The sequence below is a fragment of the Actinokineospora spheciospongiae genome, assembly GCF_000564855.1.
Lineage (GTDB): Bacteria > Actinomycetota > Actinomycetes > Mycobacteriales > Pseudonocardiaceae > Actinokineospora > Actinokineospora spheciospongiae.
In genome coordinates, this window is sequence record NZ_AYXG01000220.1 from 1 (window position 1) to 43,920 (window position 43,920).

Consider the following 43,920-nt stretch of genomic DNA (forward strand, 5'->3'; position numbering starts at 1 on the left):
CCGCGGTCAGCCGCCCCGGGGTTCGCCCGCGCGCACGCTCCAGCGCCCGCCGGTGCGCGTGAGGCGGATCGGGTGGTCGAAGCACGTGCTGACCCGGTCGCTGGTCAGCACCTCGTCGGCGGGTCCGGCGGCCAGGCAGCGCCCCCCGCGCAGCAGCAGGACGTGCGTGGTGCCGGGTGGGAGTTCTTCGAGGTGGTGGGTGACCAGCACCGACGCCAGGTCCGGCAGGGTGGTCTGCAACAGGTCGACCCGTTCGAGGAACTGCTCGCGGCCCGCGACGTCGAGGCCGGTGGCGGGTTCGTCGAGCAGCAGCAGGCGCGGGCTGGGCATGAGGGCCCGCGCGATCAGCGCCCGACCCCGTTCGCCCTGCGACAGGGTGGGCCACTGCGCTTGGCGGCGCTCCCCCAGCCCGAGCAGGTCGATGAGCCGGTGGGCCAGGGCGACCTGCTCGGCGGTCGGACCCCACCGGGGAACCCACTCGGCGGTGTTGGTCAACCCGGTGAGGACGACCTCCCACAGCGCCAGCGGTGACCTCGGGGCGTGCCGCGGGTCGACGTGGCCGACGTAAGAGCGCAGCTCGCGCATGTCCACCCGGCCCAGCCGGTGGCCCAGCACCTCCACCACACCCCGGGTGGGGTGGGCGAACGCGCCGAGGAGGCTGAGCAGCGTGCTCTTGCCCGCGCCGTTGGCACCGAGCAGCGCCCAGTGCTCGCCCGCCCGGACCGTCAGGGACACCCCGCGCAGGATCGGGTTGCCCTCGCGGACGAAGTCGACGCCCTCGACGCGCAGGACCGGTGTCACGACGCGGCCCGGTTGACCGCGGCCAGCACGGCGTTGACGGAGGCGGTGAGGACCGAGGTGTCCCGGCCCGCGCCCCAACGCGCGACCCCGCCCACCCGGCACTCGGCGTAGGCGACGGCGTCGCCGCCGGTGGAGTGCTCGGTGCAGCCGAGGACGTCCACCTCGATGCCTGCGGCACCCAGCGCGTCGGTGAGGGCCGACAGCGGGCTGCTTCCCATTCCTCCGCAGGACAACCGCTGTTCCCCGGTGTGCAGGGTGCCGGTGAACCGGTGCTCGCCGGGTGCGGTTTCGGTGGTGCTCCAGGATTCCAGCGTGGTCGGGCCGTCCTGGGCGGGTGCGATGTAGGTGGTGCGGAACAGTTCCCACAGCTCCTTGTCGGACAGTTCCCGCCCGGTGGTGTCGGTGACGCGCTGCACCGCGCGGGAGAAGTCCGGGCGCAGCGCGTGCGGCAGGTCGAGCCCGTGGTGGGTGAGCAGCAGGTGGGCGATCCCTCCCTTGCCCGACTGGGAGTTGATCCGGATGACCTCCTCGTAGGTGCGGCCGATGTCGGCCGGGTCGATGGGCAGGTACGGCACCGCCCACGGCGCCTCGCCCGGGTCGACGCCCAGGGCAGCGGCCCGCTCGGCGTGGTGGGCCATGCCCTTGGCGATCGCGTCCTGGTGGGTGCCGGAGAAGGCCGTGTGCACCAGGCTGCCCGCGTAGGGGTGTCGCTGGTGCACGGGCAGCCGGTTGCAGTGCTCGACCACCTCGCGCACCGCGTCGAGGTCGGAGAAGTCGACCATCGGGTTCACCCCCTGCGCGTACAGGTTCAGCGCCAGGGTCACCAGGTCGACGTTGCCGGTCCGCTCGCCGTTGCCGAACAGGCAGCCCTCCACCCGCTGCGCGCCCGCCAGCACGGCCAGTTCGGCGCAGGCGACGCCGGTGCCGCGGTCGTTGTGCGGGTGCACCGACAGGATCACCGATCCGCGCCTGCCCAGGTGCCGGTGCGTGTACTCGACCTGGTCGGCGTACACGTTGGGCGAGGCGATCTCCACCGTGGCGGGCAGGTTGTGGATGACCGGCCGGTCCGGGCTCGCGTCCCACAGCTCGGTCAGGCCGTTGCACACCTCCAGGACGAAGTCCGGTTCGGTGAGGTTGAAGACCTCCGGGGAGAACTCGAACCGGGTGTCGGCGCGGGGCCGCTCCTCGGCCCGCCGCAGCAGGTGGGTGGCGGCGTCGCTGATGAGCGCGTGCACCTCGGTGCGGGAACGCCCGAGGACCACGTCCCGCCACACCGGGGCGGTGGCGGTGTAGAGGTGGACGACGGCACGCGGCAGGCCCTCGATCGAGGCGATGGTGCGGTCGATCAGGTCGTGGCGGGCGGGGGTGAACACCGAGACGGTCACGTCGTCGGGCACCTCACCGCTGCGGGCCAGGTGGCGCACGAAGTCGAAGTCGGTCTGGCTGGCGGAGGGGTAGCCGACCTCGATCTCCTTGTAGCCCACGGCGACCAGGAGGTCGAAGAACCTGCGCTTGCGCTCGGTGTCCATCGGCTCGGCCAGCGCCTGGTTGCCGTCGCGCAGGTCCACCGGCACCCACAGCGGCGCCCGGTCGAGGGTGCGCGACGGCCAGGTCCGGTCGGTCAGCGGCAGCGCGACCCTGGCGTGGGCGGGCCGGTAGCGGTGGTGCGGCATCGCGCTCGGGCGCTGCGGGTTCCACGCGGGCGCGTCCGCCGGGGGCGTGCGGGTGGTCTCGGAGAGGGGAACCATGGTTGGGGAAGCTCTTCCACTCGGTCATCCGTCGGTGACCGGCGCAGCCCGACACCCGCTGCGGGGAGCCGGTCGGATCAGGCCCCGCAGCGGCGGTGAAGGAGGAACCCCCGTGGCGACATGCGGGTACCGTAACCACAACCGCACTCCTCAGACAAGCTGACAAGTTGGAGACGTACGCCATGCCCCTGGGTTCCCTCCGACCGTCCCCCCTGGTGGAGCAGGCCGCCGAACGGCTCCGCGAGCAGATCACCGACGGCACCTGGGACATCGGCACGAAGCTGCCCGGTGAGACGACGTTGGCCAAGACCCTCGGGGTGGGCCGGTCGACCGTCCGCGAGGCCATCCGCGCACTGGCGGGCGCCGGGCTCGTGCAGGCGCGGCAGGGCGCGGGCGTGTTCGTCGTCGCGACCCGGTCGGAGCAGGACTGGTCGATCCGGTTGCGCCAGGCGGCGATCACCGACGTCTACGAGGTGCGCGTGCTGGTGGAGGTCGCGGCGGCGGAGCTGGCCGCCCGCCGCCGCACCGACGACGACCTCGCCGCCATCGACGCGGCCCTGGCCGGGCGCCGCGCCGCAGCGGGCGGGACCACCGCCGAGTTCGTCGAGGCCGACACCGCCCTGCACGCGGCCGTCGTCGCCGCCGCGCACAACCCCGTGCTGACCGGCCTGTTCACCGAGTTCCTGCCCGTGTTGCAGCGCGGCCTGGTCGACCTGGTGGACCTGCTCGACCTGCGCGCGGACGACCCGAACCACGGGGACGCGGGCCACGCGGAGCTGGTGGCCGCCATCGCCAGGGGCGACGCCGAGGCGGCCGGACGCGCCCTGCGGGACGAGCTGGAGCAGACCCTCGCCCAGCTCCACGCCCGGTGATCGACCACCCCTCGGGACTGTTCATCTCCCGTTCACGTCCGCGATGTCGCATGGACAGCCGAAGCGGGCAGGTCACCACCAGGAGGTTCACATGAGCGCATCGCATTCCATGGACGACCTTGCCGAGCAGGTCAGCACGCAGCTGCACCAGATGGAGGCCCGCCTGGTCGACGACTACGGCCCGGCCCGCGAAGCCGACATCCACGCCGCCGTGCAGGAGGAGCACGACCGCTTCCGGGAGGCCAAGGTGACCACCTTCGTGCCCATCCTGATCGAGCGCCACGTCCGGTCCCGGCTCGGCCGGACCGCCTGACCGAAGCCGGAACCGGGCTGGGCGCGCCCTCAGGTGCGCCCAGCCCGGTTCCGGCAGGAGCCGGTCTCAGCCCGGGAGTTCGCCGTCCATCAGGGCGTCGTCCTCGTGGACCGAGCGCAGCGCGGTCACCGTCACGTGCCCGCGGCCGAGCAGGTCGGCGTCGGTGCCGGGTTCGAGGTCGCCGTCCACCACGACGTTGCCGACCTCGATCGTGCCGTCGTCGACCTGCGTGACCTTGCTGCGCACCCGACCGTAGGAGGCCAGCCGGGCCCACCGGGCGGGCAGGAGGCGGTCGGCGGGCACGTCCGGCACGTTCACGTTCAGCACGGCCCCCACCTCCAGCGAGGCCAGCAGCGGCAGCAGACCGGCCACGACCGACGCCGCGGTGCCCCAGTTCGGCGGGGCGGTCGGGTCGAGCGGCACGTCCAGGGAGACGGCGAGCGCGCGGGCGCCGTTGATGGAACCGGTCAGCGCCGCCCCCACGGTGCCGGAGTGCAGCACCGCGCGGCCGATGTTGGCGCCCCGGTTGATCCCGGAGAGCACCAGGTCCGGCCGGTCGCCGAAGCCGCCGTGGCAGGCGGTGAGGGCGATCAGGCCGGGGTGCGCGGCCACCGCGTACGCGGGTGCGCCGGGGAGCCCGTCGAGGGTCCGGCGCTCGACCGCAAAGGTGCGGTCGTCCGTGGCCGCGGTGAGCCCCGCGCTGGTGCCGCTGGCCTCCGCGGCGGGCGCGGCCACGAGGGTGGTCCAGCCGAGGTCCACCGCGCACCGCGCCAGCGCCAGGAGACCGGGTGAGTCGATGCCGTCGTCGTTGGTCACGAGCACTCGGGGAGACATGTCGTAGGTGCTACCCCACCCGCGCGATCTCTACCCGTTCCACCAGCGACCGGACCGCGTCGCCGCTGCCGCTGCCCAGGCCGTGGCGGGTGATGTTGAGGGCGCCCGCCGCAGCGCCGAGCCGCAGCGCCGCCTCCAGGTCCGCGCCCTGGGCGAAGGCGGCGGCCAGCCCCGCCGTCATCGAGTCGCCGCCGCCGCGGGTGTCCACCGGGTCCAGCGCGGGGGCGGTGACGAGCAGTTCGTCGTCGGCGGTCACCGCCAGCGTCGGTTCCGCGGCCCGCGACACCACGACCAGTTCGACCCCGGAGGCCACCAGCTCGCGCGCCGCGCCGGTCAGGTCCGCGAGGTCGTCGGACTTGGCCCGGCCGTCCTCGATCAGCTCCTCGTGGCTGACCTTCACCACCGCGGGCGTGCCCTCCAGCGCCGCCGCCAGCCGCGCGCCCGCGAGGTCGACGACCACCCGGCAGCCGTTGCGCCCGAGGTCGGACGCCAGCCGCTCGTAGACCGACACCGGGACGACCTCCTCGGTGGCGACGTCGACCGAGCCGCCGAGCACGGCGACCCCGGCCGCCAGCCCCGCCACCACGGCGAGTTCGTACAGGTCGTCGACCTCGTGCCGGGTGAGCCGCCCGGGGTACTGCTCCACCAGTTCCTCGCGCTCGTCCTCGCGCCGGTCGTGGATGTAGGCGCCATTGCGCGCGGCCACCTGCCGGGAGCGCACCTCCAGGTCGGGGGCGGTCAGCAGGTGCCCCAGCACCGAGCCGGTCTCCCCGCCCAGCGCGCAGCAGAACACCACCGGCGACCCCAGCGCGGTGATCATCCGCGCCTGCCAGTACCCCTGCCCGCCCGCGTGCAGGTGCAGGTCCGGTCCACCGTCGAGGTCCTCCACCGTCACCGTGAGCTGCGGCGACGGCGCGAACACGCACACCTGGTTGTCCATGATCGGACTAATACCCCGAATCGCCCAAAACTAGTCGCGGCGCCGGGGACCCGGCCACCGCGAGCTGACCACGGGGATCACCCCGAGCCCAGCGCGATGGTCAGCTCCAGGACCGTCCTGGGGTCGTCGAGGCGGGAGCCGTACAGCTCGCGGAGCTGCCCCATGCGGTAGCGGACGGTCTGCGGGTGCACGAACAGTTCGGCGGCGATCTCCTCGCGCCGCCCGTGGTGCAGCAGCCAGGAGCGCAGGGTTTCCTCCAGCTTGGCCCGCTGCGGGGCGCGCAGGCCGTCGAGCGGGGCGAGGACCTGGGCGCGCAGGTCGTCGAGGGCGTCGGCGTCGGAGCGCAGGACGAGGTCGGCCAGGCACTGCTCGGTGTCCACGGTGGTCTCGGGCGTGGGGCGCAGGTCGAGCCGGGCGGCCCGCTGGGCGCGCAGGTAGGAGGCGCGCACCCCGGTCCACGGCCGGGCCGGGCCGAGGACGGCGCCCAGCCCCGCGAGGCCCGCCACCAGCGGACCGCGGAACGGGCCCTCGGCGTCGGGCACCAGGAGCACCGCCGTCCGGCCGTCGGGCAGGTCCAGGGCGCCCTCGAAGGTTTGCAGGGTGCGCGGGTCGAGGCGGGGCAGTACCCCGCGGGCGCGGGCCTCGGGGATGATCACCGCGGTCAGCGAGCGCGGCGGCTCCCAACCCGCCCGGTCCGCCGCGACCGCCAGCTCGTCCGGGCCGCTGCCGGTGAGCAGGCCGTACGCCAGGCGGTCGAGGTACTGCTGCCGGGCGCGGCCCGTGGTGGCCAACCCGTCGGCGTGGCCCGCCACGCTGATGGCGGAGAGCTGGTCGATGTAGGCGAAGAGGAGTCCGGCGAACCGGGCCATCCCGCCTGGTGAGAGGTCGCCGGAGGTGGCGATGGTGCTCAGCTCGCGCCAGGCGATCCGGGCGCCGACGCGGTAGGCGGCCTGCAACGCGTCCATCGACCGGCCGCTGCGGGCCTCGCCGACGCCGAGTTCGTAGGCACCGTCGAGCGAGGGCACCATGGGGGTGCTGGCCGCCGCTCCCCCGGCGCCCGAGGTCAGCTCCAGGAAGCCGCCGAGGGCCAGCCGCACGGCCGTTTCGAGCTTGCGACCGGTGCCGCCGGTGAAGACCTCGGTGTAGGCGGGCACCTCGGCCACGATCGCCGCAACGGTGCGCTCGGCGACCGACGGCAGCACCGACCGCATCGCCTCCGCCAAGCCCTCGGGCAGGCGGAATTGTTCTGATTCGAGTGAACTGTTCCCTGCGAACAAGAGCTGCTCCCCGATTCACGTCCCGGACACAGGAACTTACACCGCCGGTGCAGTCATGCTGAACCCATGGCGACGACGCAGACCCCGGTTCCCCTCCGCGACACGCTGCGCGCCCGCGCACGCCGGTTGGCCCGGTTGGTCACCACGCCGCTGGTGCCCGGCGACTACTGGTCGATCCTGGACCCCCTGGGGTCGAGCACGGACCTGCGCGGACGCGTGGAGGCGGTGCTGCCGGAGACCGCCGACGCCGCCACCCTGGTCATCCGGCCCGGCCGCGGCTGGGCGGGCCACAAGGCGGGGCAGTACCTGCGCATCGGGGTCGACGTGGACGGGGTCCGGCAGTGGCGCTCGTACTCGCTGACCTCACCGCCGCGCCCGGACGGCACCGTGACGATCACGGTCAAGGCGCTGCCCGGCGGCACCGTGTCCCGGTTCCTGGTGCACCACCTCCAGGCCGGGACGGTCGTGCAGCTCGACCAGGCGGCGGGCGAGTTCACCCTGCCCGCCACCCGCCCGGCGAAGGCGCTGTTCGTGACCGCGGGCAGCGGCATCACCCCGGTCATGGGGATGCTCCGCGACGGCGCCGACCGGCTCGACGACGTGGTGCTGGTGCACTCCGCCCCCCGGCCCGAGGACGTCATCTTCGGTGCCGAGCTGCGCGGCCTCGCCGCGCGCGGTGGCCTGCGGCTGGTCGAGCGGCACACCGACGTCGACGGCGTGCTCGACCCGGCGGAGCTGGCGGTGCTCGTCCCGGACATGACCGAGCGGGAAACCTGGGCCTGCGGTCCCAACGGGATGCTCGACGCCCTCCAGGACGCCTACGACGCCGCGGGCAGCGGGCAGCGCCTGCACACCGAGCGGTTCCGACCGGCGCTGGTCGCCGTCGGCGACGGCGGCACCGTCACGTTCACCGGCTCGGCGGTCACCGCCGAGGCCGACGGCGCCACCTCGCTGCTCGACACCGGCGAGTCCCGCGGCGTGCTGATGCCGTCGGGCTGCCGCATGGGCATCTGCTTCGGCTGCGTCGTGCCGCTGCGCGAGGGCGCGGTGCGCGACCTGCGCGACGGGCAGGTGACCAGCGCCGTCCCCGGCGACGGCGTCCTAGTGCAGACCTGCGTGTCCGCCGCCGCGGGCCCCTGCCAGCTCGACATCTGATCCCCACCAGCGATCCGAGGACCACAGCATGACCACGATCCAGAAGCAGGCGAACAACCAGATCGCCCACCTGTCCGCCGAGGACATCGAGCGCATCGGCGTTGAACTCGACGCGATCCGCGAGCAGGTGATCGCAGGCCGCGGCGCCGACGACGCCGCCTACATCCGCCGGGTGATCACCACCCAGCGGGTGCTGGAGATGGGCGGCCGCACCGTCCTGCTCGCCTCCCTGTTCCCGCCCGCCTGGTTCCTCGGCACCGCCGCGCTGACGGTGGCGAAGATCCTGGAGAACATGGAGATCGGCCACAACGTCCTGCACGGGCAGTGGGACTGGATGCGCGACCCGAAGATCCACTCCACCACCTGGGAGTGGGACCACGCCACCCCCGCGGAGCAGTGGAAGCACTCGCACAACCAACTGCACCACACCTACACCAACGTCCTGGGCAAGGACAACGACCTCGGCTACGGCATCATGCGCGTCGACGAGGGCCAGCGGTGGCACCCGTTCCACCTGGGACAGCCGCTGTGGAACTTCGTCAACGCCTGCATCTTCCAGTACGGGATCGCCGCCTACGACCTGGAGCTGGGCAAGAACCTGGCGAAGTCCCGGCGCGGCGCCCCGGAGTTCCGCGCCCGCGTGAAGCAGACCCTGCGCAAGATCGGGCAGCAGGTCACCAAGGACTACGTCGTGCACCCGCTGCTGTCGGGCCCGTCGGCCGCCACGACGATCACGGCCAACCTCACCGCGAACTTCATCCGCAACCTGTGGTCGCACTCGGTGATCATGTGCGGCCACTTCCCCGAGGGCGTCGAAACGTTCGAACGCACCTCCATCGAGGGCGAGACCCGCGGCGAGTGGTACCTGCGGCAGATGCTCGGCTCGGCCAACATCAGCGGCAGCAGGCTCATGCACGTCATGACCGGCAACCTGTCCTACCAGATCGAGCACCACCTGTTCCCGGACCTGCCCAGCAACCGGTACCAGGAGATCGCCCCGAAGGTGCGCGACCTGTTCCAGCGGTACGGGCTCAGCTACACCACCGGCAGCCTCCCCCGCCAGGTCGCCTCCGCCTGGAAGAAGGTCATCCGCCTGTCCCTGCCCAACAACTTCTTCGGCCACTCCGAACCCGTCCGGCCGCGCGGGGCCGCACCGGCCCCCGTCGTCATGCGGGTGCCGAACACCCCCGAGGCGGAACTGGTGTCCACCTCCTCCCGGTGAGGCACGGGGCAGGCCGAAACCCGTTCCACATCGGCACGGCAACCGGCCGCCCCGAACCCAACCGGCGCAGCAACGTCCACCCGGCCGGGTACACCCGCGAAACCCCGACGACCCGAAGCCGTCACCGGGTCAGGTCAGCCGTGATCGGCCCCGGACGCCGGTCGGGGACGAAGCTGTAGCTCAACCCCGTCGCGGTCTGCTTGATCGTGGTGTGCCCCGCGGTGCGGCACTGCTGGTTGGGTGAAGCGGGATCGGGTTCCCGCGCCTCGCGCAGCACGATCGCCTCCTGCGTGCCCCGTTCCAGCGTCAGGACGCCAACGCAGCCGAGCCCACCGTAGGTCGCCGTACCCACCTGCTCCCCGAACTGGCCTTGTTCCAGCGAGATCTCAGCGGTGTAGTCCTTCGCGCGCGGGTCCTGCGCCGCCATCGGGTCCTGCACGCGGCCCGCCTTCCAGGCCCCGAGCCAGCCGGTCGGCACGCGCCCCACCTGTTCGGTGCACTGCGAGGTGGTCAGCAGGGTGGACATGTCGCGCTTCGGGTAGGGGCCGACGATGCCGCTGTTGACGTCGATCAGCGCCGTGTCCCCCCACAGGCCCCGGTACCCGTACCAGGGTTGGTCGCGCAGGGCTCGCACGTCGGTCCAGGTCTGCCAGCGGGTGTTCCTGGCGGTCTTGTCGGTGCCCACCTGCTTCCCGTCGGCCCGTGAGAACTCCCCCGCGAAGCCGTAGGAGGCGTGCGAGCCACTCGCCGAGAAGGTCACGGGGTGGTCGCCCTCGGTGTCGAGGCGTTCCCAGGTGATCTGGCAGGGGGGCACCTCGTGCTTCGAGAACGCCACCGCGACCGGCCGGTCGCCGTCGACCTGCACGGCGACCCGCTCCCAGTCGGCCTCGTGGTTGTTGAGGAAGTCGTTGTAGGCGTACAAGAACCAGTAGACGTACGCGCCGACCCCCGGGCGCTGACCCGGCAGGTACTCCCAGTACACGGGTGCGGTGACCGTCCCGTCGACGGGTTTGTCGCCGTCCCGGGCGTCGTCGTCGAGGTCGAGGAGGAACCCCTTGCCGCTGCCGTCCTCGGCCGCCAGGTCGGAGCGGAACACCACCGGTTCGTCGCTCGGGGAGCAGTCGCGCTGGTTGCGGCGCAGCGCCGGGCTGGTGTGCTCGCCGCGGCCGAGCTTGACCGGATCGGCGCGCTCGGCGACGAGCCTCGGGTCACCGCAGGGCGGGCCGTGGTCGAACCGCAGGGTGGAGCGGCGCACGAACTCCCCCGCGTCGACGGGGAAGTTCTTCTCGTCCTGGTGCAACCACACCTCCGGCGCGAACCGCTCGGCCAGGGCCTGGTCGCCCTGCTCCACCGGCACCGCGGGCAACGCCGGGGTCCATACCCGGTCCACGTCGGTCGCCACCGGGGTGCGGGTGCCGCCGTTGACGAGGGAGAGGTCCTTGTCGCGGGACAGCTCCACCGACGTGCCGTCGCCCAGTTCGCGCACCGAGGCCAGGTCGCGGTCGTCGGTGCGGGTCCAGTCGACGCCGTCGTGCCGCCACTGCTGGTGCGGGACCAGGTCGGTGCACCGGGGCTGCTCCAGCGGGTCCGCCTGCTCGCACTTCCAGGTCCACGCGGTGGTGCGGATCGTGCCGTCGGACGCCCACCACAGGTGCTCGCGCGCACTGTTCCACGACTCGTCGGGCACGTCCGGCGTCTGCTCGCGCAGCCGCCGGTCGGTGGTCACCACCTGCGGCGCCGGACTGGTCGGGTCGAACCAGACGACCGACGCGGTCCCGGTCTGCGCGCCGGTCGACCCACTGGCGAGGTAGGCGTACCCGGGGGCGTCGCGCCACCCGCGCGGCGTGTACGCGCCGCCCGACGGTGTGCCGAGGTGGCCGGTGTTCCCGACCGTGGTGCTCGTGCCGGTGGCGGGTTGGAAGACGACGACGTCGGTGAGCGGCCTCGCGCCGTCCTCGGTGATCCGGAACATGACCAGGCGGTCGCCCGCGCCGTCGATGCCCAGCAGCCCCTTGCCCCCCGCGAGGTCCGGTCGCACGGCCTCCTCCGCGCGCAACGTGGTGACGTCGTGGACGGCCATCTCCTTCGGGCTGTACCCGTCGATGGAGTAGACCTTGCCGTCGGCGACAGCGAGGTGCGAGCACTCGCAGGGCGCGGTCGCCGTGGCACCGGTGGCGGTGTCGATCGACACCAGTCGGGTCGAGGTGGCCACGACCACCCGGGAACCGCCCGGAACCCACTCGGCGTCGACGACGTTCTCGTTCTCCGCCAAGGCGATGTCGGCGACGGCCGCGGCGCCGCGCAGCACCCGCACAGCGTCAGGCGTCGCGTAGGCCACGACAGGTGGGACGGCGACCTGCTGCGGCGCGACGCGCTCGGTCTTCGCGGGAGGCGTTGGCGGAGAGGAGGTGCACGACGCAGCCGCCATCACCGCCATACCCCACACGATCGGTTTCAGCCCACGCACAGCAGTCCCCTTCCCCCGAAACCCCTGGGTGGACAGTAGCGCTCGGGTCCGACGGAAATGGGCCTTTCGGCTCAGGCGAAGACGACGGCGTAGGTGAGGGCGACCGCGGTGACCGCGGCCGGGTAGACGATGCGCGCCCCGACGGTGATGCGGGCGGCGATGTCGTCGCGGCCGGTGGAGGTCAGCCGCTGGCGCACGAGGTGGGTCAGCAGGCAGCAGGTGGCCATCAGGATGAAGGCGTAGTAGGCCCATTCGATGGCCACGGTGTAGCTGACCTCGGGCAGCGGGGAGGTCACCGCCGCCAGCAGGACCGCGCTGGTGAGGATGGCGGTGATGCCGATGCTGTACCCGGCGGCGAAACCCGGGGGGAAGTACAGCGACAGGTAGGTCAGGGCGACGAGCAGCGCCAGCGGCAGCAGGTTCTTGACCAGGAACCCGCCGATGTCGCGCTGCACGCGGACGTCGGCGACGTACTGGCTGTAGTAGGTGCCGGTGCCCGTGTCGAAGGCGGGGTCGCCGAGTTCGGCGGTGCTGCCGACCGTCTCGCGGTAGAACTGGACCTCCTCGGCCGTCCAGTTCGGGATGCCATCGATGCTGGCGGAGGCGTTGGCGCCCCCGCGCAGCCGCTCGGACTGGGACCGGGTCAGCACCGCGGGGTCGGTGACGTAGACCAGTTGGGTCTCGGGCAGCAGCCGGTTCTGCAGGACCAGGGTGACGTGCTGGTGGTCGAAGGGGAAGTCGCGGAAGTCGAAGGCGGCTTTGAACTCCTCGGCCACCCGGTAGAGCCGGTAGTGCTGACCGTCGGTGGTCGAGGTGCGCAGGGGCGCGCCGAGGGCCAGGTCGGGGTCGACGGCGTTGACGAAGGTCAGGTCGGCGGCGGTGTCGTCGCCGGTGTAGCGCAACCACAGGAAGAAGTCGGCGAAGAAGGTGCCGTCCTCGGTGTCCAGCTCGCCGACCTCGTTGAGGTTGACGCCCGCGGTGACGACCCGGCGCGCGGTCAGTAGCTGCCCGTCGAGCTCCACCGCCCGCCCCGCCGCGACGTCCTCGGCGGCGCCGACCCCGGGTCGCGGGGCGTAGGGGGCGAGCTGCACGGGCGCGGAGACGAACCGGGACCCGTTGCTCCTGACCACCGCGATCTCCCGCCCGGTCGACCCGCCCGGGTCGAACCGGATCGGGCCCAGCACCCCCTCGGGCGCGGTCTCCGCGCTGGTCATGGCGGCCAGCGCGGCGCGGACCCGGCGCCGGTCGCCCGCGCGGCCGTCCTCGGTGGCCTCCAGGTCGGGGGTGCGCAGGGCGTGCAGCGCGGCGATGGCGCTCTCGTAGGCGGTGGCGGCGTGCCAGCTCGGGGTGTAGCCGTGGATCGCCCGGAACGAGGTGGCCCACTGCAACGCGGAGCCGGTGAGGGCGTCGCGGGACATCGGTGCGACGGCGTAGACCTCCCCCAGCGGTGGCGCGGGTCGGTGCTGGGCCAGCTTCGCCGAGACGGCGTCGTGGAAGTACTCGTCGGCGAGCGCGTCGGCGGCGAACAGCGGGGCGGTGATCCCGGCGGCGCGCAGGGCGGTGACCGCCCGCAGGCCCTGCTCGGCCTGGGCGGCCAGCAGGATGGGACCGGGGTCCGGGTCGGCGCGCAGGGTCGCCACCGCTTCCGCCAGCGCGTCCCCGGCCCGGGCGTCCTCGGCCCGGGCGGGGGCGATGGTCAGGTCGTGCGCGACGGTGCCCCGGGCACCGAACGCGGCGACGAAGCCCTCGTGGATGCCCCGGCCGTACTCGGTGTCCTCGCTCAGGACCGACACCCTGGACGCGCCCAGGACCTCGGCCAGGTAGACCGCCGCGAACCCGCTCTGCGCGTGGTTGCCGAACACCGTCCGGAAGTACCACGGGTTCTCGGTGGTGAGCCGGTCGGCCGTGGCGCTCGGCGTGATCGCGGCCAGCTCCGCCCCGGCGTAGACCGGGGCCGCGGCCAGTGAGGTGTCGCTGAGCACGTGCCCGACCACCGCCAGCGCGCGCCCGTCCTCCACGACCTCCTCGGCCCGCACCCGCGCCCGGCCGACGTCGTCACCGTCGTCGAAGACCAGCAGCTCCACCGGGTGGCCGTTGACCCCACCCGCCTGGTTGGCCTCGTCCAAGGCCATCCGCACCGCGTCCACCACGCCGCGCGCCACCTCGGGTTCCGGGCCGGTGAGCCCGGCGACCAGCGCCAGGTGCACCGGGTCCGGGTGGCCCGCCCGCTCGATCCCCCACCCCGCCCCCGCCAGCACCACGAGCACGCCCGCCACCGCCACCCACCGCCACCGCCGCCGCTTCCCCACCGCCACCTCGGGTTCCGGTTCGGGCGGCAGGGGCGGTTCGACCGCCCACTCCACCTCCACCGGCGCGACAGCCTCCACACCGCGCAACCGCCGCAGGGACCGCCGGGTCCGCGTGCTCGGCCGGGCGGCCAACGCCTTCTCCAGGCAGAACCTGCGCTCACCGTCCCGCTCGACCAGAGCGGCCAACCACACCCAGGCGGGCTCGTAGCCCGCGTCCTGCAACAGCGCCTCCCGCAGCACACCACGCGCGCCGGCGGCATCACCCGACTCCGCCAACCCGATCGCCCTGCGGGTGGCCTCGGCCGCCCGCAACGCCTCACCGCCTGCCACGCCGACCTCCTCGGAGGTCGTCCACGGCGCCGGGGGCCCCGCGCCCGCGCTGCGGCCGGTCCGGGATCACGAGACACCTCATTTCGCGGCATTGGTTTTCGAGGCAGTTCTCGCGCTCTCCCCCCTGCTTAACGCATCCCCGGCAATTGATCCACAATCGGGGCGAGCGCCACCCCTCCTGACGCCATCAGCCCCTCCGCGAGTGACCCCCGTCCGGGAACCGCCACCGTCGGTGACTCGGCGACGGTGGGACTGATGCGGGGTGGTTGCGGGGTTCTGTGCTTCGAGGACCCGCCCCAGGAGTTCAGAAGAGGGTGACGGGGTGTGGGTCTCCCCCTGCTCGGACAGCGACCACGGGGAGGTCGTCGTCCGCGGCCTGACCACCTCGCACTCCTGACCGCCGCGGAATCATGCGTGAGCCGCCCTCCCGCGGGTAGCCCGTGACCATGGAGGACAACCAGTTCGAGGACAACCACATCGACACCCCCCTGGTCCGGTCGTTCGTCGCCGCGCTGCGCCGGTTCGAGCAGAACTCCGAACCGGCGGACCTGGTCGACCTTTTCGCCGACGGCGCGACCGCCACCCGGCTCGACTCCCGTGGTGACCGCACCGATGTGGAGGCCTTCTGGCGGGAGTACCGGGAGCAGTTCCAGGACCTGTCGACGACGTTCGTCAACGCCGTCGAAGGCCCTGACCAGTGCGCTCTGGAGTGGACGAGCAAGGCGACGATGCCGGACGGGCGCCCGGTGGAGTACCGCGGCGTCACCGTCCTCGACCTCGACGGTGAGCGGATCGCGCGCCTGCGGACCTACTACGACTCGGCCGTGTTCGTCACCGTCCCGGCGGGCGTGGGCCGGTGAGAGCGCGGCGCCCGGGGGCTCGCACCGCCGGAGCCCTCGGGCGCCGTGCCGCGCGTCAGTTGATGAAGTAGCCGAACACGTCGACGACGAGGTCGAGCGAGCCGCCGCTGCCGTTGTGGAACGTCTGCCGGTCACCGCCGACGAGGGTCAGGTTGGGCACCGTCTGCCCGGGCCCCAAGTTGACCGTCGAGGACAGCGGACGGGACGGGGTGGACGGGTGGACCGTCAGGTAACCGCCCGTCTGTGGGTTGGTGACCGTCGGGTTCGCCACGACGGCGAACGGGAGGGTGGGACCGGAGTACTCGACGGTGGCGAAGGCGCGGTCGCCGCGGGCCGGGATCGCCTGCGGGGTCCCGCCTTGACCCAGGCCGGTGCGGGTGTCGACCCGGCGGGTCGGGGTCCACGGAACCTAGCGGCCCGCGTCGGCGGTGGCGGCGGTGAAGTAGCCGGTGACGTCGACCACGACGTCGGTGGTGGCGTTGGCGAACAGGGAGACCTTCCCGTCCGCGCCCACCGGTGCGATGACCGCGTTCGACACGGTCTGGCCCGGGGCGAAGTTCACGTTGGACACGGGAGGCCGGGCGGTGCCGTCGGCGTGGGCGGTCGGGTACCCGCCCAGGGTGGGGTTGGTGACGGTCAGGTTGAGCACCACCGCGGTGGCGCCCACCGGGACGCCCGCGCTGCCGCCGACCTTCAACCGGGCGGTGGCGAAGACCCGGCGACGCGGACACCCTCGCTCACCGGGGCGGGCAGGACGTTGCCCGCGACGACGTTGTCGGACCCGCCCTCGACCGCGATGCCGTTGCGGGTGTTCTCGGTCATCCAGGCCCGGGTGATCGAGTCGATGACGACCCGCTGCCCGGGTTCGACGACGTCGGCCGCGCGCTGCGGGGTGCAGAAGGGCACCGCCTGCGACCCGGGTCCGGTGTCCGAGCAGGACGAGGTGCCCGGGTGGACGTACAGCACCGCGGGGGCGGCCTGCGCCACCGGACCGGTGATCAACCCGGCCGCCACGACGGCAGCCGACACCACGACGCGCCTGCGCGACATGCGTTCCTCCGAGAGCCCCAGCAGCCCCCGGAACGGGCGGGCGGCGCCAGCGTAACCGGCGGCGTTTCGGCAGCAGGAACGCAATGCGATGTGAATGTCCGCCGTTTTCCCGGCCATTCCAGGGGGTTGGGAACCGACGGCCGCGTCGGTCGCCCGAACCGCTGTGTCCGGCGGCGTCGCCCGGCCCGTGCGGGCGGGGCGACGCCGCCGGGTGGGTCAGGCGCGCGGGGCCAGGGTCAGGCTGGCGGTGTTGCCGGAGCCCGCCACGAAGGCGCTGAGCAGCGGTGTGGCGGAGCCGCAGCCGGTCAGCTCGGGGATGGCGAAGGAACCGGTGAGGGTGCCGCCCGCGGACGGGGTGAAGCCCGCCGCGGTCAGGTTGACCTCGGCGGGGCGGTGGGTGTGGCAGGTGTTGCCGGTGGTGAGGGGGAAGCCCGCGAAGGTGACCTTCGACAGGCCGATGTCGACCGTGGCGGAGGCGGTGAGGGCACCGTCGGCGAGGGTGCCGGTGACCGGGCCGGTGGGGGTCAGGGTGACGTCCGCGGTGATCGGGATGATGCCCGCGATCGTGGCCTTCACGGTGGTGGGGTCGAGCGCGAGGGTGGTGGTGTGGGCCCCGGTGCCCGCCGTCAGCAGGCTGTCGGCCGTGCCGGAGAGGGCGACGTTCGCACCGATCTTCTTGACCTTGGCGGTGCCGGTCGCGGTGTAGTGCAGTTCGGTGTCGGCGGAGGGGGCGGGGGCGGTGCGGATGCGCACCGGCTTGCCGCGGCCGGTGATCGGGTAGTTGTTGTGGAGGCCCTGGATGGTGATCCAGTGATCGGTGTCGGGCTGGAGGCCGGTGAGCGTTCCGGTCAACTGCGGGCCGGTGGTGACCAGCGCGGGGGTGGCGCCCTCGTCGACGGTGACCCGGTAGCCGGTGGTGTCGCCCCAGATGGAGCCGGACTCGGTCCAGGTCAGGGCGATGCTGTCGCTGGTGACCTTGGCGTCGGTGACCGCGGAGCCGACCCACGTGTCGGACGACCCGCCCTGGAGCCTGTCCCACTGCGCCCAGCGGTCGGTGCCGCCGGTGCAGTTCACCTCCGTCCGGGGCAGCGCGCTGCCGTCGGCGCGCTTGGCGTCGACGCGCACCGCGATGTCGGCCACGTCGAAGGTCAACGGGCTGGCGGCGGTCAGGGTGTCGGGCATGTCGGGGGTGTAGGCGAGCAGGTCGGTGGCGGTGATGTCCTGCCCCGCGGTCACCGGCACGTTCCGCGCGAGCAGCGACACCACGCCGTGCGACACGGTCGACCCGTTGGTGATGGTGACACCGACGTCCACCGCGGCGTCGACGGTGGCGGCCCCGGCAGCGGCCAGGCCCGCCGACGGCAGCGCGATGCCACCGCGCACGGGCAGCCACCCCGTCTGCGGGTAGACCCACACCATGTTCCACAACGACCCCGTCAGGTCGGCGTGCACGCTCCCGATGACCGGCGACCCGCAGGCCCGGTCCGCGGAGACGGCGGTCTCCGCCGCCGACGCCTGCCCCTGCACCGCGACGGCCACCCCGGCGGCGACCGCCACCGCGGCGGCCCCGGCCCCGAACCTCGTTCTTAATCGCATGTCCCAACCTCTCCGATACCAGTGGCGAGATGATCGCAGCGCTCGATCGTAGGGAGGTTTTCCCAAGTGCCACAACAGTTTTCGCACACCAACCGACGGAATCCGGGAACCGCGCGTTCCACACAGCGAAATCCCGAGGCGTTGTCACCGTGCGCCAATCGGCGCCACCGGCCGAGCACGCGGGCACGCCCCGGCGTTGCCGCACGGCGCTTTCAGACGCCCGCCCCCTCCGACACCGGAATGCGCGTCTTGTGCGGGTTTCGTCGACGCGGCGGGCTCGGATATGGCACCCGTGTTCACCCAGGATCGTCCCTTCGCCCACAAGGGTGACTCCCCGGGAGGACCCTGCTTTACTCCACGGTAAAGAGGCGCTCGACGGAAGAGGACTCGATGAAGCGTTCGCGCTGGGCGGTCGCCTCGGCGGCGGCTGTCGTGGTGGTCGGCGGCGTGCTGGTGCCCGCCGCCATGGGCAAGACGTCGGCGGACGGGGACCGGGTGGAGACGCCGGTGGTCTCCTCCTCACCGGTGCCGGGCGTCGTGGAGAGCGTGGTGAAGGTCCGCGTGCCGCTGCCAGCGGAGGTCGGTCCGCACCCGGAGGCCTGCGACTGGGTGTCGTACCTGCGGTGGCGCAGCGCGGCCGGTCCGGCGGACTCGGCCGCGGCCGACCGGGTGCTCATCGCCCAGCCGGGCATCTTCGAGGGCGCGGGCGCGTTCGACAGCCTGGCCCGCAACACGATCACCCAGGCCGCCGGGCAGGGCGCGCACGTCGAGTTCTGGGCGCTGGACCGGCGGTCGAACTGCCTGGAGGACAACACCGGGCGGATGGCCGGGCTCGCCGCCCGCGACGTGCACGTGGCGGTGGACTACTACTACCGGGACAGGCAGGTCGACGGGAAGACCTTCGCCGGGTTCCAGACCAACGACCAGGTCGGCTGGCTCGGGCACGTCGGCATGGCGCAGACCCTGCGCGACCAGTACGACCTGATGCGCCACGAGCTGCCCGACCCGGCGGTGCGCAAGCAGAAGCTGTTCTGCGGCGGGCACTCCCTCGGCGGCATCATCACCGGCTACTTCGCCACCTGGGACTTCGACGGCGACCCGGCGACCACCGACGACGCGGGGTTCAACCAGTGCGCCGGGTGGTTCGCGCTGGACTCGCAGGTCCGCCCCGGCCTGCCCGGCGGCGGGATGACGTCGCTGATCCCCTCCGGTGACCCGGCGACCTCGCCGATCCTGGCGCTGCCCGCGCTGATCAACCCGGAGACGATGAGCATGCTCGGCCTGGCGGGCCTGGCCGCGGTCAACGACCCGACCGGCAAGTCCGACCTGCTGAAGTACCTGCCGCAGTCCGACAACATCAAGACCACGCTGAAGATCCTGTTCGCCAAGGACCTGGTCAACCTGCTCACCGGCATCCCCGTGGTGGACAACTTCGCCTTCACCAACCAGACCGCCATGGCCGCGCTGATGGACAACAACTCCATGCCCCTGGGCTTCCTCCAGGCAGGCGTCGGCTTCTTCGACGGCGGCCGGATCGCCGACAAGGAGTTCCCGATCGCCGGTGAGGTCGCCGACCTGCCGTTCCTGGCCGACCTCAAGGGCCTGCTCGGCCCGGACCGCAAGGCCATCCCCACCGACGCCGGGTTCCCCCTGGGCACCGGGCCGACCTACACCTGGCGCAACTACGACCAGATCGACGCGCCCGGTGCCCCGGTGCACAAGTCCCGCGACGGCAAGCCGTTCACCACCGCCGCCCAGGAGGTCACCGACGTCCAGCAGCTCGCCCGCAGCCTGGGCGAGGCGCCGCTGGACTTCACCGAGTGGTACTTCCCGGCCAAGCTCTCCGGCGACAGCGGCAAGCCGGACGCGGAGATGACCGCCCACTCCCTGCACCCCGGGGGCATCAACGCCCGCCCGATCCTGACCGTCCGGGCGGGTTCCGGGGTGAACTTCGGCGCGATGGACCCGAGCCAGCCCCCTGCGGTCGTGGCCCCCGGCTACCACCACCTCGACGTCCTGACCGCCGCCGCCAGGCAGAACGGTGGCCGCCAAGAGGTGGTCTCGGTCAACCTCGCGCAGTTCGTCCTGGGGAACTGACCCGCGGCGCCGCTCCGACCACCGCCCGCGGTGGTCGGAGCGGCGCTCACGCGGTGCCGGTCAGGTACTGGCGACCCGACACGGACGGGCGCGGGTGTGATGTCCTGGCAGGTCGTCGCCCCCTCAACACTTTGCCCTTGCGCTAAGTGTCGCGGCGATGGATACTTAGCCTCATGGCACAGTGTCCGGCTGAACTCGACGGGGTCTTCCTCGCTCTCGCGGACCCGACCCGGCGGGCGGTGGTCCACCGGCTCGGGCGCGGGCCCGCGAGCGTCAGCGACCTGGCCGGCGCGGCCACGATGACGCTGCCCTCGTTCATGAAGCACGTGCGGGTGCTCGAGTCGAACGGCCTGATCCACACGGTGAAATCCGGCCGCGTGCGCACCTGCCTGCTCAACCGGGAGCGGTTCGCGGTGGTGGAGGACTGGTTGGCGCGGCAGCGGCGCCTCTGGGACGAGCGCACCGACCGGCTGGAGCAGTTCGTCACCGATCCCAAGGAGGAGAACACCCCGTGAACCCCGAACTCGACCTCGGCATCGACCGGGTCATCCGCGCGCCCCGCAAGGTCGTGTGGGACGCGTGGACCGACCCGGACAGCCTGGCGCGGTGGTGGATTCCCGCCCCGACCGTGTGCCGCGTCGACCGGTTGGAGGTCCGACCCGGCGGCGGGTTCGTCACGCGGATGAGCGACGACGGTGTCGCGTTCGCACCGCACGTCGACGCGTGCTTCCTGGTGGTGGAGGAGTTCAAGCGGCTCGTGTTCACCACCGCCGTGGACAGCCGCTGGCGACCGGCGAACCCCGAACCGGTCGCGATGACCGCCGAGGTCGTGTTCGCCGACCACGCGGACGGCACCGACTACCGGGTCGTCGTGCGCCACGGGGACCCGGCGGCCAGAGACCTGCACGCCGAACTGGGGTTCGCCGACGGGTGGGGCGGCGTCACCGACCAACTGGCCCGGTTCGTCGAGAGCACGCGGTGAAGGTCGCCCCGGTGCGGTTCCCCACCCTCGACGGGGTGGGCCAGGGGCCCGGTTCCCGCACCGGTGACCACAGAGGTGCCGCCGACCTGCGGTAGGCCCCCGCGCGGACGAGCAGACGGCAGTCGGTCAGCGGTCGACGGCGTCCAGGACGGTCGGGTCCAGGCTGGTGAGGGCGGCGGTGATGAAGCCCGCGGCCAGTTCGCCCGCCGCCCCCGGGTCGAGGTCGTGGTGCAGGGCGTGGCGGGCCGCGGCGCCGCACAGGCCGACCATCATCGCGGCCAGCAGGGCCGGGCTGGGGCCGGGTTCCCGGCCGAGGTCGGCGAGGGCCTGGTCGATCTCCTCGGCGACCCGGCCGGTGATGACGTCCACCACGGCCTGGCGCGCCGTGGTCGTCTCGTCGGTCGTGGTGGCGTCGAAGAGCATCCGGAAGCTCTGCGGGTTGGCGGCGGCGTAGTCGAACAGGGCCATCACGTAGACACGCACCCGGCCCGCGACGTCCAGGCCGGGGGCGGACCGGTACGCCTCCACCACCCACCGCCGCAGCGCCTCGGACTCGCGGGCGAACGCGGCCTGGTACAGCGCCAGCTTGTCGCCGAAGTGCGCGTACAGGGTGGGTTTGGTGGAGTTCGCCCGCTCGGCGACGGCGTCCATCGTGGCCTGCCTGAACCCGCGCTCGGCGAACACCGCGCGGGCGGCGTCGAGCAGCTCGTCGTCGGTGGGCCGGGTACCGGGGCTGCGCCGACGACGAGTCGACCGGTCCTGGCCTGCGGGCTCGCTCATGGTGGGAACTCTACGATCCCCCGCCGCCCAGCCCGTGAGCGCAGATCGCTCCGACCGATCCCCCGGCGGCCCCCACCCGGGCCTGCAGCACCCGGGGCGCAGTACCCCGCGCAGCCCCACCCGGGTCAGCCGCGTCCCGGCCACCCCGCCCCGGGTCACGGCCCGCAGCCGCCGAGTGGCTGGTTCCCGCCGCAGGAGCCGCCGCGCGGCTGATCCGCCCACCGGGCCACCGATCGGCGCACCACACCGACACGGGCTCCGACCGGGCACCCGGTTCCGTCCCCTGTGGATTCGGCACCGCTCCGAACAGGGGTGTCCTGTCCCACGGGGGCGGTTCCACCCTCGCCGGGCGGTCGGTGGTGTCCGGCGCGATCACGGGTGGAGGGATGGCTGTGGCTGCTGCCAACCGCCCGGCCACGGTGGCAGGTCCGCCGCCGGGGATGGGCCCCGACGGCCAGGTCCCCGCCCCGGGCGGTGCGGTGGACGAGCGGGTCACCGTCGGTGGCCTGGCGGACGGGGTCAGCGGACCGGTACCGCCCGCGACCCGCTCGTGACCGAGCCCGGGGTGCGGTCACCCGACCGCGCCCCGGGGTCTACCCTCGACGGCGGACAACCGCCCCGGTGGCGCCCATGTCAACGGGGCAGCCCCCGGCGGCCCACCGATGCGAGAGGCGTCTCCCGAGCACCGCATGACTGGACCGACCAGCGCCGTCGACCCCCGGGTCCGGTGCTTCCACCTCGCCCCCGAGGCCCCCGCCCGCGTGGTCTGCTACCCCCACCTCGGCGCCACGGCGGGGCTGCTCGACGAGCCCGCCCCGCGCCGCGCGGTCCTGTCCGGCGACCACTTCCACCCGGTGGCGCGGCAGGAGGCGGTGCGGGACGTGCTCCCGGGAACCCTTCGACGGCTGGAGGTGGGCCGGTGACCGCGCCCGAGGACCTGAACCGGCTGCGCGCCGACTGCGGCTCGTGCTTCGCGCTGTGCTGCGTGGCGCTGCCGTTCCAGAAGTCCACGGACTTCGCCATCACCAAGCGCGCGGGCAGGCCGTGCGTGAACCTGCTCGCGGACTTCCGCTGCGGCGTCCACACCCGGCTGCCGCAGGAGGGTTTCCGCGGCTGCACGGTGTTCGACTGCTTCGGCGCGGGGCAGCAGGTCGCCCAGGTCACCTTCGGCGGTGTGGACTGGCGGACGGCGCCGGACACCGCCGGGGGCATGTTCGAGGTGTTCGGCGTGATGCGGCACCTGCACGAGCTGCTGTGGTACCTGACCGAGGCGGTTTCGCTGCCGCGCACCCGCCCGCTGCACGAGGACCTGCGGCGGGCGCTGGGCAAGGTGCGCAGGCTCACCGAGGGCAGCGCGGAGGCGGTCGCCGCGGTGGACGTGGACGCGGTCCGCGGCGACGTCGACGCACTGCTGACGCGCACCAGCGAGCTGGTGCGCGGCGGGGTGAAGGGCCCGACCAGGAACCACCGCGGGGCGAACCTGATGGGCGCGAAGCTGCGCGGCGCCGACCTGCGCGGCGCGCACCTGCGCGGCGCCCTGCTCATCGCCGCCGACCTGCGCGGGGCCGACCTGCGCAACAGCGACCTGATCGGCGCCGACCTGCGCGACGCCGACCTGTGCGGAGCGGACCTGACCGACTGCGTCTTCCTGACCCAGTCGCAGGTCAACGCCGCCCGCGGTGACGCGGCCACCCGCATCCCGTCCTCGGTGGACCGCCCGCCGCACTGGACCTGAGCGGCAGCCGCCACACCGGCTGCGCACCAGGGCGCCGAGGGTGGCCAGTTCGGCGCGCAGCGCGGTCTGCCGGGCCGCTCACCACGAAGTTGGTCGCGAAGTCCACCGCGGCCAGGTCCAGTCCCCCGAACAGGTCCGGGCGGCGGCCGTGGCCGGGCTCGTCCGACCGCCCGGAACCCACCCCGGAGAGCCGGGGTCACCGCCCGCACCGCGACGTCCGGCTAGCAGCTCTCCGCTTCGTCGCACCACTCGGCGAACGGGTCGACGAACTCCAGTTCGTCCGCGAGGGCCAACTCCTCGTCGGTGGCGAGGGCGGCGCGCAGGGCACCCGCGACGCGCTCGGCGGCGGCGGGTGTGGTCGTGATGGCGAAGACCTCCTGCGCGCGGTCGCCCGGGGCGGGCCACGGACCCAGGTCGTGCACGACCAGCCCGCCGCCCGCCGATTCCACCCACAGCGCCGCCTCCGGCCTGCTCACCACCCACACCCGCCCCTTGACCCGCACGACGTCCTCCAGCAGGCAGTCGAACGCGAGGTGCAGCCGCATCGGGTGGAAGGGCCTGCTCTCGGCGACGCGGACGACGCACACCCCGTGGGCGGACCCCAGCGGTGGTCGACCGCACACCAGGGGGTCGAACCCGTCGTCGACCCGACCGCGGCGCGCGTCCGCGGGCACGGCGGCCAGCAGCTCGGCGACGTCCAGCCCGCTCCGGGCCCGTCGGGGCGCGAGCGGGTTGAGGCGGTCGAGCACCGCGTCCAGCACCGGGTCGGCGGTCCCGTCCACCACGACCGCGTCGGCGAACTCGGCCTGCCCGACCACGACCTGGGCCACCGTGCGCTCGTCGGTGTCCGCGGCGGCCAGGCCGCGTTCGGCCATGGTCTCGTCGCCGGTGGCATCCGCCAGCCACGTCCGCGCGTCGACCACCGCGACCACGCCCGCCACCGCGATGCCCGCCTCATCCAGGGCGAGGCAGACGTGTTCGAGGTCCAGGGCCGGGTCCAGGGCGACCACGGCCCGACCGCCGACCCGTTCGAGCAGCGGGACCAGGTCCAGCCGCAGGGTGCACGACACGCAGCCGTGGGCCAGCTCGACCGTCTCCACCTCCGCGTCGACCCAGCGGCGGACCACACCGTCGGCCAGCCCGCGCAGGTCGTGGCGCACCAGGACCGACCCGTGCCACGCCCGCCACACCTCCTCGGCCACACCGCAGTCGTCCGGACCGGCCACCAGCAGCACCTCGGTTCGCATGCCACCAGATTAACGGAAACGATTTTCATTTCAATTCGGCCCCCGAAGACCGCCCGCCACCCGTCTCCTGGTTGCCGAGATGCGGCACTGCTCGCCGTGGGACATCACTACGATCACGCACATGGCCCGCTTCAAGCACTCCGAGTCGCTGGGGATCAGTGACGAGTTCCCGGTGCGGGTGACGGCGATCCGCCGCCTCGGTCCACTGCTCAGCGCCGCCGCGCTGCTCGCCGCCTGCGGTGGCCCCGAGCCGATCCCCCTCCCACCAGCCCCACCCTCGACCAGCACGACGGCCGCGTGCCCGGCATCGGGGGTCGCGATCACGGCGGGCGAGGTGGACAGCGCCTCGGGCCTGCGAGCGCTCGGCATCATCCTGACCAACTGCGGCACCCGCGACTACACCGCGAACGGCCACCCGGCGGTCCGGGTCCTGGACGAGAACCGGACCCCGCTCGACATCACCGTCGGCAACGGATCAGCCCCGGTCAGCGCACCGGACGCCTACGACGCCCCACCCCGGCCGGTGATGGTGCGCCCCGGTCAGCGGGTGACGGCGCGAGTCCTGTGGCGCAACACGGTGACCGACTCCACGGTGACCGCCACCGAAGGCCACTACCTGGAGATCACCCCGGGCCCCGGGGAACCCGCCCAACTCGTCGCCCCGGACGGCGGGATCGACCTCGGGAACACCGGGCGGCTGGCCGTGAACCCCTGGGCCGCCCGCCCCTGACCGCGCGCCCCCGGCGGTTCGCGGTGACCGGCGCGGACACTTCCACAAACCGAGGTTCCGTCGATAAGGTCACCCCCGGGGGACGGCACGGCTGCCGAGGGGGAAGGGGAGGTCGTGGCCGAGGAACCGACGCTGCTGGTGGTGCGCCCGCGATCGGTGCTGCGCCGCAAGCGGTTCACCTGGGTGCTCGTGCCCGCGGTGCTGGTCGCCGTGGTCGGGGCGATCACGCTGTCGACGAACGGGGGCGTCACCGCGCCGATCCCCGACGTCGTCGTGGTGGAGGCGAAGATGGCTTCCAAGGAGGACTTCTTCAACGACGCCGTGGTGCGCAGGGTGCTGATGGAGAACGGCATCCAGGTGCATCTGACCGCGACGGGTTCGCGCGAGGTCGCCACCGGTGACCTCGGCGGCTACGACTTCGTCTTCCCGTCCGGCCAGCCCGCGGCGCTGCTGATCAAGCAGCAGCGCAAGGCCGAGCGCAGGTTCGTCAAGCCGCACAAGCCGTTCTTCTCCCCCGTGGTGCTGGGCACCTACCGCGCCTACGCCGACGCGCTGGTCGAGGCCGGGGTGGCGACGCCCCAGCCGGGCGTCGAGCCGCCGATGTACTACAACGTGAACCTCGCCGGGTTCCTCGGCCTGACCAGGGCGGGCAAGACCTGGCAGGGCCTGGGCGGGGACGCGCCCCTGGGCAACGGCAACCGGGTGCTCGCCCAGACGTCGGACGTCTGCTATTCCAACTCCGCGGGCACCTACATGGGCATGGCGGCCTTCGCCGTGAACGACCGCAGGCCGCCCGCCGACGAGGCCGAGGCGGTCGCGCTGGCCGAGGAGATCCGGCCGCTGCTGACCGCGCAGGGCTTCCCCGGCGACGACATGGCCCAGGCGTACCTGGCGCCGGAGGGCCGGGGGCTGGCCCCGGTGTCGGTGTTCTACGAGCACCAGTTCCTCGCCCACCAGGTGCGCACCAAGGACCTGCACGGTGGGCCGGACTCCGACCGGGTGCTGCTCTACCCGGAGGACCAGGTGCAGGCGGTGCCGGAGCTGATCGCGCTGACGCCGAACGGGGAGCGGGTCGGCGAGCTGGTCACCAACGACCCGCGGCTGCGCCGTCGAGCGCTGGAGCTGGGGTTCCGGGTGTTCGAGACTGACGACGTCAGCACCAGCGGCGAGTTCGGCGCGTTCCTGCGGGAGAAGCGACTGCCGATGCCGGTCTCCGGGATCGGCGACACCGAGACCTTCCTGCCCCCGCTGGACCTGCTGGAGAAGATGATCAAGACGGTGGGGCGGTGCTGACCCGGTGGGCGCTGTGCGCGCTGCTCGTGGCCTCGGCCCTGGTCGGGTGCACGGCGGACACCGGTGACCCGGTGCGGCTGACCGTGCTCGCCGACCGGGAGCTGGGCGACCTGGGTCCGCTGCTGGCCGACCTGCGCCGCGACACCGGGGTGGACCTCGTGCTCGACCTGCGCGACAGCCGGGACGTCGGCACCGGCCCGGCTCCCGGCGCGTCGGGGCACGACCTGGCCTGGGTGGGGTCGGAGGCGCTGTTCAGGCTGCGGGCGGGCCGCGGCGGGCCGGTTCCGCTGTCCACCAGCACGATGGTCTCCCCCGTGGTCGTCGGGCTGCGCCCGGCGGCGGCGCGGCGGCTGCGGGCGGTGTCCGCGCGCCCGAGCTGGGCCGACGTCGCCGACCGGGTCGCGGCGGGGGAGCTGCGGCTGGCGGTGCCGGACCCGCACCGGTCCGACGTCGGGTTGACCGCCCTGCTCGGCCTGGCGACGGCCGCGGCGGGCACCGGGCAGGCGCTGCGCGCCGAGGACGTGACCTGCGACCGCCTGGCCGGTCTGCGGTCCGGGCAGGAGCCGACCGGCCCCGACCCGGCCGCGGAGTTCGCCGCGAGGGCGGACCGGCTCGACGGGGTGGTCGACCACGAGTCGGCGCTGCTCACGCTCAACGCATCGGGTTCGCTGGACGAACCGCTGGAGCTGGTCTACCCGCGCGACGGCGTGGTGCTGTCGGACTTCCCGCTGCTGCTGCTCGACCCGGGCGAGCGCGCCGCCTACGACCGGGTGGTGGCGTGGCTGCTCGACCCGGCGCACCAGCAGCGGATCATGGCCACCACCGCGCGCAGACCGGTGGACCCGGCGGTGCCGCGCGAGCAGCGGTTGAGCACCGACGTCGGCACGGGCATGTTCCTGCCGGAGAGCGCGGACGTGCTGGACCGGTTGCTGGCGGCCTGGGACGAGCCCACCACCGCGCACGTGGTGTTCGTGCTGGACTTCTCCCTGTCGATGGCGGGCGAGCGCGCGGCCGGTCTGCGGTCGGTGTTCGGCGCGCTGAGCGGCACCGGCACCGGCGGCTTCGCCCGGTTCCACCCCGGCGAGACGCTGACCGTGGTGCGCTTCGCCGGTCAGCCGCTCGACGAGCGGACCGTGACCGTGCGCGGGCAGCCGGACCTCGACCGGCTCGCCGCCGCCGTCGCCCCGGATGACTTCGGGCGGAACACGGCGATCTGGTCGGCGGTGCGGCAGGCCTACGCCCGCAATCCCACCTCGGTGGTGCTGGTGACCGACGGGGAGAACAACGCGGGCATCAGCGCCGACGACCTGCTGGCCGGGCTGCCCCGACCGGCGCCGCCGCTGTTCGCGGTGCGGATCGGCGCGGCGGACCCGGTGGAGCTGCGCCGGGTCGCCGAGGCCACCGGTGGCGCGCTGGTGGACGCCACCGGCGGGTCGCTGGTCGACGCGGTGAGGGGTGTCCGTGGCTGTTGACTGGTCGCTGTGGTGGTCCATCTGGCTGTTCCGGGTGCTGGTGTGGGGGGTGACCGCGCTGGCCCTGGTGGTGGCGCTGGTGACCGCCTGGTTGATGTGGCGGGCCCGCCACCGCTACGCCGAGTCGTCCAACAGCCCGGGCATCATGCTCTACCTGCGCGACGAGTCGGTGCTGGAGATCGCGCGCGCCAACGGGTTCAGCGAAGCGGTCGAGAAGGAAGTGCAGGACATCGTCGGCAGTGCCTCGGAGGGCCGAATGTCGATGGAGGCGATCAGGTTCGGCGCCTCGGGCGGCCACACCCGCAGCCGGGAGCGCACCGAGATCTACATCAAGTCCGCCGACCCGGTCGAGTTGATCGGCGTCGTGCTGCGCAGCCTCACCACCGGCAACGGGATGGTCCGGGTGGACCTCACCACGGGCACGATCACCCGCAGCGACGCGCTGGCGCAGGCGCTGGGCCCGGACCACCCGCACCGGGTGCGCCTGCAGGACGTCGACACCTACGTCCTGCTCAAGGGCCGCTTCCGCCTGGTGGGCACCGAGGACGGCCGCACCACCCTCGTCGCCCCGTACGGGACGGCGGGTGCCCACGTGCGCCTGGACTGCCGCACCGAGAGCCTGCGCCGCGAGGACATCCCGCCCGACGCGTTCAAGGCCCAGGCGCTGGGCCGGGTGCAGTCGTGGAACGCCGAGCGCGGCGAACTCCTGGTGCGCCCGATCGCCCTGTTCCAGTGAGCCGCAGGGCTACCGCCGGACCCGCTTCCCGGGTGCCCGGAGGGTGCCCGCGGCGGCGAGGATGCCGCGGAAGGTGGGGCACTCCAGGTGGCTGGGGGCCGGGCACGCCGCGGCGTGGCGGAGGCCGTCGCGCACGGCGGTGAGGTCGGCGATGGTCGCGTCGAGTTCGTCGGCCTTGGCGGTGAGCACCGCCCGGTCGGGGGCGGGTCGGCCGTCCGGGCCGAACATGCGGGCGATGTCGTCGAGGGTGAAGCCCGCGGCCCGGCCGACCGCGATCAGGGCCAGGCGTTCCAGGACCCCCTCGTCGAAGACGCGCTTGAGGCCGTTGCGGCCGGTCGAGGCGATCAGCCCCCGTTCCTCGTAGTACCGCAGCGTCGAGGCGGGCAGGCCGGAGCTGCGGGCCACCGCCGTGATGTCCAGTTCCGCCATCGCACCTTGACCTCAAGTCAGCTTGAAGTGACAGGGTAGGGCTGTCGGGTGGACGAGGACAAGGAGTGGGGATGGACGTGCGTGAGACCAACGGCGAGCAGGCCGCGCTGTGGGGCGGGTCGGCCGGGCAGTCCTGGGTGCGGGCGCAGGGACTGCTGGAGTCGATGTTCCAGCCGCTGCAGGACCTGCTGGTCGACGCCGCGCGGGACGCCTCCCCCGGCCGCGTGCTCGACGTGGGCTGCGGGACGGGCGGGGTGACCGCGGCCATCGCCCGGGCCCTGGGGAAGCCGTGCGTCGGCGTCGACATCTCCGAACCGGTGATCGCCGTGGCCCGGGCGCGGACCGAGCCGGGGGCGACCTTCGTCCAGGCCGACGCGCAGGTGCACCCGTTCGAGCCCGCGTCCTTCGACCTGGTGGTCTCCCGGTTCGGCGTGATGTTCTTCCAGGACCCGGTCCGGGCCTTCGAGAACCTGCGCCGCGCGGTGAGCGGTGGCGGGCAGCTCCGCGCGGTCGTGTGGCGCGGCGCGGCGGACAACCCGTTCATGACGACGGCGGAGCGGGCCGCGGCACCGCTCCTGCCGAACCTGCCCGCCCGGAACCCGGACGGGCCCGGCCAGTTCGCCTTCGGGGACGCGGACCGGGTGCGCAGCGTCCTCGACGGGAGCGGGTGGACCGGCGTCGACGTCCGGCCGCTCGACGTGGTCTGCGCCTTCCCGGAACCGGAGCTGGACCGCTACCTGAGCCTGCTCGGCCCCGTCGGCCTGGCCCTGCAGAAGGAGGACGAGCAGACCCGGGTCCGGGTGGTGGAGGCGATCCGCGGCGCCTTCGACCCGTTCGTGCACGGCGCGGAGGTCCGCTTCACCGCCGCCTGCTGGTCGGTCGCCGCCACCGCGGGCTGACCGGCGACCGGTGTCGTGGATGATCTGCCCACGACCTTCGGATGGGAGCCGCGATGGGCAAGCTGGTCTACTCGATGATCACGTCGCTGGACGGGTACGTCGAGGACGCGAACGGCGAGTTCGCGTGGGGCGCCCCCGACGACGAGGAACTGCACGGCCACATCAACGAACTCGCCGCATCGGTGGGCACGTTCCTCTACGGGCGCCGGATGTACGAGACGATGCTGTACTGGGAAACGGCGTACGACGTGCCCGACCAGCCACCGGTGGTGCTGGAGTGGGCACGGCAGTGGCAGGCGACGGACAAGGTCGTCCACTCCCGCACCCTGACCGACGTGTCCAGCGCCCGCACCCGCCTCGTCCGGGAGTTCGACCCCGACGCCGTCCGCCGCCTCAAGGCCGAAACCGACCACGACCTCACCGTCGACGGACCGGACCTCGCCGCGCAGGCCATCCGCGCGGGCCTCGTCGACGAGTACCACCAGATCGTGTGCCCGGTGCTGGTGGGCGGCGGCAAGCGCTTCTTCCCCGAAGGCGTCCACGTCGACCTCGACCTGATCGACGAACGCCGCTTCGCCGGGGGCGTGGTGGTCCTACGCTACGCGAGCAAGCACTGACCCACGGGATCGGGTGAGCGGGCACCGCGGCCGATGGTGATCCGGCCTGCGCTGCGGCTCCGGAGCGCAGTGCCGCTCATCCGCCCGGGGGTTGCTCCCGATCCTCTGGGGCCGGGTGGGGGCGCTCCACGCGGGTGGCGGGTCGGAGCGGGGTCACCAGCACCGGGTTCGCCTTCCTGCTCAACGATTGCGTTCCGGCGGTTCGTCGGTCAGCGCTTCCAGTGGTCCTCCAGGGCGTCGACGAGTTCCCGCGCGCGTTCGTCCGGGAAGAACAGCCGGGCTCCGGGGACCTCGACGACGCCGGTGGCGCCGGGGATGAGGTCGACGAGCCAGTCGGCCCAGGAGCGGTGGAAGAAGATGTCGCCGGTGCCCCACACGATGGCGGTGGGCACCTCGCACGCGCCGAGGAGGGGGCGGATCGGCGCGAGTTGCCCGGGGGTCATCGACGACAGCAGGGCCGCCGTGAAGCGGGCGCCTCCCGGGTTGCCCAGGATGGGGGTCAGGTAGTCGGTGATCACGTCGTCGGGGACGGCGGAGACGTTCTGGTAGCCGGTGCGGTAGAGCTGCTTGGCGAGCTTGGGCAGCCTGGCCAGCGGGGCGCCCGCGCGCAGCAGGCCCGCCCTGGCCGCCCAGACGGCCGGGCGGAACGCCGGTGGCGGGAAGTTGCCCTCGGTGTCGCAGTTGGTGAGGGCGAACGACGCGAACCGCTCCGGTTCCCGGGTGAGCACGACCTGGGCGACGGCGCCCCCGGTGTCGTTGCCGACGAGGTGGACCCCGCGCAGGTCCAGCTCCCGGATGACCGCGCCGACAGCGTCGGCCAGGCCCCACACCGACGGCTCCCCCACCGGTGGTGTGTGACCGTGGCCGGGGAGGTCGACGGTGACGCAGCGGCGGTGGTCCGACAGCAGCCGCACGCAATTGCGCCAGAGCCTGCCGTTGGTGAAGACCCCGTGCACGAACAGCGTGACCGGGCCTTCCCCCACGTCGGTGAAGCTGATGCCGCCCGCGGTGCGGCGGTGGGCTGCGAACGTCCCCGAGTCATCCCCCATGACGACTTCACATTACCAGCGCGCGCGGTCGGGCCGGTCCGGTTCACCGGATCGAGAGGGCGCGCAAACATGCATGATCTGGAATACGTTGCTACTCTGCGTCAACAACCTTGCTACACACGGGTAACAGGAGGCAGATCATGACCACCCACTTGGAGCACACCGGCCACGACCACGTGCACGGCGACGACTGCGGCCACCAGGCCGTCAACCACGGCGACCACGTCGAGTACGCCCACGACGGCCACCTGCACCGCAAGCACGACGGTCACTGGGACGAGTGCGAACCCGCGGGCCACACCGTGCACGAGGGCCACGACCACCGCCACAGCGCGGACTGCGGCCACCAGACGGTCCCCCACGGCGACCACGTCGACTACCTGCACGACGGTCACCGGCACGCCGAACACGGCGACCACTACGACGACCACTGAGACCTCTTCCCCGGCATCGGCGAGGGGGCTCGGCCCGGTGCCGGGGAACTTTCCACCGCCTGTTCCGCGGCACCGAACACAGTGCTCGCGACACCTGGTCAAGCATCCCGCCGAGGCACGGCCGCTCCTCGGAGTCGGGCGCATGGGCTACTCTAACGGAAACGATTGTCGTTTCCGTAGAGGTCCGGGCTGACGTACCGCGTCCCCGGCCCCGTGCCCGCCACGAGGATGACCAGGTTCACATGACCGCAGATGCGCGCGTTCCCGTCACCGTCCTGTCCGGCTTCCTCGGTGCGGGCAAGACCACCCTGCTCAACCACGTCCTGGCCAACCGGGAGGGCCGCCGGGTGGCCGTGGTGGTCAACGACATGAGCGAGGTCAACATCGACGCCGCGCTCGTCTCCGGCCGCGGCGGGGAGCGGCTGGTCGAGCTGACCAACGGCTGCATCTGCTGCACCCTGCGCGAAGACCTGCTCGACAGCGTCGGGGCGCTGGCCCGCGAGGGCCGCTTCGACACCATCCTGATCGAGTCCACCGGGATCTCCGAGCCCATGCCGGTCGCGGCGACCTTCGAGTGGACCTTCGACGACGGCACCAGCCTGTCCGACCACGCCCGCCTGGACACCATGGTCACCGTCGTCGACGCCGCGGGCTTCCTCGCCGAGGTCCAGCGCGGCGACCGGCTCGACGAACGCGACCTCGCCGCCGCCGACGGCGACGAACGCGGCATCTCCGACCTGCTGGTCGACCAAGTCGAGTTCGCCGACGTCCTGGTCCTCAACAAGACCGACCTCGTCACCGCCGAACAACTCGCCACCACCGAGGGCCTGCTCCGCAAGCTCAACCCGAACGCCAGGCTCCTGCACTCCCACCGCGGCACGATCGACCTCGCCGAGGTCCTCGACACCGGCCGCTACGACCCGGTCACCGCCGCGACCTCAGCGGGCTGGGCCGAGGAGCTGGCGGGCTCGCACACCCCCGAGACCGAGGAGTACGGCATCCGCTCGGTCACCTACCGCGCCGACCGCCCCTTCCACCCCGCCCGCCTCGCCGCCGCCCTGGCCGACTGGGAGGGAGTGGTGCGCAGCAAGGGCTTCTGCCACCTCGCCACCCGCCCCGACACCCTCGCGGTCTGGTCGCAGGCAGGACCCACCCTCACCATCGAACCCGGCGAACTCCTCGACGACCACACCGCCCGCCAGGAACTGGTGTTCATCGGCATCGACCTCGACCGGGCAGAACCACGCCGTCGCCTCGACCCGGCCCTGCTCACCGACGCCGAACTCGCCGAAGGCCCCACCGCCTGGCGGCAGTACGACGATCCGCTGCCACCGTGGGAGGACCTCGACGCCCACGAGCACCACCGGCACTGACGGCACCGGGTCGGCTTATTGCCGTGCGCGGGGATCTCCGAGCGCCTAGCGTTGCGCCCCCACGGGCACGGCACCCGGTCCGCCTACAGATCGGAGGTGCGGAGCCGATGACCTGCCACCTCCACGCGCTCTGCTTCGACGCGAACGACCCCCGCGGCCTCGCCCGCTTCTGGGCGGGCGTCCTGGGCTGGGAACACGTCGACGACCCCCGGGACGGCGTCGCGCTCCTGCCGGGCGACGACACCGGGTTCCGGGTCCGGTTCCTGCCGAGCCAGGAGCGCAAGACCGGGCAGAACCAGGCGCACTTCGACCTGACCAGCACCTCGCCGGACGACCAGCGCGGGACGGTGGCCAAGGCGCTCGACCTCGGCGCCCGGCACATCGACGTCGGCCAGCGGCCCGAGGAGGGGCACGTCGTGCTCGCGGACCCCGAGGGCAACGAGTTCTGCGTCATCGCACCGGGCAACGACTTCCTCGCCGAATGCGGTTTCGTCGGGGCGCTCGCCTGCGACGGGTCGCAGGAAGTCGGCTACTTCTGGAGTGCGGCGCTGGGGTGGCCGCTGGTCTGGGACCAGGACCGGGAGACCGCGATCCGCTCACCCCTGGGCGGTCCGAAGCTCACCTGGGGCGGGCCGCCGGTGGCGGCGAAGACCGGGAAGAACCGGTTGCACTTCGACCTCGTTCCGGGTGCCGGTGGTGATCAGCAGGCGGAGGTCGACCGGCTGGTCTCCCTTGGGGCGCGGCGGCTGGACATCGGTCAGGGTGGGGTCGAGTGGGTGGTCATGGCTGATCCTGACGGCAACGAGTTCTGCGTGCTTCCCTCTCGGTAGCTCGCGTGCTTTGGCTCGCGGCGTACCCGGCCGGGCCGGCTTGCCGTGTTGTTGAGGCCGGGATTTCTGGTGTGGTGATGCGAGCGGTTCCGCTTACGGTGCTCGACACCGGCTGCATCGACGCGGTGTCGGTGCGGTCGAAAAGGGGGCGAGCTGACCGGCCGCAGCCCCACTGACCGGGGTGGAACCGGCTCGAAGTACCACGTTCTGTGCGACGCGAACGGGCTACCGCCGCACATCGTGTTGTCGGTGGCAAACACCCACGACAGCATGCTGTTCGAGCCGCTGCTGGACACGAACCCGACCGTGCGCGGCCACCACGGCCGGGCGGGCAGGCCACGATGCCGACCGGACAAGCTGCCCCTTCAGAGGCGTTCGACGCGGTCGGCCTGCGGGCCCCGGTCGCTGTGACGCACCGCGTACCGGACCCGGTCACCCTTCTGCAGCGGCTCCGACCCCATGATCACGGACACGTGGGCGAAGAGATCGTCGCCGCCTGCGTCCGGGGTGATGAAGCCGAAGCCGCGGTCGCCGTCGTAGCGCGCGACGACGCCCTCGCCGCCTCGTGCGGGCACGTCCCGCGCGGCAGGCCCTGCGGCCGCGGCAGGTGCCGACCGCTGCGGCGCCGTCTGGGGCTCGGCGCCCCGGACCAGGTGCACGTCGCGGGCCTGCGGGCCCTTGTCCCCACTGGCCACCTCGTAGGCGACGCGGTCGCCCTCCGCGAGCCACGTCAGCCCCTCGGCCAGGGCCCGGGCGTGAACGAAGATGTCCCCGGCGCCGGAGTCGGGGTTGATGAAGCCGAAGCCCTTGTCCTCGTCGTACCAGGCCACCGTGCCGTCGGCACCGTCCGCGACACCGGCCGCAGCGGGTGAGCCTGCCCCTGCTCCCAGCGGGATCACGTGCCCGGCCTGCGGGCCGCGCTCGCCTTCGACGATCAGGAAGGCCACCCGCTGCCCCTCGGTGACCACGCCGCCGGTCACGATGGCGGAGCTGTGCACGAAGATGTCGGCGCCGCCGCCGTCCGGCGACGCGAAGCCGTACCCCTTGCCCGGCTCGTACCAGTTGACGGTGCCGAGCAGGCCCACGGCGCTGCCGGTGGCCGCATCGGCGGTGACGCGAACGCGCAGCGCCTGGGGCCCGCGGTCGTTCTCGCCGACCTCGAACACGACGGCCTGACCCTCGCGGAGCATTTTCGCGCCGCCGTCCTCGACGATCTCGGAGGCGTGCACGAACACGTCCGGCGAGCCGTCCTCGGGCGCGAGGAAGCCGAAACCCCGTTCGGCGTCGAACCAACGGACGGTCCCTTGCGGCATCAAATGCTCCAGGTCGAGAGGGCGGGCACTGGCCCCCATTCTCCCTGACGGACTTCCGGTCTGTCGGACCGGGCCCACAGGCGGGCGGTGCGGAGCCAGGGGCAGGCCGTTGGTCCACCTGGCGACACGCCGAGTTTTGAGACCAGGTCCTAAGGGCCCGGGGTTTTGGTGGGGGTGCCCGGGTGGGTGGATGGCGATGCGCTGGCGGGTTCGGGCGGTTGGCACCCGGACCGGGGTGGTTGGCGGCTGCGCCGATGTCGTGCCTGGGTGGGTGGGCTGGCGGTTGCGGGGTGGATGCGGCTGTGCCGGTGGGTTCGGGGGGCGGGCAGCGGTTCTCGCGGTGAGCGTCCGGCTGTGTGGCCCGTCCTGGGGCGCTCCGGTGGGACTTATGGGTCTGTGGGTGCCGGTGCTGGTGGTGCTGGTGGTACTGGGCGTGGTCGGCACCGTGCTGCCCTACCTGGCCGGGTTGTGTGCGCTGCGTTACCTGTCCCCGGCCCTGGCGAGCGTGCTGGCCCTGGTGGAGCCGCTGGTTGCCGCCGCGCTGGCCTGGCTGCTGCTCGGGCAGGGCCTCGGACCGGCGCAACTGGTCGGGGCGGCGGTGCTGCTCGTCGGCGCGGTTCTGGTGCGGGTGGCCGACTCGGGGTGGCGACTGGCCGGTGTTCGGAGCGTTGTCGTTCGGCGGAGAACGTTCGTCGGGTGGCCACGAGCCGTCGGGGTGGCGTGGCGATCGGAGGGTTCTTCACCGCGTGGGCCAGGCGAAACCGGGGCCTGCCCGTGGTATAAGGTGCCCTCTCGTCACAGGGGGATGAGGAGTGCGCGCGTGCGGATGATGAGCCATGCCGAGTACTTGGCACTGCGACGGTTCCCCGCCCTGGACGGGCTGCGGGCCGTCGCGGCGGCGATGGTCATCCTCGTGCACTTCGGTGGGCCGTCCTGGGGTTGGCTGTCCGGCTGGGCCGGGGTGCAGTTGTTCTTCGTGCTCACCGGTTTCCTCATCACCACGCTGGCGCTGCGCGAGGAATCGCGCACGGGTCGGGTGTCGCTGCGGGAGTTCTACCTGCGGCGGGCGTTCCGGATCATGCCGGTGTACTTCGTCGTGCTCGCGTTCGTCGTGGTGCTGCTGTGGTTGCGGCGGGAACCGGCGTTCGCGCTGCTGCCCGACCAGTTGCCGCTCTACCTGACGTTCAACAACGACCTGGTCGCGCCGGGGCCGTTGCACTGGGTGGGGCCGGTGCACCTCTACGGGCAGTCGTGGACGTTGGGGGTGGAGCAGAAGTTCTACCTGGTGTGGCCGCTGCTGGTGTTCGCCGTGCCCGCCATGCGCTTCAGCCGCAGGCTCGGCCTGGCGCTGGCCGCGATCGCGCTGGCGCTGGGCATGACGTCGACCATGGGCGGGTTGACGGTGCACTACGAGGTCATCCTGGCGGGCTGCGTGCTGGCGATCGTGCTGCACGACCCGCGCGGTTGGGCCGCGCTGCGCTGGGTGACCCACCCGGTGGCCGCCACGGCGGCGGCGCTGGTGTTCGTCTGCGCGCACCTGGCCCTGCCGTGGGGCATCCGGCAGGTGGGCGAGGTCACGGCGATCGCGATCTACGCCCTGCCGGTCGTCGCGCTGATCGCCGCCATCGCCCCCGGTCGCGGGCTGGCGGCGTGGCTGCTGTCGCTGCGGCCGATGGTGTGGCTGGGGCAGCGGTCGTACTCGCTCTACCTGGTGCAGCACATCGCCGCCATCGTGGTGCTGTCCTCGGTGCCGACGCTGCAGGACGGGCGCACCAGGACGGCGGTGGCGATCCTGTTCGTGTCGCTGGCCATGGCCGAGGTGCTCTACCGGTGGGTCGAGCTGCCGATGATCGACTGCGGCAGGCGGGTCATCGGCTGGTTGCGCGCCCGTTCGGACACCACCGGCGGCGCGGAGCCCGAGACGGTCACGGTGCCGCCGGTGCCCGCGTTCGCGCCCGAACCGACCGGCGCGGGCCAGGTCCCTGCCGGGAGCCGCGTGCCCTGATCAGGGCGGATGCCCACCCGGCTGGCGCCGCCACCGGCTGAGATCCGGCTACCCTGGGGTCGACGCGTGCCCGGCGCTCCCGGGCACGACCGGTGACCAGTGAGGTGGACGTGCGAGAGATCATCAGGTCCAACAACCCCGTGCTGCTGTCGTTCGCGGCCTCGGTGCTGGCCGAGGCGGGCATCCACCACCACCTCGCCCACGCGCACGACGCGTCGCTCGAGGGTTCGATCGGCGTGGTGGAGCAGCGGCTGCTGGTGGCACCGGACCGCTACGACGAGGCCCACCGGCTGCTCGTGGACGCGGAGGCGCTCGACGCGCCGCCCGCGTAGGCCCGGCACGACCCCCGCGGCGGGCACACGCCCGACCTGGTGCCTGCCGTGGGCGGACGCGAGCACAGGACCGGGGCAGCACCCGCGGGCGGGCGCTGGCTGTGCGTGCTCGCCTGCCGCACCCCGCTGACCCGCCGGACAACCACCGCTCACCGGGCGCTGAACGCGCGGGGTGTCCCCCGGCGCGACGTGACCCGCCGGGGTGTCTGACAGCGGCCAGATCGGCGCAACCTGTTCTGCCACAGGGGTTCCGGTGTGATCACCCCAATGGCGGCCCGCACCACCCCGGTGGCGGATGATCACCGGTGCGGCGCCTGGTTTGCTCGACCGGCAAGCGTTCCGCTGACGGAAGGATTCCTCGTGTCGAGTTGCAGGCGGTTGCTCGGGTTCGCGTTCGGTGTCGTGCTGCTGGCGCTGGGCCTGGCGCCCGCGACGGCGTCGGCGGCACCCGCCGGGATCAGCGGGGTGTGGGCGTGCTCGGTCCCGGCGGGCAGCACCTACACCGGCGTGCGCCTGAGCAGCAACTGCGGTGGCTTCTCCTACGAGTACAACGTCACCGCACCCTCGAACGGCCTCTGGGCCTGCACCGTCCCGTCCGGCTGGTCCTACACCGGCGCCCGCCAGGGCAGCAACTGCAACACCTCCAGCCTGTCGTGGGAGTACAACCTCTCCACCCCCAGCACCGGCACCTGGATGTGCACGGTCCTGTCCGGCCACACCTACTACGGCGTCCGCCAGGGCACCAACTGCGGCTCGGGCCTGACCTACGAGTACAAGATCGTCATCCCGGTGAACGGGGTCTGGGCCTGCTACCCGCCCACCGGCTGGTCCTACACCGCCACCCGCCAGGGTTCCAACTGCGGCTCCGGCTTCACCTACGAGTACCTGCTCTTCAAGCCCTGACCCGCCACACGCCCCGGCCCGCCACCGCGTGGGCCGGGGCGTGTCCGCGTGCGGTGGGCAGTGGCATCCCGCCCGGCGCGATGGACGGGCCGGTCACGGCAGCGGTTTCCGCATCACCGCGCACACCGTCTCGTACCGCTGGATCACGCCGTCGGGGGTTTCCTCGTCCCAGGCGTCGGGCTCGCGGCCGTAGGCGGTGTAACCGAGCCGCTCGTACAGCGCCCGGGCGCGGGGGTTGTTCTCCTCCACCTTCAACTCCGCGCGATCCAGGCCCCGGGCGGTGATGCGCTGTTCGGCCGCGCGAATCAGGAGGCTGCCGATCCCGCACGACCGCAGCGCCGGGTGCACGGTCAGTTGCCACAGGGTTCCCGCCCCCGGGCACACCTCGTAGTCGACCCCGCCGATCGCCACGGGCAGGTCGGACGGCGGGCACACCGCCAGGTAATCCACCGCGCCGGTCCGAGCGCGCTCCAACTCGTGCGCGACCCGGGTCAGGTGCAGCGCCGTGCCGGACCACGAACACCACTCCAGATCGCTCGGGCGCAGGTCGCGCACCGACAGGTCCACCAGGACACCGGGCATCCGTACCACCTCCTGCCGATCAGGATGTCGGCGACCGCGGACCCCGGCAACGGAATTGCCCGCGCCGGGGTGTCGGTGACCGGGGGCTCACGCCGCGGGGGGAGCGTCACCCCCGGTGGTTTCCGCGGTCTCGTCCTGTCGGAGGGTGACCCACACCGCGATCTGGGAGCGCTTGGTGAAGTCGAGCTTGACGAGGATGTGCTGGACGTGGGTCTCGGCCGTGCGCGGTGAGATGAGGAGCCGGGCGGCGATGTCGCGGTTGGACAGTCCCCGGGCCACCAGGCCGGCGACCTCCCGTTCCCGCTTGGACAGGGGGTTGCGCTCCGGGCCGGGAGCCGGGGTGTCGTCGAGTGCGTGGCGCCGCGCCCGTTCCGGCGGCAGTGCCCGTCCCCGGCTGTGGGCGCTGTCGAACCGCCGGTCGCCCAGTGCTTGCCTGGTGATCTCGGTGAACTCCCGGTGCGGGCGGGCCACGAGGTGCGCGATGGGGGACGCGAGGAGTTCCCAGGCGGTGGCCGCGGCGCCGAACAGGGTCGCGGCCCGCTCGTGCTGATCGCGCTTGCAGGCGGCCCAGGCGAGGGTTTCGAGGTGGAAGGCGTCGCCGAACGGGCTGTCCAGCGTGCTGGACGCGAGGGCGGTGCGGGCCGCGGCGGCCGCGGCGCCCACGTCGCCGAACTTCACCTCGATGAGGGCGAGGCCGAACAGGGCCATGTCGCGGTAGTGGCTCCCGCCGCCCGCTTCGCCGAGTGCGATCACGCGGCGCAGCTTCTCCCGGCCGGTGCCCAGGTCGCCGTTGTAGGCGGCGATGATGCCGTGCAGCGCCAGGGTCCGCAGTTCGCGGCGCAGGTCGCCGTGGGCGCGCAGCACGGGCACGCACTCCTCGGCCAGGTCCGCCGCCCGGGGGTCGCGGCGCAGCATCACCTCCAGGACGCGGACGCTGGTGATCTGCGCGGTGAGCAGGTCGTCGCCGATCGCGGCGGCGAGCCGTTCCGCCTCGGTCAGCGACGCGGACGCGGCTTCCAGGTCGCAGCACCACAGGGCGTGCAGCGCGGCGGTGGCCAGCGCGAACGGGCGATCGGGGTGGTCGGCGGGGGCGGCGGCCAGCGCGCGGTCGAGCCACCGCTGGGCTTCGGCGTCGAGGCCCAGCAGCGTCCAGTGCTCGTCGACCCGGGCCGCCATGCGCAGCGCCACCCCCGCCTGCCCGGGTTCGGCGACCGACCAGCCCAGCGCGGCCCGCAGGTTCGCCTGCTCCCACCGCAGCCGCCGCGCCCACCGCGACTGCTCCGGGCCCGCCCACCGCGCGTCGGCCAGGTGGGTGAGCCGGTCGAACCAGTCCCGGTGCCCGCGCAGCACCCCGCCGAGGGCGCCGGAGCGCTCCAGCCGCTCGTGGCCGTACTCCCGCAGGGCTTGCAGCATCCGGTACCGGGCGTCGCCGTCGTCGACCTCCACGCGCTGGAGCACGGACTTGTCCACCAGGGCGTCGACGACACCGCACACGGCGGCCGCGTCCACCCCGGAGCCCGCGCACACGTGCTCGGCCGCCGCCAGGTCGAACGAGCCCGCGAAGACCGACAGCCGCGCCCACACCAGCCGCTCGACCTCCGAGCACAGCCCGTGGCTCCAGTCGACGGTCGTCCGCAGGGTCTGCTGCCGCTCCGGCGCGGTGCGGCTGCCGTTGGTCAGCAGCGCCAGGCTGTTGCCAAGCCGCTCCGAGATCTGCCGCGGCGACAGGCCCTGGATGCGCGCCGCGGCCAGCTCGATCGCCAGCGGCAGGCCGTCGAGCCGCCCGCACAGCCGCGCCACGTCCGCGCGGTTGCCCTCGGTGATCCGGAACCCCGGGTGCACGGCGGTGGCCCGGTCCACGAAGAGCCGCACGCCGTCGTACCGGGCCAACAGCTCCAGCGGCGGGGTGTCCCCGGGACCCGGGACCGACAGCGGCGGCACTCGCAGCACCTGTTCGCCCGGTACACCGAGGGATTGCCTGCTGGTGGCCAGCACCGCCACCCGGGGGCACGCGGTCAGGACCCGGTGGACGAAGGTGGCGCAGTCGTCCACCAGGTGCTCGCAGTTGTCCAGCACCAGCAGCACCGCGCGCTCCCGCAGGTGGTCGAGCACCCTCCCGGTGGCCGAGCGCCCCGACTGGGCGCGCAGCCCCAGCAGTTGCGCCACCAGGTCGGCCTGCGACGCGCCGTCGCGCAACTCCGCCAGCTCCACGAGCAGGACCCCGTCGCGGTGGTCGGGCGCCGCCTCCTGGGCCACGAGGGCCGCGAGCCGGGTCTTGCCGACCCCGCCGGGGCCCGCCAGCGTCACCAGCCGCCCGGAGCCCAGCAGTCGCCGGGCCTCGGCCACCTCCCGGCGCCTGCCGACACACCTCGTCAGCTCGACGCCGAGCCGCGTCCGACCCGTCCCGCGCAGCTCCCCGTCCGGGGCACCGGCGGCCGGGGTGGGGCTGTCCGGAACCATCGCACACTCCCTAACAGTCGTTAGGCATAGTCGCAGTGGACCACGTCACCGTCAACCCGGGACCGAGCGCTTTTACGTAGTTCTGCCGATGCCGGGCCGCCGACACCCGTGCCTATCCTGTGCACCGGATCACACCGGACGGGCGTGGCCTACCGCCGAGGAGAACAGCAGATGACCAAGATCCGCCGCAGCGCCGCGGCCCTGGCGCTCACCGTCGCGGCAGGCGCTGTCGTCGCCGCGGGCAGCCTCTCGCCCGCCAACGCCGCGACGCAGAAGTACGTCGCACTGGGCGACTCCTACTCCTCCGGCGACGGCGCGGGCTCGTACGGGTCCAGCGGGGCGTGCCTGCGCAGCGCCAACGCCTACCCGGAGCTGTACGCCAAGGCGCACCCGGGGACGGCGCTGTCATTCGTCGCGTGCGCGGGCGCGAAGGTGGAGGACGTGCTCGGCAAGCAGGTGCAGGCGCTGACCGCCGACACCGGCCTGGTCACCATCTCCATCGGCGGCAACGACGTCGGCTTCGCCTCGGTGGTCACCACCTGCACCTTCGGCTCCGACGCCGCGTGCACCGACCGGATCGCCAAGTCGACGGCCACCGCCACCACCGCGCTGCCCGGCAAGCTGGACACGACCTACGCCGAGATCAAGACCCGCTCGCCCCGGGCCCAGGTCGTCGTCCTGGGCTACCCGCGCCTGTTCGCCTCGGGGCCCGCGTTCTGCGCGATCAGCCAGACCAAGCGCACCGCGCTCAACAAGGCCGCCGACAGCCTCGCCGAGATCATCGCCGACCGCGCCCGCAGCGCCGGGTTCACCTACGAGGACGTGCGCGACGAGTTCGCCGGGCACGGCGTGTGCACGTCCAACCCGTGGATTCACGGCATCCGCCCGCTGGCGGTCGCCGAGTCCTACCACCCCACCCTGGCGGGCCAGAAGAACGGCTACCACGCCGCCCTCACCAACGCGATCGGATAGGCCCCGCCGGTCTTGACAACGGGAACGCGGTCGGCTGGCATGACCCCGACACGGCTCCGGTGCGGCCGTGCCCGGCGCGGTGGTGTCCGCCCGGGCACGGCCGACTCCCGGTGCCGTCGGCAGGCAGGCGGACCGGGAGTGGCGCGGTGGACGAGTTCGTGCGGGAACTGGTGGACCTCACCGGGTGGCGGGGGTCGGCCTACGGGCCGGTGGCCTGGGACGCGGTCGAGGCGGACCTGGGGGTGGAACTGCCCGCCGACTACAAGGAACTGCTCGCCACCTTCGCACCCGGCACCTTCAACGCCGCCAACCTGAACCTGGGCAAGGCCATCGTGATGCCGCCTTACACCGCTGCGGGGAAGCCGGATCACCTCCACCAATTCAGGACCGAGATGCGCGAGCTGCGCGAGTGGCAGGAGGAACATCCCGAGGACGTCCCGCACCCGATCCACCCCGAGCCCGGCGGGATGATCCCCTGGGCGCGGGCGGCGCGCGAGGTCCTGCTGTGGGTCCGCGAACCCGGCCAGTCCCCCGACGAGTGGACCATCGCCGTGTCCAACGGGGGCATCTGGCGATTCGACAAAACTGTCCAGGTCGTCGAGGAATTCGGCTGCGGGGCGGTGGAATTCCTCGCGGGCCTGGTTCGCGGGACCACTGTCAGCACGGTGCTGGCAGGCGACCCGGAGAACCTGACCTCGCCGCCATTGGCAGCCCGGTTCCCCTTCCGGCCGGTATCCGAGGACGACTGGTGGAGCATGTCCACCATCCCGGCGGACGACGAGTGAGCGGCGCGCGATGAGGACACGGAGTGGCGCAGTGGATGAGTTCGTGCGGGAACTGGTGGACCTCACCGGGTGGCGGGGGTCGGCCTACGGG

43 protein-coding genes and 1 pseudogene are annotated in these 43,920 nt (G+C 73.0%); 26 read left to right on the forward strand and 18 right to left on the reverse strand.

Annotated features, from left to right (window positions below):
• Window positions 1-6 precede the first annotated feature (6 nt).
• Both UO65_RS27645 and leuA read right to left on the reverse strand, forming a co-directional pair.
• Window positions 7-801 (reverse strand): ABC transporter ATP-binding protein, encoded by a 795-nt coding sequence (locus UO65_RS27645; RefSeq protein ID WP_035288229.1) that lies wholly within the window; start codon window positions 799-801, stop codon window positions 7-9.
• Window positions 798-2,549: a 2-isopropylmalate synthase gene (gene leuA / locus UO65_RS27650; RefSeq protein WP_035288231.1), complete on the reverse strand. Its 1,752-nt coding sequence runs from the start codon at window positions 2,547-2,549 to the stop codon at window positions 798-800. The genes UO65_RS27645 and leuA overlap by 4 nt, the downstream gene beginning before the upstream one ends.
• A 167-nt stretch (window positions 2,550-2,716) precedes the next feature.
• Between leuA and UO65_RS27655 the strand changes: the two genes are divergently transcribed.
• On the forward strand, window positions 2,717-3,421 hold the full coding sequence (locus UO65_RS27655; RefSeq protein WP_233427870.1) for a FadR/GntR family transcriptional regulator: 705 nt from the start codon (window positions 2,717-2,719) through the stop codon (window positions 3,419-3,421).
• A 91-nt stretch (window positions 3,422-3,512) separates the two neighbouring features.
• Window positions 3,513-3,734 carry a three-helix bundle dimerization domain-containing protein gene (locus UO65_RS27660; protein ID WP_035288235.1) on the forward strand — a complete coding sequence of 74 codons (222 nt, stop codon included), beginning with the start codon at window positions 3,513-3,515 and terminating at the stop codon, window positions 3,732-3,734.
• A gap of 66 nt (window positions 3,735-3,800) precedes the next feature.
• Here UO65_RS27660 and surE read toward each other — a convergent pair whose 3' ends face one another.
• The 3 genes from surE to UO65_RS27675 all read right to left on the reverse strand — a co-directional run bounded on the left by surE (window position 3,801) and on the right by UO65_RS27675 (window position 6,785).
• Window positions 3,801-4,568, reverse strand: coding sequence for a 5'/3'-nucleotidase SurE (gene surE, locus UO65_RS27665; RefSeq protein ID WP_035288237.1), 768 nt, complete (start codon window positions 4,566-4,568; stop codon window positions 3,801-3,803).
• Between the two features lie 10 nt (window positions 4,569-4,578).
• A complete protein-coding gene (locus UO65_RS27670; RefSeq protein WP_035288239.1) occupies window positions 4,579-5,508 on the reverse strand; it encodes a PfkB family carbohydrate kinase in 930 nt (309 codons plus the stop codon).
• A gap of 77 nt (window positions 5,509-5,585) precedes the next feature.
• Entirely contained in the window at window positions 5,586-6,785 is a 1,200-nt protein-coding gene (locus tag UO65_RS27675) for a PucR family transcriptional regulator (RefSeq protein ID WP_200873488.1), read from the reverse strand.
• A 66-nt stretch (window positions 6,786-6,851) separates the two neighbouring features.
• On the opposite strand from UO65_RS27675, the gene UO65_RS27680 reads away from it, so the two are divergent.
• Together UO65_RS27680 and UO65_RS27685 are read left to right on the forward strand one after the other, a co-directional pair.
• Entirely contained in the window at window positions 6,852-7,940 is a 1,089-nt protein-coding gene (locus UO65_RS27680) for a ferredoxin reductase (protein ID WP_035288241.1), read from the forward strand.
• 28 nt (window positions 7,941-7,968) lie between these two features.
• Window positions 7,969-9,162 (forward strand): fatty acid desaturase family protein, encoded by a 1,194-nt coding sequence (locus tag UO65_RS27685; RefSeq protein WP_052021876.1) that lies wholly within the window; start codon window positions 7,969-7,971, stop codon window positions 9,160-9,162.
• A 121-nt stretch (window positions 9,163-9,283) separates the two neighbouring features.
• On the opposite strand, the gene UO65_RS27690 is transcribed toward UO65_RS27685, so the two are convergent.
• Window positions 9,284-11,590 (reverse strand): hypothetical protein, encoded by a 2,307-nt coding sequence (locus UO65_RS27690; RefSeq protein ID WP_152552317.1) that lies wholly within the window; start codon window positions 11,588-11,590, stop codon window positions 9,284-9,286.
• A 110-nt stretch (window positions 11,591-11,700) separates the two neighbouring features.
• On the reverse strand, window positions 11,701-14,268 hold the full coding sequence (locus tag UO65_RS27695; RefSeq protein WP_035288245.1) for an ABC transporter substrate-binding protein: 2,568 nt from the start codon (window positions 14,266-14,268) through the stop codon (window positions 11,701-11,703).
• A gap of 446 nt (window positions 14,269-14,714) precedes the next feature.
• On the opposite strand from UO65_RS27695, the gene UO65_RS27700 reads away from it, so the two are divergent.
• Window positions 14,715-15,128, forward strand: coding sequence for a nuclear transport factor 2 family protein (locus UO65_RS27700; RefSeq protein ID WP_063936027.1), 414 nt, complete (start codon window positions 14,715-14,717; stop codon window positions 15,126-15,128).
• A gap of 55 nt (window positions 15,129-15,183) precedes the next feature.
• On the opposite strand, the gene UO65_RS27705 is transcribed toward UO65_RS27700, so the two are convergent.
• The 4 genes from UO65_RS27705 to UO65_RS35130 form a co-directional block, all read right to left on the reverse strand.
• Window positions 15,184-15,399, reverse strand: coding sequence for a hypothetical protein (locus tag UO65_RS27705; RefSeq protein ID WP_035288247.1), 216 nt, complete (start codon window positions 15,397-15,399; stop codon window positions 15,184-15,186).
• Between the two features lie 138 nt (window positions 15,400-15,537).
• Complete coding sequence (locus UO65_RS27710) at window positions 15,538-15,825, reverse strand: hypothetical protein (protein WP_035288249.1); 288 nt, start codon at window positions 15,823-15,825, stop codon at window positions 15,538-15,540.
• Entirely contained in the window at window positions 15,822-16,178 is a 357-nt protein-coding gene (locus UO65_RS37635) for a hypothetical protein (protein WP_035288251.1), read from the reverse strand. Before UO65_RS37635 ends, UO65_RS27710 begins: the two co-directional genes overlap by 4 nt.
• A gap of 216 nt (window positions 16,179-16,394) precedes the next feature.
• Complete coding sequence (locus UO65_RS35130) at window positions 16,395-17,774, reverse strand: fibronectin type III domain-containing protein (protein WP_152552318.1); 1,380 nt, start codon at window positions 17,772-17,774, stop codon at window positions 16,395-16,397.
• Window positions 17,775-18,164: 390 nt separating this feature from the next.
• Here UO65_RS35130 and UO65_RS27725 point away from each other — a divergent pair, with 390 nt between their 5' ends.
• From UO65_RS27725 to UO65_RS27735, 3 genes are all read left to right on the forward strand, one after another.
• Window positions 18,165-19,871 carry a hypothetical protein gene (locus tag UO65_RS27725; RefSeq protein WP_052021879.1) on the forward strand — a complete coding sequence of 569 codons (1,707 nt, stop codon included), beginning with the start codon at window positions 18,165-18,167 and terminating at the stop codon, window positions 19,869-19,871.
• Window positions 19,872-20,044: 173 nt separating this feature from the next.
• Window positions 20,045-20,386 carry an ArsR/SmtB family transcription factor gene (locus UO65_RS27730; protein WP_035288253.1) on the forward strand — a complete coding sequence of 114 codons (342 nt, stop codon included), beginning with the start codon at window positions 20,045-20,047 and terminating at the stop codon, window positions 20,384-20,386.
• A complete protein-coding gene (locus tag UO65_RS27735; RefSeq protein ID WP_035288255.1) occupies window positions 20,383-20,853 on the forward strand; it encodes an SRPBCC domain-containing protein in 471 nt (156 codons plus the stop codon). Before UO65_RS27730 ends, UO65_RS27735 begins: the two co-directional genes overlap by 4 nt.
• Before the next feature lie 126 nt (window positions 20,854-20,979).
• Here the strand turns inward: UO65_RS27735 and UO65_RS27740 are convergent, their stop codons facing one another.
• Window positions 20,980-21,633, reverse strand: a complete 654-nt coding sequence (locus UO65_RS27740) for a TetR/AcrR family transcriptional regulator (protein ID WP_035288257.1) — start codon at window positions 21,631-21,633, stop codon at window positions 20,980-20,982.
• A gap of 392 nt (window positions 21,634-22,025) precedes the next feature.
• On the opposite strand from UO65_RS27740, the gene UO65_RS37035 reads away from it, so the two are divergent.
• The 3 genes from UO65_RS37035 (at window position 22,026) to UO65_RS36295 (ending at window position 23,368) form a co-directional block, all read left to right on the forward strand.
• Complete coding sequence (locus UO65_RS37035; protein WP_161784528.1) at window positions 22,026-22,187, forward strand: hypothetical protein; 162 nt, start codon at window positions 22,026-22,028, stop codon at window positions 22,185-22,187.
• A 135-nt stretch (window positions 22,188-22,322) separates the two neighbouring features.
• On the forward strand, window positions 22,323-22,556 hold the full coding sequence (locus UO65_RS36290; protein WP_035288259.1) for a hypothetical protein: 234 nt from the start codon (window positions 22,323-22,325) through the stop codon (window positions 22,554-22,556).
• Window positions 22,553-23,368, forward strand: a complete 816-nt coding sequence (locus UO65_RS36295; protein ID WP_035288260.1) for a pentapeptide repeat-containing protein — start codon at window positions 22,553-22,555, stop codon at window positions 23,366-23,368. Before UO65_RS36290 ends, UO65_RS36295 begins: the two co-directional genes overlap by 4 nt.
• 221 nt (window positions 23,369-23,589) lie before the next feature.
• On the opposite strand, the gene UO65_RS27755 is transcribed toward UO65_RS36295, so the two are convergent.
• Window positions 23,590-24,615, reverse strand: a complete 1,026-nt coding sequence (locus tag UO65_RS27755; protein ID WP_035288262.1) for a GTP-binding protein — start codon at window positions 24,613-24,615, stop codon at window positions 23,590-23,592.
• A 121-nt stretch (window positions 24,616-24,736) separates the two neighbouring features.
• On the opposite strand from UO65_RS27755, the gene UO65_RS27760 reads away from it, so the two are divergent.
• The 4 genes from UO65_RS27760 (at window position 24,737) to UO65_RS27775 (ending at window position 28,846) form a co-directional block, all read left to right on the forward strand.
• Window positions 24,737-25,345 carry a DUF4232 domain-containing protein gene (locus UO65_RS27760; protein WP_052021880.1) on the forward strand — a complete coding sequence of 203 codons (609 nt, stop codon included), beginning with the start codon at window positions 24,737-24,739 and terminating at the stop codon, window positions 25,343-25,345.
• Between the two features lie 114 nt (window positions 25,346-25,459).
• The gene (locus tag UO65_RS27765) at window positions 25,460-26,638 is read left to right on the forward strand and encodes a hypothetical protein (RefSeq protein ID WP_035288264.1); all 1,179 of its coding nucleotides are present in this window, start codon (window positions 25,460-25,462) and stop codon (window positions 26,636-26,638) included.
• Entirely contained in the window at window positions 26,632-28,110 is a 1,479-nt protein-coding gene (locus UO65_RS27770) for a vWA domain-containing protein (protein ID WP_035288266.1), read from the forward strand. Before UO65_RS27765 ends, UO65_RS27770 begins: the two co-directional genes overlap by 7 nt.
• Window positions 28,100-28,846, forward strand: coding sequence for a hypothetical protein (locus UO65_RS27775; protein WP_035288302.1), 747 nt, complete (start codon window positions 28,100-28,102; stop codon window positions 28,844-28,846). Before UO65_RS27770 ends, UO65_RS27775 begins: the two co-directional genes overlap by 11 nt.
• A 9-nt stretch (window positions 28,847-28,855) precedes the next feature.
• Here UO65_RS27775 and UO65_RS27780 read toward each other — a convergent pair whose 3' ends face one another.
• Window positions 28,856-29,275: a helix-turn-helix domain-containing protein gene (locus UO65_RS27780; RefSeq protein WP_035288268.1), complete on the reverse strand. Its 420-nt coding sequence runs from the start codon at window positions 29,273-29,275 to the stop codon at window positions 28,856-28,858.
• A 71-nt stretch (window positions 29,276-29,346) separates the two neighbouring features.
• Here UO65_RS27780 and UO65_RS27785 point away from each other — a divergent pair, with 71 nt between their 5' ends.
• Window positions 29,347-30,174 (forward strand): class I SAM-dependent methyltransferase, encoded by an 828-nt coding sequence (locus tag UO65_RS27785; protein ID WP_035288270.1) that lies wholly within the window; start codon window positions 29,347-29,349, stop codon window positions 30,172-30,174.
• Between the two features lie 41 nt (window positions 30,175-30,215).
• Window positions 30,216-30,791, forward strand: a complete 576-nt coding sequence (locus tag UO65_RS27790; RefSeq protein WP_233427871.1) for a dihydrofolate reductase family protein — start codon at window positions 30,216-30,218, stop codon at window positions 30,789-30,791.
• A gap of 209 nt (window positions 30,792-31,000) precedes the next feature.
• Here the strand turns inward: UO65_RS27790 and UO65_RS27795 are convergent, their stop codons facing one another.
• Window positions 31,001-31,840 carry an alpha/beta fold hydrolase gene (locus tag UO65_RS27795; RefSeq protein WP_035288274.1) on the reverse strand — a complete coding sequence of 280 codons (840 nt, stop codon included), beginning with the start codon at window positions 31,838-31,840 and terminating at the stop codon, window positions 31,001-31,003.
• A gap of 140 nt (window positions 31,841-31,980) precedes the next feature.
• Between UO65_RS27795 and UO65_RS27800 the strand changes: the two genes are divergently transcribed.
• The 4 genes and pseudogenes from UO65_RS27800 to UO65_RS38390 all read left to right on the forward strand — a co-directional run.
• A complete protein-coding gene (locus tag UO65_RS27800) occupies window positions 31,981-32,274 on the forward strand; it encodes a hypothetical protein (RefSeq protein ID WP_411431383.1) in 294 nt (97 codons plus the stop codon).
• Window positions 32,275-32,516: 242 nt separating this feature from the next.
• On the forward strand, window positions 32,517-33,647 hold the full coding sequence (locus UO65_RS27805; RefSeq protein ID WP_035288277.1) for a GTP-binding protein: 1,131 nt from the start codon (window positions 32,517-32,519) through the stop codon (window positions 33,645-33,647).
• A gap of 107 nt (window positions 33,648-33,754) precedes the next feature.
• On the forward strand, window positions 33,755-34,477 hold the full coding sequence (locus UO65_RS27810; RefSeq protein ID WP_035288279.1) for a VOC family protein: 723 nt from the start codon (window positions 33,755-33,757) through the stop codon (window positions 34,475-34,477).
• A 116-nt stretch (window positions 34,478-34,593) separates the two neighbouring features.
• A pseudogene (locus UO65_RS38390) lies at window positions 34,594-34,837 on the forward strand (IS5/IS1182 family transposase); the annotation flags it as partial.
• A gap of 5 nt (window positions 34,838-34,842) precedes the next feature.
• On the opposite strand, the gene UO65_RS38860 reads toward UO65_RS38390, so the two are convergent.
• Window positions 34,843-35,790, reverse strand: coding sequence for a cold-shock protein (locus UO65_RS38860; protein WP_035288282.1), 948 nt, complete (start codon window positions 35,788-35,790; stop codon window positions 34,843-34,845).
• Between the two features lie 388 nt (window positions 35,791-36,178).
• Here UO65_RS38860 and UO65_RS27820 point away from each other — a divergent pair, with 388 nt between their 5' ends.
• From UO65_RS27820 to UO65_RS27830, 3 genes are all read left to right on the forward strand, one after another.
• Window positions 36,179-37,795 (forward strand): acyltransferase family protein, encoded by a 1,617-nt coding sequence (locus UO65_RS27820; RefSeq protein ID WP_063936026.1) that lies wholly within the window; start codon window positions 36,179-36,181, stop codon window positions 37,793-37,795.
• 110 nt (window positions 37,796-37,905) lie between these two features.
• Window positions 37,906-38,127 (forward strand): putative signal transducing protein, encoded by a 222-nt coding sequence (locus UO65_RS27825; RefSeq protein WP_035288308.1) that lies wholly within the window; start codon window positions 37,906-37,908, stop codon window positions 38,125-38,127.
• A gap of 360 nt (window positions 38,128-38,487) precedes the next feature.
• Complete coding sequence (locus UO65_RS27830) at window positions 38,488-39,030, forward strand: hypothetical protein (protein WP_200873489.1); 543 nt, start codon at window positions 38,488-38,490, stop codon at window positions 39,028-39,030.
• A gap of 93 nt (window positions 39,031-39,123) precedes the next feature.
• Here the strand turns inward: UO65_RS27830 and UO65_RS27835 are convergent, their stop codons facing one another.
• Together UO65_RS27835 and UO65_RS27840 are read right to left on the reverse strand one after the other, a co-directional pair.
• Window positions 39,124-39,612, reverse strand: a complete 489-nt coding sequence (locus UO65_RS27835; RefSeq protein ID WP_035288283.1) for a GNAT family N-acetyltransferase — start codon at window positions 39,610-39,612, stop codon at window positions 39,124-39,126.
• 87 nt (window positions 39,613-39,699) lie between these two features.
• A complete protein-coding gene (locus UO65_RS27840; RefSeq protein ID WP_084176322.1) occupies window positions 39,700-42,072 on the reverse strand; it encodes an ATP-binding protein in 2,373 nt (790 codons plus the stop codon).
• A 171-nt stretch (window positions 42,073-42,243) separates the two neighbouring features.
• On the opposite strand from UO65_RS27840, the gene UO65_RS27845 reads away from it, so the two are divergent.
• Together UO65_RS27845 and UO65_RS27850 are read left to right on the forward strand one after the other, a co-directional pair.
• Window positions 42,244-43,044, forward strand: a complete 801-nt coding sequence (locus tag UO65_RS27845; RefSeq protein WP_035288285.1) for an SGNH/GDSL hydrolase family protein — start codon at window positions 42,244-42,246, stop codon at window positions 43,042-43,044.
• Window positions 43,045-43,190: 146 nt separating this feature from the next.
• Entirely contained in the window at window positions 43,191-43,829 is a 639-nt protein-coding gene (locus tag UO65_RS27850; protein ID WP_035288286.1) for an SMI1/KNR4 family protein, read from the forward strand.
• Window positions 43,830-43,920 lie beyond the last annotated feature (91 nt).

Bases quoted from the DNA above. Each gene is read 5' to 3' on its own strand.
- UO65_RS27690 (WP_152552317.1), bottom strand. From the start codon at position 11,590: ATGGCGGCTGCGTCGTGCACCTCCTCTCCGCCAACGCCTCCCGCGAAG.
- UO65_RS27740 (WP_035288257.1), bottom strand. From the start codon at position 21,633: ATGAGCGAGCCCGCAGGCCAGGACCGGTCGACTCGTCGTCGGCGCAGC.
- UO65_RS27755 (WP_035288262.1), bottom strand. From the start codon at position 24,615: ATGCGAACCGAGGTGCTGCTGGTGGCCGGTCCGGACGACTGCGGTGTG.
- UO65_RS27800 (WP_411431383.1), top strand. From the start codon at position 31,981: ATGACCACCCACTTGGAGCACACCGGCCACGACCACGTGCACGGCGAC.
- UO65_RS36290 (WP_035288259.1), top strand. From the start codon at position 22,323: ATGACTGGACCGACCAGCGCCGTCGACCCCCGGGTCCGGTGCTTCCAC.
- UO65_RS27670 (WP_035288239.1), bottom strand. From the start codon at position 5,508: ATGGACAACCAGGTGTGCGTGTTCGCGCCGTCGCCGCAGCTCACGGTG.
- UO65_RS38860 (WP_035288282.1), bottom strand. From the start codon at position 35,790: ATGCCGCAAGGGACCGTCCGTTGGTTCGACGCCGAACGGGGTTTCGGC.
- UO65_RS27795 (WP_035288274.1), bottom strand. From the start codon at position 31,840: ATGGGGGATGACTCGGGGACGTTCGCAGCCCACCGCCGCACCGCGGGC.
- UO65_RS27805 (WP_035288277.1), top strand. From the start codon at position 32,517: ATGACCGCAGATGCGCGCGTTCCCGTCACCGTCCTGTCCGGCTTCCTC.
- UO65_RS27785 (WP_035288270.1), top strand. From the start codon at position 29,347: ATGGACGTGCGTGAGACCAACGGCGAGCAGGCCGCGCTGTGGGGCGGG.
- UO65_RS27700 (WP_063936027.1), top strand. From the start codon at position 14,715: ATGGAGGACAACCAGTTCGAGGACAACCACATCGACACCCCCCTGGTC.
- UO65_RS27845 (WP_035288285.1), top strand. From the start codon at position 42,244: ATGACCAAGATCCGCCGCAGCGCCGCGGCCCTGGCGCTCACCGTCGCG.
- UO65_RS27760 (WP_052021880.1), top strand. From the start codon at position 24,737: ATGGCCCGCTTCAAGCACTCCGAGTCGCTGGGGATCAGTGACGAGTTC.
- UO65_RS27810 (WP_035288279.1), top strand. From the start codon at position 33,755: ATGACCTGCCACCTCCACGCGCTCTGCTTCGACGCGAACGACCCCCGC.
- UO65_RS27780 (WP_035288268.1), bottom strand. From the start codon at position 29,275: ATGGCGGAACTGGACATCACGGCGGTGGCCCGCAGCTCCGGCCTGCCC.
- leuA (WP_035288231.1), bottom strand. From the start codon at position 2,549: ATGGTTCCCCTCTCCGAGACCACCCGCACGCCCCCGGCGGACGCGCCC.
- UO65_RS27660 (WP_035288235.1), top strand. From the start codon at position 3,513: ATGAGCGCATCGCATTCCATGGACGACCTTGCCGAGCAGGTCAGCACG.
- surE (WP_035288237.1), bottom strand. From the start codon at position 4,568: ATGTCTCCCCGAGTGCTCGTGACCAACGACGACGGCATCGACTCACCC.
- UO65_RS27680 (WP_035288241.1), top strand. From the start codon at position 6,852: ATGGCGACGACGCAGACCCCGGTTCCCCTCCGCGACACGCTGCGCGCC.
- UO65_RS27790 (WP_233427871.1), top strand. From the start codon at position 30,216: ATGGGAGCCGCGATGGGCAAGCTGGTCTACTCGATGATCACGTCGCTG.
- UO65_RS37635 (WP_035288251.1), bottom strand. From the start codon at position 16,178: ATGTCGCGCAGGCGCGTCGTGGTGTCGGCTGCCGTCGTGGCGGCCGGG.
- UO65_RS27820 (WP_063936026.1), top strand. From the start codon at position 36,179: ATGGGTCTGTGGGTGCCGGTGCTGGTGGTGCTGGTGGTACTGGGCGTG.
- UO65_RS27840 (WP_084176322.1), bottom strand. From the start codon at position 42,072: ATGGTTCCGGACAGCCCCACCCCGGCCGCCGGTGCCCCGGACGGGGAG.
- UO65_RS27725 (WP_052021879.1), top strand. From the start codon at position 18,165: ATGAAGCGTTCGCGCTGGGCGGTCGCCTCGGCGGCGGCTGTCGTGGTG.
- UO65_RS27730 (WP_035288253.1), top strand. From the start codon at position 20,045: ATGGCACAGTGTCCGGCTGAACTCGACGGGGTCTTCCTCGCTCTCGCG.
- UO65_RS27835 (WP_035288283.1), bottom strand. From the start codon at position 39,612: ATGCCCGGTGTCCTGGTGGACCTGTCGGTGCGCGACCTGCGCCCGAGC.
- UO65_RS27685 (WP_052021876.1), top strand. From the start codon at position 7,969: ATGACCACGATCCAGAAGCAGGCGAACAACCAGATCGCCCACCTGTCC.
- UO65_RS35130 (WP_152552318.1), bottom strand. From the start codon at position 17,774: ATGCGATTAAGAACGAGGTTCGGGGCCGGGGCCGCCGCGGTGGCGGTC.